This window comes from Gelidibacter salicanalis (assembly GCF_007997285.1).
GTDB lineage: Bacteria > Bacteroidota > Bacteroidia > Flavobacteriales > Flavobacteriaceae > Gelidibacter > Gelidibacter salicanalis.
This window is the reverse complement of sequence record NZ_VORX01000007.1, coordinates 1-57671: the sequence shown is the minus strand read 5'-3', so window position 1 is coordinate 57671 and position 57671 is coordinate 1. Positions and strand designations below refer to the sequence as shown.

General features: G+C 37.6%; 51 protein-coding genes, 1 other RNA gene and 1 pseudogene (1 of these 53 running past the window's edge). 26 read left to right on the top strand and 27 right to left on the bottom strand.

Features of this window, described 5'->3' with window-relative positions; all coding sequences use genetic code 11:
* The 3 genes from ES711_RS13495 to ES711_RS13485 all read left to right on the top strand — a co-directional run.
* Positions 1-522 carry the end of a glycoside hydrolase family 31 protein gene (locus ES711_RS13495; RefSeq protein WP_146893830.1) on the top strand. 1884 nt of this gene lie to the left of the window's left edge, so the window shows 522 of its 2406 coding nt (coding positions 1885-2406); its start codon lies off the left edge, out of view; it ends in the stop codon at positions 520-522.
* Positions 523-622: 100 nt separating this feature from the next.
* Entirely contained in the window at positions 623-1441 is an 819-nt protein-coding gene (locus ES711_RS13490) for a M48 family metallopeptidase (RefSeq protein ID WP_146893927.1), read from the top strand.
* A 153-nt stretch (positions 1442-1594) separates the two neighbouring features.
* The gene (locus tag ES711_RS13485) at positions 1595-2977 is read left to right on the top strand and encodes an MFS transporter (protein WP_146893829.1); all 1383 of its coding nucleotides are present in this window, start codon (positions 1595-1597) and stop codon (positions 2975-2977) included.
* A gap of 36 nt (positions 2978-3013) precedes the next feature.
* Here ES711_RS13485 and ES711_RS13480 read toward each other — a convergent pair whose 3' ends face one another.
* From ES711_RS13480 to ES711_RS13465, 4 genes are read right to left on the bottom strand one after another with little or no spacing between them, the layout of a single operon-like run.
* Entirely contained in the window at positions 3014-3730 is a 717-nt protein-coding gene (locus ES711_RS13480; RefSeq protein ID WP_246139197.1) for a head GIN domain-containing protein, read from the bottom strand.
* 13 nt (positions 3731-3743) lie between these two features.
* Complete coding sequence (locus ES711_RS13475) at positions 3744-4826, bottom strand: hypothetical protein (RefSeq protein WP_146893828.1); 1083 nt, start codon at positions 4824-4826, stop codon at positions 3744-3746.
* 10 nt (positions 4827-4836) lie between these two features.
* The gene (locus ES711_RS13470) at positions 4837-5385 is read right to left on the bottom strand and encodes a hypothetical protein (RefSeq protein WP_146893827.1); all 549 of its coding nucleotides are present in this window, start codon (positions 5383-5385) and stop codon (positions 4837-4839) included.
* A gap of 7 nt (positions 5386-5392) precedes the next feature.
* The gene (locus tag ES711_RS13465; RefSeq protein WP_246139196.1) at positions 5393-5953 is read right to left on the bottom strand and encodes an RNA polymerase sigma factor; all 561 of its coding nucleotides are present in this window, start codon (positions 5951-5953) and stop codon (positions 5393-5395) included.
* A 283-nt stretch (positions 5954-6236) separates the two neighbouring features.
* Between ES711_RS13465 and lon the strand changes: the two genes are divergently transcribed.
* The 3 genes from lon (at position 6237) to cmk (ending at position 10528) form a co-directional block, all read left to right on the top strand.
* Positions 6237-8687, top strand: a complete 2451-nt coding sequence (lon, locus tag ES711_RS13460) for an endopeptidase La (protein WP_146893826.1) — start codon at positions 6237-6239, stop codon at positions 8685-8687.
* Positions 8688-8780: 93 nt separating this feature from the next.
* Positions 8781-9800, top strand: a complete 1020-nt coding sequence (gene porQ / locus ES711_RS13455) for a type IX secretion system protein PorQ (protein WP_146893825.1) — start codon at positions 8781-8783, stop codon at positions 9798-9800.
* Positions 9801-9835: 35 nt separating this feature from the next.
* Positions 9836-10528, top strand: a complete 693-nt coding sequence (gene cmk, locus ES711_RS13450) for a (d)CMP kinase (protein ID WP_146893824.1) — start codon at positions 9836-9838, stop codon at positions 10526-10528.
* A 291-nt stretch (positions 10529-10819) separates the two neighbouring features.
* Here the strand turns inward: cmk and ES711_RS13445 are convergent, their stop codons facing one another.
* The gene (locus ES711_RS13445; RefSeq protein WP_211363077.1) at positions 10820-11197 is read right to left on the bottom strand and encodes a LysM peptidoglycan-binding domain-containing protein; all 378 of its coding nucleotides are present in this window, start codon (positions 11195-11197) and stop codon (positions 10820-10822) included.
* A 289-nt stretch (positions 11198-11486) separates the two neighbouring features.
* On the opposite strand from ES711_RS13445, the gene rpsA reads away from it, so the two are divergent.
* The 7 genes from rpsA (at position 11487) to ES711_RS13410 (ending at position 18097) form a co-directional block, all read left to right on the top strand.
* Positions 11487-13349 carry a 30S ribosomal protein S1 gene (gene rpsA / locus ES711_RS13440; RefSeq protein ID WP_146893822.1) on the top strand — a complete coding sequence of 621 codons (1863 nt, stop codon included), beginning with the start codon at positions 11487-11489 and terminating at the stop codon, positions 13347-13349.
* A 151-nt stretch (positions 13350-13500) separates the two neighbouring features.
* The gene (pyrR, locus tag ES711_RS13435) at positions 13501-14040 is read left to right on the top strand and encodes a bifunctional pyr operon transcriptional regulator/uracil phosphoribosyltransferase PyrR (protein WP_146893821.1); all 540 of its coding nucleotides are present in this window, start codon (positions 13501-13503) and stop codon (positions 14038-14040) included.
* Between the two features lie 41 nt (positions 14041-14081).
* On the top strand, positions 14082-15011 hold the full coding sequence (locus ES711_RS13430) for an aspartate carbamoyltransferase catalytic subunit (protein ID WP_146893820.1): 930 nt from the start codon (positions 14082-14084) through the stop codon (positions 15009-15011).
* Between the two features lie 11 nt (positions 15012-15022).
* Complete coding sequence (locus ES711_RS13425) at positions 15023-15355, top strand: ribonuclease Z (RefSeq protein WP_146893819.1); 333 nt, start codon at positions 15023-15025, stop codon at positions 15353-15355.
* Between the two features lie 150 nt (positions 15356-15505).
* Positions 15506-16414, top strand: coding sequence for a ribonuclease Z (locus ES711_RS13420; protein WP_146893818.1), 909 nt, complete (start codon positions 15506-15508; stop codon positions 16412-16414).
* 147 nt (positions 16415-16561) lie between these two features.
* Positions 16562-17209, top strand: coding sequence for a pyridoxamine 5'-phosphate oxidase (gene pdxH, locus ES711_RS13415; protein ID WP_146893817.1), 648 nt, complete (start codon positions 16562-16564; stop codon positions 17207-17209).
* Between the two features lie 396 nt (positions 17210-17605).
* The gene (locus ES711_RS13410) at positions 17606-18097 is read left to right on the top strand and encodes a CAP domain-containing protein (protein ID WP_146893816.1); all 492 of its coding nucleotides are present in this window, start codon (positions 17606-17608) and stop codon (positions 18095-18097) included.
* A 255-nt stretch (positions 18098-18352) separates the two neighbouring features.
* On the opposite strand, the gene ES711_RS13405 is transcribed toward ES711_RS13410, so the two are convergent.
* From ES711_RS13405 to ES711_RS13385, 5 genes are all read right to left on the bottom strand, one after another.
* The gene (locus tag ES711_RS13405) at positions 18353-18688 is read right to left on the bottom strand and encodes a hypothetical protein (protein WP_146893815.1); all 336 of its coding nucleotides are present in this window, start codon (positions 18686-18688) and stop codon (positions 18353-18355) included.
* A gap of 240 nt (positions 18689-18928) precedes the next feature.
* Complete coding sequence (locus tag ES711_RS13400) at positions 18929-20836, bottom strand: OmpA family protein (RefSeq protein ID WP_146893814.1); 1908 nt, start codon at positions 20834-20836, stop codon at positions 18929-18931.
* A gap of 11 nt (positions 20837-20847) precedes the next feature.
* The gene (locus ES711_RS13395; RefSeq protein ID WP_146893813.1) at positions 20848-21765 is read right to left on the bottom strand and encodes a PorP/SprF family type IX secretion system membrane protein; all 918 of its coding nucleotides are present in this window, start codon (positions 21763-21765) and stop codon (positions 20848-20850) included.
* Between the two features lie 10 nt (positions 21766-21775).
* Positions 21776-28582, bottom strand: a complete 6807-nt coding sequence (locus ES711_RS13390) for an HYR-like domain-containing protein (RefSeq protein ID WP_146893812.1) — start codon at positions 28580-28582, stop codon at positions 21776-21778.
* A gap of 30 nt (positions 28583-28612) precedes the next feature.
* A complete protein-coding gene (locus ES711_RS13385) occupies positions 28613-29140 on the bottom strand; it encodes a hypothetical protein (protein WP_146893811.1) in 528 nt (175 codons plus the stop codon).
* Positions 29141-29198: 58 nt separating this feature from the next.
* Between ES711_RS13385 and ES711_RS16290 the strand changes: the two genes are divergently transcribed.
* The 5 genes from ES711_RS16290 (at position 29199) to ES711_RS13365 (ending at position 33728) form a co-directional block, all read left to right on the top strand.
* Positions 29199-29345: a hypothetical protein gene (locus ES711_RS16290; protein WP_170245273.1), complete on the top strand. Its 147-nt coding sequence runs from the start codon at positions 29199-29201 to the stop codon at positions 29343-29345.
* 148 nt (positions 29346-29493) lie between these two features.
* Positions 29494-29979, top strand: coding sequence for a SixA phosphatase family protein (locus tag ES711_RS13380; RefSeq protein WP_146893810.1), 486 nt, complete (start codon positions 29494-29496; stop codon positions 29977-29979).
* Between the two features lie 155 nt (positions 29980-30134).
* Entirely contained in the window at positions 30135-32195 is a 2061-nt protein-coding gene (gene ppk1 / locus ES711_RS13375) for a polyphosphate kinase 1 (protein ID WP_146893809.1), read from the top strand.
* A 3-nt stretch (positions 32196-32198) separates the two neighbouring features.
* Positions 32199-33107, top strand: coding sequence for a Ppx/GppA phosphatase family protein (locus ES711_RS13370; protein ID WP_146893808.1), 909 nt, complete (start codon positions 32199-32201; stop codon positions 33105-33107).
* 93 nt (positions 33108-33200) lie between these two features.
* The gene (locus tag ES711_RS13365) at positions 33201-33728 is read left to right on the top strand and encodes a porin family protein (protein ID WP_146893807.1); all 528 of its coding nucleotides are present in this window, start codon (positions 33201-33203) and stop codon (positions 33726-33728) included.
* An 81-nt stretch (positions 33729-33809) separates the two neighbouring features.
* Here the strand turns inward: ES711_RS13365 and miaE are convergent, their stop codons facing one another.
* From miaE to dnaX, 3 genes are read right to left on the bottom strand one after another with little or no spacing between them, the layout of a single operon-like run.
* Complete coding sequence (miaE, locus tag ES711_RS13360) at positions 33810-34391, bottom strand: tRNA-(ms[2]io[6]A)-hydroxylase (RefSeq protein ID WP_146893924.1); 582 nt, start codon at positions 34389-34391, stop codon at positions 33810-33812.
* Positions 34392-34450: 59 nt separating this feature from the next.
* On the bottom strand, positions 34451-35002 hold the full coding sequence (locus tag ES711_RS13355) for a hypothetical protein (RefSeq protein ID WP_146893806.1): 552 nt from the start codon (positions 35000-35002) through the stop codon (positions 34451-34453).
* Positions 35003-35052: 50 nt separating this feature from the next.
* Positions 35053-36783 (bottom strand): DNA polymerase III subunit gamma/tau, encoded by a 1731-nt coding sequence (gene dnaX / locus ES711_RS13350; protein WP_146893805.1) that lies wholly within the window; start codon positions 36781-36783, stop codon positions 35053-35055.
* Positions 36784-37022: 239 nt separating this feature from the next.
* Between dnaX and rnpB the strand changes: the two genes are divergently transcribed.
* An RNA gene (gene rnpB / locus ES711_RS13345) (RNase P RNA component class A) lies at positions 37023-37396 on the top strand.
* A gap of 59 nt (positions 37397-37455) precedes the next feature.
* Here the strand turns inward: rnpB and rsmD are convergent.
* Genes rsmD through ES711_RS13330 form a run of 3 tightly spaced genes read right to left on the bottom strand, consistent with a single transcriptional unit; the run spans position 37456 to position 39549 of the window.
* Positions 37456-38010, bottom strand: a complete 555-nt coding sequence (gene rsmD, locus ES711_RS13340; RefSeq protein WP_146893804.1) for a 16S rRNA (guanine(966)-N(2))-methyltransferase RsmD — start codon at positions 38008-38010, stop codon at positions 37456-37458.
* Positions 38001-38819 carry a DUF3822 family protein gene (locus tag ES711_RS13335; RefSeq protein WP_170245272.1) on the bottom strand — a complete coding sequence of 273 codons (819 nt, stop codon included), beginning with the start codon at positions 38817-38819 and terminating at the stop codon, positions 38001-38003. Before ES711_RS13335 ends, rsmD begins: the two co-directional genes overlap by 10 nt.
* 1 nt (position 38820) lies before the next feature.
* Entirely contained in the window at positions 38821-39549 is a 729-nt protein-coding gene (locus ES711_RS13330) for a hypothetical protein (RefSeq protein WP_146893802.1), read from the bottom strand.
* Positions 39550-39754: 205 nt separating this feature from the next.
* On the opposite strand from ES711_RS13330, the gene ES711_RS13325 reads away from it, so the two are divergent.
* From ES711_RS13325 to ES711_RS13300, 6 genes are all read left to right on the top strand, one after another.
* Positions 39755-41179 (top strand): ATP-dependent DNA helicase, encoded by a 1425-nt coding sequence (locus ES711_RS13325; RefSeq protein WP_146893801.1) that lies wholly within the window; start codon positions 39755-39757, stop codon positions 41177-41179.
* A gap of 116 nt (positions 41180-41295) precedes the next feature.
* Entirely contained in the window at positions 41296-41862 is a 567-nt protein-coding gene (locus ES711_RS13320) for a DUF4126 domain-containing protein (RefSeq protein ID WP_146893800.1), read from the top strand.
* Between the two features lie 45 nt (positions 41863-41907).
* Positions 41908-42636, top strand: coding sequence for a 3-deoxy-manno-octulosonate cytidylyltransferase (gene kdsB / locus ES711_RS13315; protein WP_146893799.1), 729 nt, complete (start codon positions 41908-41910; stop codon positions 42634-42636).
* A complete protein-coding gene (locus tag ES711_RS13310; RefSeq protein ID WP_146893798.1) occupies positions 42627-43352 on the top strand; it encodes an HAD family hydrolase in 726 nt (241 codons plus the stop codon). The genes kdsB and ES711_RS13310 overlap by 10 nt, the downstream gene beginning before the upstream one ends.
* 12 nt (positions 43353-43364) lie before the next feature.
* Positions 43365-44447 carry an iron-containing alcohol dehydrogenase family protein gene (locus tag ES711_RS13305; RefSeq protein ID WP_246139195.1) on the top strand — a complete coding sequence of 361 codons (1083 nt, stop codon included), beginning with the start codon at positions 43365-43367 and terminating at the stop codon, positions 44445-44447.
* 1 nt (position 44448) lies between these two features.
* Positions 44449-44997, top strand: coding sequence for a 1-acyl-sn-glycerol-3-phosphate acyltransferase (locus ES711_RS13300; RefSeq protein WP_146893797.1), 549 nt, complete (start codon positions 44449-44451; stop codon positions 44995-44997).
* A 216-nt stretch (positions 44998-45213) separates the two neighbouring features.
* Here the strand turns inward: ES711_RS13300 and ES711_RS13295 are convergent, their stop codons facing one another.
* Positions 45214-45624 (bottom strand): hypothetical protein, encoded by a 411-nt coding sequence (locus ES711_RS13295; RefSeq protein ID WP_146893796.1) that lies wholly within the window; start codon positions 45622-45624, stop codon positions 45214-45216.
* 370 nt (positions 45625-45994) lie between these two features.
* Here ES711_RS13295 and ES711_RS16650 point away from each other — a divergent pair.
* Positions 45995-46066: pseudogene (locus tag ES711_RS16650) on the top strand (transposase); the annotation flags it as partial.
* 836 nt (positions 46067-46902) lie between these two features.
* Here ES711_RS16650 and ES711_RS13290 read toward each other — a convergent pair.
* The 10 genes from ES711_RS13290 to ES711_RS13245 form a co-directional block, all read right to left on the bottom strand.
* The gene (locus ES711_RS13290) at positions 46903-48147 is read right to left on the bottom strand and encodes an MFS transporter (protein ID WP_146893795.1); all 1245 of its coding nucleotides are present in this window, start codon (positions 48145-48147) and stop codon (positions 46903-46905) included.
* Complete coding sequence (locus ES711_RS13285) at positions 48148-51264, bottom strand: efflux RND transporter permease subunit (RefSeq protein WP_146893794.1); 3117 nt, start codon at positions 51262-51264, stop codon at positions 48148-48150.
* A 12-nt stretch (positions 51265-51276) separates the two neighbouring features.
* Positions 51277-52782, bottom strand: a complete 1506-nt coding sequence (locus ES711_RS13280) for an efflux RND transporter periplasmic adaptor subunit (protein WP_146893793.1) — start codon at positions 52780-52782, stop codon at positions 51277-51279.
* Positions 52783-52794: 12 nt separating this feature from the next.
* Positions 52795-53037, bottom strand: coding sequence for a hypothetical protein (locus tag ES711_RS13275; RefSeq protein ID WP_146893792.1), 243 nt, complete (start codon positions 53035-53037; stop codon positions 52795-52797).
* A gap of 19 nt (positions 53038-53056) precedes the next feature.
* Positions 53057-54241, bottom strand: a complete 1185-nt coding sequence (locus ES711_RS13270; RefSeq protein ID WP_146893791.1) for a TolC family protein — start codon at positions 54239-54241, stop codon at positions 53057-53059.
* A 94-nt stretch (positions 54242-54335) separates the two neighbouring features.
* Positions 54336-54773, bottom strand: coding sequence for a hypothetical protein (locus tag ES711_RS13265; RefSeq protein WP_146893790.1), 438 nt, complete (start codon positions 54771-54773; stop codon positions 54336-54338).
* Between the two features lie 342 nt (positions 54774-55115).
* Entirely contained in the window at positions 55116-55451 is a 336-nt protein-coding gene (locus ES711_RS13260) for a helix-turn-helix domain-containing protein (RefSeq protein WP_146893789.1), read from the bottom strand.
* 4 nt (positions 55452-55455) lie between these two features.
* Entirely contained in the window at positions 55456-55794 is a 339-nt protein-coding gene (locus tag ES711_RS13255) for a type II toxin-antitoxin system RelE/ParE family toxin (protein ID WP_146893788.1), read from the bottom strand.
* 293 nt (positions 55795-56087) lie between these two features.
* On the bottom strand, positions 56088-56546 hold the full coding sequence (locus ES711_RS13250) for a VOC family protein (RefSeq protein WP_146893787.1): 459 nt from the start codon (positions 56544-56546) through the stop codon (positions 56088-56090).
* A 228-nt stretch (positions 56547-56774) separates the two neighbouring features.
* Positions 56775-57500: a DUF4184 family protein gene (locus ES711_RS13245; protein ID WP_146893786.1), complete on the bottom strand. Its 726-nt coding sequence runs from the start codon at positions 57498-57500 to the stop codon at positions 56775-56777.
* Between the last annotated feature and the right edge of the window lie 171 nt (positions 57501-57671).

Sequence of the window (57671 nt, the reverse complement as noted above, 5' to 3'; positions counted from 1 at the left end):
GCACGAGGCCGACGCATGTTTATTCCGCGAGGCGAATGGTTTAATATGTGGACTGATCAACAGGTGTCAGGCGGAAAGGAAATGTGGGTAGATGCTGATATTGAAACCATTCCTATCTTTGTTAAAGCCGGAGCGATTATTCCTCTGTATCCTGTACAACAATATGTTGGCGAATTAGAAATTGTAGAAGTTACTCTCGACGTGTATTATAAAAACGGAAAAGAAACTTCAACGTTATTTGACGACGCCCATGATGGATACGATTACACAAAAGGACGTTACAGTTTAAGAACTTTTAAATTAACTGGAAAAACCGACGAATTAATCATTCAACAACATAAAGAAGGTAAATTTGATGCAGGCTACCAAAGGTTTAAAGTAAAGTTCCGTGGACTACCATTTACCGTTAGTAGAATAGAGGTGGACAATGAAGATATCGCTCTGAGTGATGTTAAAATGAATGGAGATAACACAATGATAATCGATAAAAATTTCTCACAAATTCATATTTTCGGACACTAAAAAATACAATTTTAAATTAAGCAAAAACTATTTCTGAATGAGTTCATCACTTAGGGAACGGTTTTTGTATTTTAGACTTCATAACCAAAGACGTAATAAAATGAAATATAAAAATTCAATTATAGCAATAGGTGCATTAGCACTATTCCTATCGTGTTCTACAAATCCTTTTACGGGTCAAAAGACTTTAGCACTTGTTCCAAACTCGCAACTTTTTCCAACGGCATTTGCCCAGTATGATCAGTTCTTGAACGAGAATAAAGTGATCAAAAACACAAAAGATGCCGACATGGTAAGACGTGTGGGCCAAAAGATTGCCGTAGCTGCTGAGCGTTGGTTGGATGCCAACGGATTTCAGGGGTATTTGAAAGATTACAAATGGGAATACAATTTGGTGGACGATAAAACGGTGAACGCGTGGTGTATGCCAGGTGGTAAAATTGTGGTGTATTCTGGCATATTACCAGTAGCCCAAAATGAGGCTGGTTTAGCTGCCATTATGGGGCATGAAGTATCTCACGCCCTTGCTAATCACGGTCAACAACGTATGAGTGCAGGAATGTTGCAACAAGTTGGAGCTTTGGCAGGGAACGTTGTAATTAATGATCCTGAAACATTAAGTTTGTTCAATCAGGCCTATGGGGTTGGTACAAACTTAGGGGTAATGTTACCGTTTAGTAGAAGCCATGAATCTCAAGCCGATGAAATTGGATTATACCTTATGGCTATTGCTGGATATGAGCCTTTAGAAGCAGCGAATCTTTGGAGACGTATGAATGCGCAAAGTGGCGGACAAGCTCCACCGGAGTTTTTAAGCACTCACCCTGCTAATGAAACACGTATTAAGAACATTGAGTCTCTTGTTCCTAAAGCAAAATTGGAGGCCAATAAATTTGGAACCACAACCTTTAAGAATTAAGTCGTCAATTTTTAAATTAAATATCTATTTTTAAAAGCTGTTTGCCCTAAATTTGGCAAGCAGCTTTTTTTTGTACGTGTTGCTATCTAAATTATCTTGACAACCTTAAAGGCATCCTTTAAAACCGTAATTGATCACCCATAATCTACACGAATGACACAACTTCAAAAAGGAAGTAAAAAATTGCTCAATGCTTGGGCCTTTTATGATTGGGCAAATTCTGTCTATACCCTCACCATTGCATCGTCAATTTTCCCTATTTTCTATTCTGCACTATTTATGTCAGAAGTTAAGAAGGTCACAGCATTTGGTTTCGAGTTTAAAAGTACGGCACTGATTACTTTTGTGACGGCGTTTACCTTTTTAGTCGTCGCTCTTACCTCACCAATTTTATCAGGCATCGCGGATTATGTGGGGAACAAGAAGAACTTTATGAAGTTTTTCTGTTATGTAGGCGGAATTGGGTGTATTGGCTTATACTGGTTCAGTTTGGAACACATCCACATCAGTTTGTTGTTTTATTTTATGGGCTTGATAGGGTACTGGGGGAGTTTGGTATTCTATAATTCTTATCTGCCTGACATTGCATTTCCAGAACAGCAGGACAAAGTAAGTGCCAAAGGATTTTCCATGGGATATATAGGGAGTGTCATCTTATTAATTTTTAATTTGGCGATGGTGATGAAACCTGAATTTTTTGGATTTTCAATTGCTGTGTCGTCTGAGATAGTAGCGAATGGAACTGAAAGTGAAATCGCCTTAGCTACAGAAGCCGCCAAAGGTGCCGCCTCAATGAATGCGATGAAAGTTGCTTTTATTACCGTGGGGGTGTGGTGGATATTATTTAGTCAATATACCTTTTATGTGCTACCAAAAGGCGTGTCCTCGGGCAATAAAGTAACCAAATCAGTAGTCTTAAATGGCTTTAAGGAATTACTGTTGGTTTGGAAGGATCTGACCGAAAATTTAAGGTTGAAGCGTTATTTATTGGCGTTTTTTGTATTTAGCATGGCCGTTCAGACTATCATGTTGGTGGCGGTTTATTTTGGAGAAGAGGAAATAGCCTGGGCTGATTCCGATGAGAAAACCATGGGGTTGATTATCAGTATCCTGATTATTCAATTGGTAGCCGTTGTAGGAGCAACTTTAACTTCTAAAGCCTCTTCTAAATTTGGTAACATTCAAACCTTAATCGTCGTGAATGTGATTTGGATGGCATTGTGTTTTTATGCTTACTTCATGATCACACCCAACGATTTTTACTTGGCGGCAGCCTTTGTAGGCTTTGTCATGGGCGGCATTCAGGCCTTGGCGCGTTCCACCTATTCTAAATTCTTACCAGAGACAAAAGACACCACATCTTATTTTAGCTTTTTTGATGTGGCCGAAAAAATCGGTATCGTCATCGGTATGGTCATTTTTGCAACCATTGACCAAGTCACCGGAAGTATGCGAAATGCCATTCTATTTCTTTTTGTATTCTTTTTGATTGGAATTGTCCTACTTTTTAGAGTCCCAAGAAAAAATCAATTATAAAACATTTGTTAAAACTGCACGAAAACTCTTCCGATACTACAATGATTTAATTGTTCCAGACCCGGTCACCTTAGTGTCTTTAGAGAATGGATTGCCTTTATAGGTCACATCTCCTGATCCCGTCACCCGTGCCTTTAACCGTTCATTTGAAACGGCATCCACAGTTCCTGACCCTGTAATGCTAACTTCAGTGTCATCTGAATTCAAATTAAAACCATTAAAGTCTCCTGAACCTGCTAAATTCACTTCCAGATTAGTGGTGTTCCCAATGATGCTAAGGTCACCTGATCCTGCAACTTCCGCTTTTAATGAGGTCATAGCGACATCCAGCTTGACATCCCCTGAGCCCGCTAATGAAACGTTCAGATGTTTTGAACTGATAGTATGTTCTGTCCATAAATCACCAGAGCCGGCCATTGCGACCGCATTTAGTGCTTCAAAAGGAACCGTGACTTTTATAGTCCTATTTTGAGATGGTTGTAAATTGATGCCATCTTCTGTTTTTACCACTAAAGTGCCATTTTTCACTTCTGTAAGAATATAATTTAGGAGATTTTCTTCGCCTGCCACTATAATCTTACCTTCTTTTCCTGCAACCAGCACATAATCGAACGCTCCCGCAAATCTGACGGCGTCATAATCTGTCGTAGTTCTGTTTAATGAGGTCATAACCCCGTTTCCCTTAATTTTCTTCTGCGCTTGAATGCCTTTAACCATGATTAATGCGAGCATACATAAAATTGTTGTTTTCATAATTGTATTTATTTTAATTGCTTTTAAAGGTGACACTACCGTAATCCGTGCTTATTTTTATTCGGTTATTGGTTGTTGCAGATCCTCGGAAACCTTTGTAATACTTATCGTTGGATTCTTCTTTTTTAGAGGTGAATTCAAAATCTTCGGCACCTCTAAGGGAAGCGTATTCTAAATTGATGTCAAACTTAAATTGGTAATTGGCATCGTAACCAATGGTGATGCCGGTGTAGTTAGAATTGATAGAAACATTACCTGCATTAACGGTAATCTTGTCTATTTTGATAGAACCATAATCGGAGGTGAGGTGTATGTTTTTATAAACTTCTCCAAAACGCGCGGTAAGATAGTCGCCATCACCTTTAATAGTGTTGGCTTTTTGGATGGTTATTGAGCCATAATCACAGGAGTAGGTGATATTTTCCGCGATCTCCACTACGGATTTTGTATAATCTGCTTCAATTTCTAAATCTTTAGTTTTGGCAACGGTAAAGCCGCTATAATCGGCACTAATTTTACCACTTTTGATGTACTCAAAAAAGCTGTTATTGGTATAATCAAAGCTTATGGCGTTATTGTCTGCCATGAGTTCTTTAGTGGTAATTTTACCGTAATCACAATTTATTTTGGCATGACCTTCCAATCGGTCTAAGTTTATGCTTCCGTAATCATTACTAAGGTCCACGCTATTGGTGATGGGTAATTTAATAAGGTAATTGATTTCCATATTGACGTTGGAACTTCGGCCCCAATTCCACCAAGTATGCGATCGGTTATTATGAAAGATGGTAGTGGCAGAAACTTTAGTGAATGACGCCTGAAAATCTACCGTAATTTCATCCAGTCTTTCCTCAACTTTTTCTAAACTGTTGCCATTGGTTTTAATTTTGACTTCAATGCTGACGGTGCTTCCGGAATACGTGATGATATTGATATTGCCGTAACTATTGTCAATTTTTAGTAAGGCATCTCTAGAAACAGTGTATTCTTTTTTAATTATTTTTTCTTTAGTGTGTTTTCCGTTCCAATCATTTTCAGCAAAGCTGCTGTTGAACAGGAGGAAAGCGAAGGCAAGGAGTACATGTTTAGTCGTCATAATAATGGTTTTAAAGTGTGAGTTGTGTTTGTTCCGAATGTAGTTTTTTTAACTTTTCGATGGATGCTAAAACGTCTTCTAGCAGGTCAATTCGGTTCTGTAAATTGGAAATCATGGCATACACGACACGTTGGTCATTTCCACTTTCTTGGAGGTCCTTTTTTAGGCGCTTATAATTGGTTTCCAATACATCCATTTGTTTTAAGGCATCGGAAACCATGGCGTCATTTTCTGGAGTCCGGATCGTCTTTATTTTATTAAGTTCAGAATTTATGGTCGTGGTAAAGAAATTTTGAGTTTGGGACATTTGTTCTGAAACACTGGCCAAATCATTGGTTTTTGGTTGTGGTTTGACCACCTTAAATACACCGAATCCGATGACGAGCACAGCAGCGATAGCAGCAATAAATTTATAAACCTTAAAACGTGTCGTTGGGGTCATAGGGTGGTTATGCAACCGTTTTAAAAAGCGCTGTTCATGACCTTCCTTTGGGGATTCAAAGTCAAAGTCGGGATCTAAGTCCTTAAAAAGTTTTTCTATACTATCATTTTGCATCATAAGGTCTTTAACTTTTCAATTCAACATTTAATTTTTGTCTTAAACTTTCTTTAGCTCTAGAGATCATTGTCCGGCAATGGGCATAACTGATGCCCATAATCTCACATATCTCGTCATAATCATAACCTTCAATTAAATTTAAGGTGAGGCATAATCGATAATTAGCTTTCAAGTTCTTCATACACTCCATTATTTGGGCGGATTTAACATTGGTAAATTGGTAATCATCCTCAATATCTTCACAGTCTTCCACTTTATATAACCTATCATCTAAAGGAAGGTTTAATTCTTTTTCCATCATTCGATACACACTAATACTGTTATTTATTATTATCCGTTTCAACCACGGTCCAAACAGCGCCACATCATTTAAAGTGTCCAATTTCGTAAAGGCGGTCAAAAAGGACTCCTGCATAATGTCTTCTGCTTCAAACCTATCTTTTACGATGCGATAACTAGTATTATACATCGCATGAAAGTACCTGCGATAAACTTCCATTTGAGCACGTTCATTGCCGAGTTTGCACTGCTCGAGCAGGTCTTTAATATGTGATAAGGTTAGATTCAAACAACAGTTGCTTTGATATAATGATGAAGTTACTGAAACAATGTTACAGTTTTTTGAATATATTTTCTGAAAATTGATGGTGATGTAAAAATTGGGTTTCAAAATGGATTGCGATAAACAACCCATCTTAAGCTCAAGTATGGCATAACTATTGGAAACATAGGGTGTCTCCGTTAGCAATTCTGTGATCAATCTATTGGTTGTCAGGGGTTAATTGGATGTTAATACTAATTGAAAACAAAATATTATGTCGATTTGATGACATAATGACCTTTAAACATATATGAAAGAATCAAAATTTTTAAGTCTTGACAGTTTGTCATTTCAGGAGTTTGATGAAAACTCTGAGTTAATTCCTTTAATGACACCAGAAGATGAAGAGCAAATAAATAACGAAGAATTACCAGCAACCTTACCGATATTGCCGTTGCGCAATACCGTATTATTTCCTGGCGTGGTGATTCCTATTACTGCAGGGAGAGATAAATCGATCAAACTCATCAATGACTCCAATAAAGGGAGTAAGGTGATTGGTGTGGTTTCCCAAAAAGATGGCAGTATTGAAGATCCTGAAGGTAAGGATGTATATAAAACAGGTACGGTAGCCCGCATTCTCAGGGTGTTAAAGATGCCTGATGGAAATACTACCATTATAATTCAAGGAAAAAAACGTTTTGAAATTGACGAGGTCATTTCAGAAGATCCTTATATTACCGCCACTGTAAAGGACGTTGCGGAAGCCAAACCGGCTGAAGACAACGAAGAGTTTTCAGCAATTATTGAGTCGATCAAAGATTTGGCACTGCAAATTATTAAAGACAGTCCAAATATTCCTACGGAAGCAACTTTTGCCATCAAGAATATTGAGAGCAACTCGTTTTTGGTAAATTTTGTCTCGTCAAATATGAATCTTTCAATTGAAGAAAAGCAAAATTTGCTGGAAATTAACGATTTGAAAGAACGTGCTTTGGCGACGTTAAAATATATGAATGTTGAATTCCAAAAATTGGAACTTAAAAACGACATTCAGTCTAAGGTTCAGAGTGATATGAACCAACAACAGCGCGAATATTTTTTACATCAACAAATGAAGACCATTCAAGAAGAATTGGGTGGGGTTTCTTATGACGAAGAGATTGACGAAATGAAAGTGCGCTCTAAGTCTAAAAAATGGGACGATAAAGTGGATACCCATTTTCAGAAAGAGTTGATGAAACTACAGCGCATGAATCCGCAAGTTGCCGAATATTCCATCCAAAGAAACTATTTGGATCTGTTTTTAGAACTTCCTTGGAATGAATTCAGTAAGGATAAATTTGATTTAAAACGTGCTAAGCGCATATTGGATCGTGACCATTATGGTTTGGATGATGTCAAACGAAGAATTATCGAATATCTAGCGGTTTTAAAACTGCGTAATGATATGAAATCGCCAATTCTTTGCCTTTACGGACCTCCGGGAGTAGGGAAGACCTCATTAGGAAAGTCGGTCGCAGAAGCATTGGGTCGTGAGTATGTTCGGATGTCTTTAGGAGGTTTGCGTGATGAAGCGGAAATCCGCGGTCATAGAAAAACCTATATAGGTGCCATGCCAGGACGGATCCTTCAAAGTTTGAAGAAAGCAGGCACTTCCAATCCTGTTTTTGTATTGGACGAGATTGATAAATTATCCAACAGTAATCAGGGTGATCCATCTTCAGCAATGTTGGAGGTTCTGGACCCTGAGCAAAATGGCGACTTCCACGATAATTTCCTCGAAATGGGCTTCGACCTATCTAAAGTCATGTTTATTGCTACAGCCAATAGCTTGAGTACCATTCAACCTGCGTTGTTGGACCGGATGGAAATTATTGATGTTACAGGCTATACCATAGAAGAAAAAGTAGAAATTGCCAAACGTCATTTATTGCCAAAGCAACTTAAAGAACACGGCTTGACGGATAATGATTTAAAAATAGCAAAACCACAATTAGAGAAAATTGTAGAAGGCTATACACGAGAATCTGGGGTGAGAGGCTTGGAGAAGCAATTGGCAAAAATGGTTCGTTACGCGGCCAAAAATATTGCCATGGAAGAACCGTACAGCAAAAAGATTTCTAATGAAGATGTGATTGAAGTATTGGGATCTCCACGAATGGAGCGTGACAAATACGAAAATAATAACGTCGCAGGTGTGGTTACTGGATTGGCGTGGACTAAAGTTGGAGGCGATATATTATTTATCGAATCCATACTATCTAAAGGTAAGGGAACGCTAACCATTACGGGTAACTTAGGAACGGTGATGAAAGAATCGGCCACCATTGCTATGGAATACATTAAATCTAACGCCGAAGAATTTGGGATAGATCCTGAGGTATTCGGAAAGTATAATGTGCATATTCACGTACCAGAAGGTGCAACGCCTAAGGACGGACCGAGTGCTGGGGTGACGATGTTAACCTCATTGGTATCTTTATTTACCCAACGCAAAGTAAAAAACAGCTTAGCCATGACGGGAGAAATTACCTTGAGAGGAAAAGTGTTGCCGGTTGGAGGTATCAAAGAAAAAATATTGGCTGCTAAGCGTGCGAGAATTAAAGAAATCCTCCTCTGTGAAGATAACAGACGCGATATTGAAGAAATCAAACCTGAATATTTAAAAGGATTGACCTTCCACTATGTCACGGACATGAGCGATGTTTTAAAACAAGCGCTCACTAAGGAGAAAGTCAAGAACTTTAAAACATTATAACCTAAACGGCAACACTAAGTTGCCGTTTATTTTTGGTTTAAAAACCATAAAGATCTCTCGGTGTTGGGGAAGAAATCTTACTTTTGTCCTGCTATGGGTAAGAGGATTGCTGTTTTATACTTTGTGTTATTACACGCCACAGTTTTCGCCCAACTTGGCGGAGAGTCAACCTACCAATTTTTAAATCTAGTGTCTTCGCCGCGACAGGCCGCTTTAGGGGGCAAGAACATCACTAATTTTGATGATGACGTTACGGGAGGTTTGTACAATCCGGCGACTATTAATCCTGAGATGGATAATCAGTTGGCTTTAAATTACTCCAGTTATTTAGGCGGTATCAGTTACGGTACCGGAGCTTATGCCTATACCTGGGACCGACACTTGCAAACTTTTCATGTGGGCATGACTTATATCAATTACGGTACATTTGACGGCTATGATGAAAATGGGGTCTCTACTGGAACCTTTACGGGTAATGAGGCCGCTTTGTCTTTGGGGTATTCCTATAAGATTCCATACTCTGATTTTTATATAGGCGCTAACGCCAAACTGATCACTTCAAAATTAGAACAATACAACTCAATAGGGGGTGCGCTTGATGTCGGGATGATTTATATTAACCAAACGCTTGATTTTCATGCCGCCGTTACGGTTAGAAATCTTGGAACGCAATTTACCACCTATGCAGACCTAAATGAGAATTTACCTCTGGAGGTCAATTTAGGCATGTCTCAAACTTTGCAACATGTGCCTTTACGATGGCATCTAACGTTTGACAATCTGCAACAATGGCCAATAGGTGTATCCAATCCTGCACGGGCCACTACCGATTTAGATGGCAATCAGACCCAAGAAAAAGTTGGATTTATCAATGAAGTCATGCGACATACCATACTAGGAGCTGAGCTGTTTCCAGAAGCCGGCTTCAATTTGAGACTGGGGTATAATTTTAGGCGCGCTGAAGAATTGCGCATTGAAAACCAACGTAACTTTTCAGGTCTTTCCTTTGGGATTGGCGTCAAACTTAATAAATTGCGCTTTAGCTATACACATGCACGCTATACTGCGGCATCGAATTCAAGTTTTTTCGGATTACAGATCGATTTGAGATAAATTAAAAAAGAGTTCCGTTTTAACGGAAAGAAAATATGAAGAAGATTACAATTGCTATTGACGGATTTTCATCTACTGGAAAAAGTACGGTAGCCAAACAATTGGCCAAAGCCTTGGGTTACGTATATGTCGATTCTGGTGCGATGTACCGCGCGGTCACCTTATACGCTATGCAGCATCAGATCATTTCAAAAGATTCTTTTGATGTTGACCGATTGATTTCAGAATTGGACAGTGTTAAAGTCAGCTTTACATGTAATGAACAATTAGGCTTTGCGGAAGTGTATTTAAATGGCACGAACGTTGAAAATGAAATCCGAACTTTAGAAGTATCGCAAAATGTAAGTCAGGTAGCAGAGGTATCTAAGGTAAGACGCATGTTAGTAAATCAACAGCAGCAAATGGGTAAGGAGAAAGGCGTTGTTATGGATGGCCGTGATATAGGCACGGTGGTTTTTCCGGATGCCGAATTAAAGTTTTTTATGACCGCTTCCGCAGAAACCAGAGCTAAACGTCGCTATAAAGAATTGCTTGAGCGCAAAGAGGAGGTCAGTTATGAAGCCGTGTTAATTAATGTAGAATCGCGGGATTTAATTGATTCTACCCGAGAGGATTCGCCGTTGATGAAGGCGGATAATGCTATAGAAATTGACAATTCCAATTTATCTCTAAAAGCCCAATTTGAAACGCTCTATGACATTGCCCAAAAAGTCATCAATCCCTATTAAAAACAAATTATAAAACCATTAGTGTCCGATAAAAATAAATAATAAATTAACAAACTCATTTAAAGCAAGGGACATTAGAAGATTTCCGAAATGAGACCATGCATTTTAGAAACTGTTTCTACCGGGAGGGAATGTGCGATTTTAATTTAAATGATCGTTGTTTGTCAGTTAGTTGCAAACAAGTCTTTATTCTAACAGCGCAGCGGTCTTGATTCTTTATCGGACAACAATGTTATAAAACATAAAAAAAACGATCCATTGGATCGTTTTTGTATAAAAGACATGTTCTATTTATTCGTTAGGAATAATAAGTTCTTGATCAGGATGAATCATATCTGGATTCTTTAAGATGTCGCTATTTGCTGAATAGATCTTTTGGTATTTAGAAGCATCACCATAATATTGTTTTGCAATTTTACCAAGCGTTTCGCCAGATTTAACTGTATGTCTCGCGTACACTGAAGTATCAGCTACTTTAATGTCAGCATTGATGTCTGAAGGGTTTTCGCCGCCAATAGATTTAATTTTATCCCATAATAGGTTTTTCTCATATTGGTTTTTGGCCGTCCCTTTCATTTTTAAGATACCATTTTCTTCTGAAACATCCCCGCCTTGAATGTTTAGCTCTTTACCAAGATCTAAAACACTTTGATACTTAGATTTTACCATAATAATTGATTTTTTTAAGTTAATGTAAACGTAAATTTAAAGAATTTATGCCCAATTTTGTAACCCTTATACGATCATTTGTTCTCCAATCCAATTCCTTTTTATTACAATAGTACATCGCGGTCTCAAATAATTTGTGAATGAGAGAATTATATTGTATTTTTGCACTCCTTTTAGCGGTACCCATTGGAAGATAAAAGGAATGAAAACTAAAAGCAAATAACACTTCTGTGTGTTGATCGCATAAAACTTCCTAGAACACTCAGAATACAAAATTAGTATTCAGCAAATGTCTGAAAAAGAAACAAATCAAGCCGAAGTAGAGACTACTAACGCTACAGAAACAGCAGTAGATACTCAAACTACTGAACAAACGGCTCCTAAAGTATCAGAAGCACAAGCAAATCCTGAGAAATTCTTAGCAGATTTTAACTGGCACAATTACGAAGAAGGAATTGAGCAAGTGGATGACAAGAAATTACAGGAATTTGAAAAATTAGTATCAGAAAATTTCGTAGACACTCTAGACGATGAAGTTGTTGAAGGTGTAGTGATCCATATTTCTGATCGTGACGCTATTATTGATATCAATGCAAAATCTGAAGGTGTAATTTCTCTTAATGAGTTCCGTTACAATCCTAATTTAAAAGTTGGTGACAAAGTAGAAGTTTTAATTGATGTGCGTGAAGATTCTAACGGTCAGTTAGTATTATCTCACCGTAAAGCTAGAGTAATCAAAGCTTGGGATCGTGTAAACAATGCACATGACACTGGCGAAATCGTAAACGGTTTTGTTAAATGTCGTACTAAAGGTGGTATGATCGTTGACGTATTTGGTATTGAAGCATTCTTACCAGGTTCTCAAATTGATGTGAAACCTATTAGAGATTACGATCAGTATGTTAATAAAACAATGGAATTTAAAGTTGTGAAAATCAACCACGAATTTAAAAACATTGTAGTGTCTCATAAAGCGCTTATTGAAGCGGATATTGAAGAACAGAAAAAAGAAATTATTGGTCAATTAGAAAAAGGACAAGTATTAGAAGGTGTTGTTAAAAACATCACATCTTACGGTGTCTTTATTGATCTTGGTGGTGTAGATGGTTTAGTACATATTACTGACCTTTCTTGGTCACGTATCAACCATCCAAACGAGATTGTAGAATTGGATCAAAAACTTAACGTGGTAATCCTTGATTTTGATGAAGATAAATCAAGAATCCAATTAGGTTTAAAACAATTGAGCAAACATCCTTGGGAAGCTTTAGGCGAAAGCGTAAAAGTTGGAGACAAAGTGAAAGGAAAAGTTGTTGTAATTGCTGATTACGGTGCATTCATTGAAGTAGAAGAAGGTGTAGAAGGCTTGGTTCACGTAAGTGAAATGTCGTGGTCAACACATTTACGCTCTGCTCAAGATTTCGTAAAAGTTGGTGATGAAATTGAAGCGGTTATCTTAACTCTTGACAGAGAAGACCGTAAAATGTCATTAGGTATCAAACAATTGACGCCAGACCCATGGACTGATATTACTACGAAATACCCAGTGGGCTCTAAGCACACAGGTATTGTACGTAACTTCACTAACTTTGGTGTGTTTGTAGAATTGGAAGAAGGTATTGACGGGTTGATTTACATCTCTGATCTATCTTGGACTAAGAAAATCAAGCATCCAAGTGAGTTCTGTAACGTAGGTGATAACTTAGATGTTGTAGTATTGGAATTGGATGTTGAAGGACGTAAATTAAGTTTAGGTCACAAACAAACTACCACCAATCCTTGGGATAAATACGAAACTGAATTTGCTTTAGGTACTACGCACAAAGCAGAAATTTCTGAAATGGTTGATAAAGGTGCAACTGTAGAGTTTAACGAAGATATCGTTGCTTTCGTTCCTTCACGTCATTTAGAAATGGAAGATGGTAAGAAATTGAAAAAAGGTGATACTGCTGAATTCAAAATTATTGAGTTCAACAAAGAATTCAAACGTGTTGTCGCTTCTCATACTGCTATCTTTAAACAAGAAGAAATTGCTAACGTAAAAGCGGCTGTTGCTAAAGCAGAAGCTTCTGCAGCAGAGTCAAAACCAACACTTGGTGATGCCAATGATGCTTTACAAGCTCTTAAAGATAAAATGGACGGGAAGAAATAATCTTTCAAAACATTTGTAAATCAAAGCCTTCAACATCTCGTTGAAGGCTTTTTTATTTCTAATACGTGCCGCCTTGGGTCTTTGAAAGAAAAAAGCATTGCATAGAAGAATATTTATCCTAAATTTGTAAACCAAATACGTTTGGAAAACTATGAGCCAAAAAGTTCTACTTAACGCAAAAGAGATCAATATCATTCTCCATAGATTGGCTTGTCAACTGATTGAAAAACACAACGATTTTAGGGATACCGTACTCATTGGCATTCAGCCCAGAGGAAAATTCTTAGCCAACAGACTTGCTCAAATATTAAAGGAAGACTATAAGATTAAGCACATTCAGTTAGGTCATTTAGATATAACTTTTTTTAGAGACGATTTTCGCCGTGGTGAAAAGCCTTTAGAGGCGAATACTACAGAAATCAATTTTATTGTTGAGGACAAGAATATTGTCTTTATTGACGATGTGCTTTATACAGGCAGAAGTATCCGTTCCGCTCTTACTGCTATTCAATCTTTTGGACGTCCTAATGAAATTGAACTCCTCACGCTTATCGATCGACGTTTTAGCCGACACTTGCCCATTCAGCCCAACTATAAAGGGCGACAAGTAGATGCTATTAATAAGGAAAAGGTAAAAGTGAACTGGGTAGAAAATGAAGGTGAAGATGCCGTGTATTTAGTGGAAGCGTAACTATGGACCGTATAATTAATAGAGTATAAATACAGCAAACAATGAGCGAATTAAGTGTCAATCACTTATTGGGAATTAAATATCTGAATTCACAAGATATCCAACTTATTTTTGAAACTGCCGATCATTTTAAGGAAGTCATTAACCGTCCGATCAAAAAAGTACCCTCGCTCCGAGATATTACCATTGCCAATTTATTTTTTGAAAACTCCACCCGTACCAAGCTCTCTTTTGAATTGGCCGAAAAACGACTCTCCGCAGATGTCATTAATTTTTCAGCCTCACAATCATCCGTAAAAAAAGGAGAAACCTTAATTGATACCGTTAACAATATTTTATCCATGAAGGTGGATATGGTGGTCATGAGACATCCAAACCCTGGGGCCAGTGTTTTTCTTTCGCAACATGTCAACGCAAGTATCATTAATGCTGGAGATGGCGCCCACGAACACCCTACACAGGCTTTGCTAGACAGTTATTCCATTAGGGAACGATTGGGTCAGGTGCAAGGAAAAAACGTGGTCATTGTAGGCGATATATTGCACAGCCGTGTGGCCTTGTCCAATATCTTTGCCTTACAGTTGCAAGGCGCCAATGTGATGGTGTGCGGTCCAAAAACGTTACTACCGAAATACATCGATAAATTAGGCGTGAAAGTAGAAACCAACCTAAAAAAAGCGTTGCAGTGGTGTGATGTTGCCAATATGCTTCGTGTGCAAAATGAACGAATGGATATGACCTATTTTCCATCCACCAGAGAATATACACAACAGTATGGGGTAAATAGCGCATTGCTCAATTCCTTAGATAAAGAAATAACCATTATGCACCCGGGACCAATTAACCGTGGGGTGGAAATTACGAGTGACGTTGCCGATTCTAAACAAGCCATTATTTTAGATCAAGTTCAAAATGGTGTGGCCATTAGGATGGCAGTCATTTACTTATTAGCTTCAAAAATTAAACATTAAAACACACAGCTATGCTTTTTGACAAAGACAATAACATCACCCTTATAACGCAAGAAAAAAGTACCATTGTAGAATTGGTAAAAAAACTTCAAGCAACGTATCCAAAATTTAAAAACGATGATGTCATTATAAATTTATCCGTGATTCGCGACGTAAGTTTACAAGATATTATCGAGTTTTTAGAACTGTCCAACATGCACCGTCGCGCCAAACATTCCTTTGTAATTGTGACGAATAAAATCAATATTGAAGAAACACCAGACGAGATTATGGTGGTTCCGACGCTTAAAGAAGCGTATGATCTTATTGAAATGGAAGAGATGGAGCGCGATTTAGGCATCTAAAATTAGGTTATAGGTTGAGGAGTTCAAAGTTTAGATGTACTTAGTGTAAAGGCCTCAAAATTTCTATGGGACCGGTTCCAAATTCATAAACTTAAAATTTTTCATATCAGACATCAGCGTGTCATCAACTCCTACCTCTAAACTTATAACATGAAACTCAACATACTCGGGTGCTTCAGCGCCACTCCAAGAAGGGATACCAATCCTACGGCTCAGGTTTTAGAGATCAATAATCATCTGTTCTTGATTGATTGTGGTGAAGGCACACAGGTAGAGTTACGCCGCAATAAAATTAAGTTTGCCCGTATCAAACATATTTTTATTTCCCATTTGCACGGCGATCATTTTTTTGGACTGGTCGGATTGATTTCTACATTTCGACTGTTAACGCGTGAAACAGAATTACATATCCATTGTCCAAAGGGATTGAAGGAAGTCATTACGTTACAAATGAAATTGGCAGATTCTTGGACCAATTACCCGCTCTATTTTCATGAATTGACTTCTGACACTTCAGAGCTTATCTTTGAAGATGAAAAAGTTGAAGTGTGGACCATTCCTTTAGACCATCGGATCTATACCAACGGATTTTTATTTAAGGAGAAAGAAGGTGATCGCCATTTAAATATGCCTGCAGTCATTGAAGCTAATATTGATATCGCGTACTACAATAAGTTAAAACAAGGTCATGATGTATTAAATAATGACGGCGTACTCATTGATCATAAGAAAGTAACAACAGCGCCAAACCCACCAAAAAGTTACGCATTTTGCAGTGACACGGCATATAAGGAAAGCATTGTACCTATTATAAAAGACGTTGATGTGCTCTATCACGAATCGACTTTTTTAGAAAAACACGGACACTTAGCACCAAAGACTAAGCATTCAACGGCTAAGGAGGCTGCAACAATAGCAAAAATGGCCAATGCAAAAACCCTTATTTTAGGTCATTATTCCACGCGTTACGACGATTTGAATGAATTTAAGCAAGAAGCAGAAACCATCTTTAAACCGGTAAAGCTTGCCAAAGACGGGAAATTTTTCAATTTTGAGTAGTTGCAATTCGCAATGTCTTTCTTAATTTCTGAATGAGTGGGTCATTCTGAAATCTGTACGGATGTGCTAACCATATTTTGCTTAAATTTATAGCCGATTACGCTTCCATAAAATACACACATTTCCTTTAATTTAAAGTTAGCACACATGAATACAGACTTAGGGAATTACCGAAAATCTTACGAGAAACAGGAATTGTTAGAATCTAATATTAGCGACAATCCGTTAGAGGTGTTTCAAAAATGGTTTCACGAGGTGGACACTAATTTTAATGAAGGAGAAACCAACGCCATGACCCTTTCAACATTGGGCTTAGACGGTTTTCCTAAAAGTAGGGTAGTGCTGCTTAAAAAATTTACTTATGAAGGTTTTATCTTTTATACCAATTATGAAAGTGAAAAAGGAAAGGCCATCCTGCACAATCCTAAACTATGTTTATCTTTTTTTTGGCCAAAGGCTGAACGTCAGGTCATCATTAAAGGGATAGCTGAAAAAATTGCTCCAAATATGAGCGATGGGTATTTTGAATCGCGCCCTCGCGGCAGCCAATTAGGGGCATTAGTATCCCATCAAAGTGACGTGGTAGCTAACAGAAAAGTTCTTGAAGATAACCTGCGACAACTTGAAGCAGAATTTGAGTCTAAAGAGATTCCCCGACCAGAGCATTGGGGAGGATTTATAGTTAAGCCAATTTCTATGGAGTTCTGGCAAGGTCGCCCTAATAGGTTGCACGACAGGATACGGTTTACTTTAAATGCCGAATTTGATTGGGTAATGGAGCGTTTGGCACCCTAAGTTAACTATATTTTACAAAGGACTACCTTGCTGAGAGCAAGAAACACCACTTCTTTTTATTTTAGATAATTATCGAAAGTTTTACATCTGACTTTACTTAGGTTTGGAATGATTTCGCTATGATTCCCCTGATCCCAAAATTACGATCGTTTCATAAATTTTAAGAACATATCTTAAGATATCTTAAAATAGTTATCTCAGATGACATTTTTGTTGACGTTTAAGAGCTGATTTCAACGACGAAAAGTCAAATTAACACTCCTTAACGTGTATTTCATCGATGATTGACCTATAAAATCGATTAAGTGTATGTTTTTCACCGATTTTAACATTTATTTAACAGTTGTTCTCATATAGTCGTCTAATTTAGCTCCACCAAACCCAATTAGCTCACCTATGAAACGCAAACTATATCTACCATTCTTGGCCTTATTAGCTGTATTAACATTTTCATGTTCATCAGAGGTTAGTGATGATACAAGTCTTGATCAAACTGTTCTGATTGCTCCAGCTACCAAAATTATCGAGGTAGAAATTTTAGAGCTGATCAATAACCACAGAATTGAATTATCATTAGCACCACTAAAATATTTAAGTGTTATAAAATCTGTAGCATTTACACACACGGACTATATGGTCTCCATCAATCAAGTGAGCCACGATAATTTTTTTGAGCGTAAAGAACGTTTGGTAGAAAATGCAGCGGCGATAAAGGTTTCGGAAAATGTTGCTTACGCGTACAATTCAGCAGAAACTGTGGTTAATGCATGGTTAAATAGCCCTGGGCATAAAGCCATAATAGAAGGCGATTTTACAGATTTTGATATCTCAGCAGAAAAAAATTCTGAAGGTAAATGGTATTTTACCAATATCTTCATTAAACGATAGTAGACAATTGATTTTTAAGTTAGTTATTTTGAAAAGAACCACTCCTCCCTGAGTGGTTTTTTTGTGCTGTAAAGTGACAGATTGGAATGTGATGACAGAGTGTGTAATTCCGACAACTTTTGGACTTCATCCCAATTATTGCGTAATCTTAAAATCCCAAAATTTCTAGATTTGATCCTTTTTTTTGACGAAGGCATCAGATGCCTTCTATCTGTTTTTTAAATAGCTCTTCTGTACAGTTGTTTTTCTAAAGTTCTATTTACAGTCTTTCAAAGTTCCGACTTCCAATAACATCTTGTCCAAAGCAGGCTCATCCAGGAAATAAGAAAAGTGATCTTTTTTTAAGGTTAATGACAACTTAGTCGTGTTAATTAGATCGTATTTCAGAACATGTATTTCCTTTTTTATATCATTTACTAAGGTAGTTTCCAAGCCTCTTAACAATTGAGTTGAAGGTTTTCTTATAAACTGTTTTTCAATTTTAATGTCATGTGCGACACCTTTAGTCGCTAAGTTTTTAATGTCAAAATCGTTTTGGCCTAAGGCTGAAATAGGTAATATGAGCACTATTGAGAAGATGAATAATTTCATTGTTTCTAGAATTTAAAAATTTGGACCACTGACAAAATAGGTGATGATCAGCAGCGGATTACATTTTTATTGAAGCTAACAAATTTCTACCATCTTTCCTATTAATTTTTCCTGTTCGATTAAGGAAAAGTTCTAATACTGCTTTAATACATAATTGTTAAATACACTTAAACCTGACAATGCAAAACAAAAAAAGCAGACTCCTCAGTCTGCTTTTTTCTCTAAAATTTAAATTTTTGGTTATCTTTTTAAGATGTAGAAGTATGAACGCCTGTTCAATTGATGTTCTTCTGAGCTACATTTAACGCCGTTAGAACATTTGTTCAACAATTGAGATTCTCCGTATCCGATAGCACTTTCAATACGTTCAGCCGTAATGCCACGAGATAGAATATAATCTCTGGTCGATTTTGCTCTGCGGTCAGATAATTTCATATTGTAGCTATCACTTCCTCTACTGTCCGTATGGGATTCAATTTTAATCACCATTTCAGGATGTTCTCTCATCACATCAACGATATGCTCTAATTCATACTCAGCATCTGTTCTGATGTTCCATTTATCGAAATCAAAGAAGATAGGATTGATGACAATTTGGTTGTTATCAATTAACGGGATTAAGTAAAGATCTGCTTTGTTAACCTTTCCATCTTCAAAAGAGGTAACCACTTTCTTAAGGTCGTCCTTATAATCTTTTTTACTACCTAACACTGTATAGCTTTTATCACAATCAGCATCAAATTCATATGCCCCTGTAACAGTCGTAATAACGGTCGAGATAATTTTCCCTGAGCTGTTAATCAATTTTACTTCAACGCCAGCAAGAACCTCATTTGTTTTTGCATCTCTGGCGATGCCTTCAATTTTTTGCTGACATGGTTCAGCGTTAAAACCATAAATGTCATCGCTACCTTTTCCGCCTGGTCTGTTAGAAGAAAAGTATCCTGTATCGTTACTATCGTTTTTAAAGAAGGCGAAATCATCGTATCCACTATTATAAGGCGCTCCTAAATTTTCTGGTTCGGCATTGTCATCTTTTAGGATGTTCGACTTATAGATGTCTAAAAGGCCTAAATTTAAATACCCATCAGACGAAAAATAGAAGGTACTGTCTTTAGCTATAAAAGGAAACATTTCACGGCCTTCAGTATTTACTTTAGGGCCTAGATTTTTAGGTTGGCCGTATTTCCCATCTTCTAAAATATCCACCACATAAATATCGGTTTGACCCAATCCGCCCTCGCGATCAGATACAAAATAGAGTTTTGTGTTATCTGGACTTAAAGTAGGGTGGCCATTAGAAAAATAATCATCATTAAAAGGAAGTTCTACAATAGCTTCCCATTGATCTTCCTGTAAGCTAGCCTTATAAAGTTTTAAATGTGATGTGCCTTTACGGTCATAATCCAATTTATTTCTTTTGTCAACATTATCTCTCGTAAAGTAGATGGTTTGGCCATCATTTGTAATCGCCACTGAAGCTTCATGGTAAGCAGTGTTGATTTTCGATGATTTTATAAAATCAGGTTCGCCATATTCCTTTTTACCTTCATTATCGGTTACCGAAACAACAAAAAGATCTAAGAAAGGTTCGTCATTCCATCCGTAATTTTTTTTCAAGTCGGCATGCCTGGAGGAGGCGAAGTACATGTTCCCATTGGCGGTATAGCCACCAAAATCAGAGAAGGGCGTATTGAAAGCCAAATTTTCAATTTCAACCACTACGTCCTCGGTGGAGGCTAACTCTTCATAGATGTCTAAATTATTGGCGTCAAAGTTTTTCACACGACTGTCTCCGGATTGGATTTCTTTAAACTTCACCAACCATTTGTCCGCCTCAACATAATTTCCAATACTTCTTAAACTCTGAATGTATTTGAAAATGTATTCTGGATTAATTGAGTTGTACTTGTTTAGAGCTTTACCATACCACAAAGCAGCTTCTTGAGACTTTGAGTTGTTGTAATAACAATCTCCCAATCTGGTTAAAACATGGGCACTACTGTCGCCTTTTTTGACGGCTTCTTCGTAGAGTTCAGTTGCTTTAACATAGGCGAAATTCTCGAAGAATTTATCGGCCAATTTTTTTTGAGCAACCATGAACGTGCTACTAAGCGCAAAAAGAAATATAAATAATTTTGTTTTCATAGTTATAAGTTTTAGAAGTATCGAGGCGATTTAATACGTTTACTTTTAAAGATTTCGAACATTAGCAGGATTTCATGTGTTCCACTAGTATAAGGTCTTAAATCCGAGAACGGATATTCATAAGCATAACCTATACGCAATTGTTTAGATACCTGAAAATCTGCAATTCCACTTAATGCGGATGTGTTTTCATCAATTCGATATCCTCCACCAATCCAAAATACTTCATTGAAAAGAAAGTTGGCAGTTAAATCTAAAGATAATGGAGCGCCATTGGTAGCTTTCAACATAAATGCTGGTTTAAATTTGGTTATTGCACCAAGATCGAATACATACCCTCCAGTAAAATAGTAGCTCAATCGTTCTAAAGCTTCAAACTCCTGCTCACCATTATAATCCGTGTTTAATAATCGAGGCGCTGAAAGACCGAGGTACCATTTATCAGTATGCCAATAGGCACCAGCACCTACATTTGGTTTCCATCTGTTTTCGTAACCATAAATGACAGGATCATCAAACTCAGCTTCCCTGAAATCAGGGTCAAGGCTAAATCCGGTAAACCCAGCTTTCAGACCAAAAGCCAATTTGGTATTCTGACCTGTTTGTATGGTGTATGAAAAGTCAGCATAAACGTATTGGAAATTTTGGTATCCGAGTTCGTCATTAACAAATGACATTCCTAAACCAATCTTCTCATTACGCAATGGCGCATGTACAGAGAGTGTTTGGGTAGTAGGCGCTCCTTCGAGGCCTACCCATTGACTTCTGTGCAAGCCTACCATACTTAAGGTCTCACGACTTCCCGCATAGGCCGGGTTTATTGAAATGGTATTATACATATACTGTGTAAACTGTGGTAGTTGTTGGGCAACTCCCACCCAGCTGGTGAACAGTATGAAAACGATGATGTTAAACTTTAAAAATTTCATAGGTTAAAATTTATTTGGTTGCAACGTAGATTGGACCTGCAAAAGGCTCTAATCCACTATTTTTTAGGTTAACGACGTAATAGTATGTTCCGGTTGGTACAAAATTTGAATTACCAACTGAAGCTTTAGAAGAGGTTCCATTCCAATCATTCTGGTAGTTTTTAGATTCGTAAATCATAGCACCCCAACGGTTGAATATTTGTAACTCTACCGTAAATCCACAAGATTCGACACCAGTGATTGTGAAGAAATCATTCTTACCATCCAAATAAGTAGTCACTGCCCTCGAAATAATTACATCCTCTGCACCACATGGTAACACCACACAGTCATCATGTAAGGTAATGTTCACAAAAGTTTCAGATGTACAATAGTCATCAGCCAAGGTGTATTTAAAGGTGTAAGTTCCCAATTCTAAATTGTAAGGATTGAAGATGCTACCATCAATGGTTGCATTACCAGTTTCAACTGACCAAGTTCCATTGGCATCGTAAGTTCCACTGAACAAATCGAAGAGATTGAAACTGATGTCATCTCCATTACACAATTCAGTATCCATTGCAGATATGACAATAGTAGGGCTTACATTAATTACTTGCGTAAATTCCGCATCATTACCACAAGTATCAGATACCGTCCAAGTTCTAGTAATTACATAAGTCTCCACACCTTCAGTAGCCGTTGAAGATTCATCAAATACGACAGTAATGTTATTAGAGCAAGCATCTTCAAACACTAAATCTGGGACGCTTGGAATATTATCACAAGCAATAGAAATTTCTGTATCATACGCATTAACTAAACTAGGCGCCGTTGTATCCATGACATTGATGGTTTGTGATGCTGTTGAAGCATTGCCACAAGCATCTGTCGCTGTCCATGTTCTGGTGATTAAATAATCACCTGCGCACGCACCATTTGATGTAACATCAACAAAAGTTAAGGTCACTTCAGACCCACAAGCATCTGTAGCAATTGCTTGCGCAAAGTTTGGTGTTACTGCACAGTCCACAGTAGTCTCAGCTGGTAAGGCAGCAAAAACAGGGGCGGTGTTATCTTGTACGTTAATCGTTTGAGATGCTGTAGCAATATTATTATTAGCATCCATAGCTGTCCAAGTTCTTGTGATAGAATACGTTCCTACACAATCGCCATTAGTCGTAACGTCTGTAAACGTTAAAGTAACTTCAGATCCACAAGATCCAGTAGCTGTTGCTTGCGTAAAGTTAGGTTCAGCACCACATTCTATTGTGGATTCAGCAGGTAATGCTGCGATAGTGATCTCAGAATTAGTTTTAACATTGATGGTTTGTGATGCTGTTGAAGCATTGCCACAAGCGTCAGTTGCTGTCCAAGTTCTAGTAATGGCATAAGCACCTGTACTGTCACTTTCAGTTTTAACATCTGCAAAAGTCAGCGTCACCTCAGACCCACAAGCATCCATAGCGGTAGCTTGTGCAAAGTTAGGTTCTACACCACATTCTACTGTAGATTCCCCAGGTAACGCAGCGATAACAGGAGCAGTCGTGTCTACAACATTAATCGTTTGAGAGGCAGTAGCTGTTTTACCATTAGCGCCCTTAGCTGTCCAAGTTCTAGTAATTGTATAAGTACCTGTACAGTCGCCTTCAGTGGTAACGTCTTCAAAAGTTAGGGTCACCTCAGCGCCACATGCACCTGCAGCTACTGCTTGCGCAAAGCTAGGTTCTACACCACAGTCAACTGTCGATTCAGCAGGTAAGGGAGCGATAACCAACTCAGTATTATTTTTAACAGTAATGGTTTGTGATGCTGTAGAAGCATTGCCACAAGCATCAGTTGCTGTCCAAGTTCTAGTAATGGCATAAGCACCTGTACTGTCACTTTCAGTTTTAACATCTGCAAAAGTCAGCGTCACCTCAGACCCACATGCATCCGTAGCGGTAGCTTGTGCAAAGTTAGATTCTACACCACATTCTACTGTAGACTCCCCAGGTAACGCAGCGATAACAGGAGCAGTGATGTCTTGAATATTGATGGTTTGTGATGCTGTAGAAGCATTGCCACAAGCGTCAGTCGCTGTCCAAGTTCTTGTGATGGTATAAGCACCTTCACATTCGCCGGCAGTTTTAATATCTTCAAAGGTTAAGCCTACTTCAGATCCACAAGCATCCGTGGCAACAGCTTGTGCGAATTCTGGTGTCACTGCACAATCTATGGTAGTTTCACCAGGTAAGGCTGCAAATACTGGTGCAGTCGTATCTGAAATTGTGTAAGTAGCAGTTGTGCTGCTAGTGTTTCCACATCCATCTGTAGCTGTAAAAGTAATAGTACCTGAAGTATTACAAGCTTCAGAAAGACTTGTAAACGTATTAGTCCATATTACTGCAGAACAGGTATCCGTAGCTGTAGCACCACCATTGGTATCTAACCAATTTTGGAAGTCCTTCATCGTATCATCATTGCCACATTCAGCGGTAAAATTAGCTGCTGGTGTTACTACTGGTGCCGTCGTATCAATAATGGTGTAAGTTGCACTAGTAGTGCTCGCATTACCACAGGCATCAGCTACTGTAAAGATTACAGTTATTGGTTCATTACAATCTGAAACAGAACCATCATAGTTGTTAGTCCAAGTTAAGTCAGTTGCACAAGCATCAGAAGCAGAAGCCCCCCCGTTGTTTGCCAACCAAACGTCCAAAGCGCCATCAGTGCCATTAACACTACACTCTACAACCAGATTACTGGCAGCAGTATCGATAATTGGTGCGATAGTATCCAATATTGTTATAAACTGAGTTGCTGTAGTAGTCAAACCACAAGAATCTGTTGCAGTCCAAGTTCTTTCGATAATTTTTGTGTTTCCACAAGTATCTAAGGCATCAGCATCTACATATGTCACAGAAACAGCGCCGCAAGCGTCAAATGCGTCGGGAACTCCAGTAGCAGACGGATCAGTAGATTCCGAACATTCTACCACAGCATCTTCTGGCGCGGTGATTGTTGGAGGTGTTGTATCCACAATAGTAATGGTTTGGGCTGTGGTAGAAGTATTTCCACATTCATCAATAGCAGTCCATGTTCTGGTGATGCTTTGTGTGTTACCACAACCTGCAATCGCACTGTCCTCAAAAGTGATTACTACGTTACCACAACCATCGGTTGCGGTAGCTTCTCCAAATCCGCCATCGCTCATACGCGATAAGCCTGAACATTCTAATGTCACATCAGCAGGAGCCGTAATGACTGGTGCAGTGGTATCAACTACATTTATGGTTTGCGCCGCAGATACTGTATTTCCACAAACATCTGTTGCCGTCCAAGTTCTTGTAATCGTCTGGGTTGCGCCACAAGCGTCTACAGCTGCATCTAGGTAGGTAAGGGTAACGTCACCACAGGCATCAGTTGCTGTTGCCAAACCGGTAGCGTCAGGATCAGTGGATTCTGAACATTCTACAGTGGCATCCGCTGGTATCGTTAAGGTAGGTGCAGTAGTATCTGAAACTGTAATAGTTTGCGTACCAGTGCTTGTATTTCCACAAGCGTCTGTAGCTGTCCAAGTTCTTGTAATTACTTGAGTTGCTCCACAATTTTCTACACTTGCATCTACATAGCTTATGTCTACTGTGCCACAAGGCTCATTTACTGTTGCAATTCCTGTAGCAGATGGCTCTAATGAAGTGCCACATTCTACCTTTACAGCAGTAGGTAAGACAAGTTTTGGTGGTGTGGTGTTTTCAATGGTGAAAGTTTGTGTACCAGATGCTGTTTGATTACAAGCATCAGTAACCGTAAAAGTTCTGGTTACAATGAGTGGGCAAGTGCCTGACGTCGTGTCGCTATAGCTTACAGTATTAATTCCATCTCCAGTTATGCTTCCACCTTCCGTGATAAATTGAGAAGTACTGATGGTTACTGCAGTTTCACTGTAAGTTAATGCAGATGTGATATCAGTCTCCGCACATCCAACCACGTCTACAGCTGCAGGAGCAGTGATAGCGATAGGGCTGGATGTTTCAGCAGTGATATTGAAAGTCGCTGTAGTCGTACAGTTTGAATTGGCATCTGAAACGGTTAGCACATATGTGCCTGCAGCAGCATTTCTCAAATCTTGCGTTGTAGCAACTTGCGTGCCGTTCATTTCCCAAACATAGGTGTAGTCACCTGATCCGCCAGCAACTGAAATGTCTAAACTTCCACTGTTGGAGTCGAAACAAGACGCATTAATTTGATCTTGTAAAGTAATGGTCAATCCATCGTTGACGGTTACCGTAAGTGGTGTTCTGTTAGGATTAACACAGTTTTCAGCTGGACCTTCAGAAACATAATACGTAAATGTACCGGTAACGCTAGTATCTGGTGTTAATGAAGTTTGAGCTACGGTATTAGGATTGTTATCTGCATAATAGAATACAGTATAATTAGGATTGCTAGCTTGTGCAGATAATGGATTGGCTGTCTCACCTACGCAATACGTTACATTTGTTATTGAAGGTGAAGAAGTAACTTTAGTGACTTCAATAGTCAAAGTATACGTACAGTTGGTCACTCCTGGAGGCACGGCATAATAAGTAGTCACACCAATAGTCGCAGGAAAAGGGTTGGATGCGTTGTACTGAATAGAGGCATCAGTGACAGGAACAGTATCATAAAATAAGGATCCTGGAGGGAACTGTGCTGCTATTTCAGAAACAGGAATGCTGTTAGATTCTAAATTGCAGAATAAAAAGTCTCTAGATACTGAAATGTCGCTACAATTATCAAGAATGAATTGTTGAGCATCAATATTGATGACAATTGGGTCCGTATTAGGGATGCCTTCGCAAACGCCATTGTCGTCATAACCTTGAATTAATGGTAGGGTAAAGTTGATTCCTGAAGTGGCACCGGTTCCTGAAATTGTACCGCCTAAAATGATCACTTTAGGACCACAATCTGAATTTACTAAAATAGAACAATCTTCTGTTGTTTTTAATTTGAAACGTAGGCTTGCCAATAATTTGTTGATGTCAGCATCTAAAGGAAGATAAGCAATATCCCACACAATAGATCCGGTTGCTCCCAAATTAGGATCAAAGTAAGGTGCTGTAGCCTCAAACAGGCTGTCGTATTCATTAAATGTAATACTACCTGGCACAAATTGAGACGTAAATGGAATCGGAATAACCACTTTGGCGTTTTTAATAGGTTCTGTACCTTTATTTCTAATGTCTAAATTGTATAATAACTCATCTCCAGGTAACGCTACATAAGGTGCTGTAGCTGGTGATCCTTGAATCTCAACTACAGATAATAGACCTTCTGCTTCCGGAACGTAAGAATCTACGGCAAAGGTGATGTTGAAAATGGCATAGGTATCTTGCGTAGATCCATATTGAAATTGAGCAGAAGTTTGATTGTTGTTGATAATTGCTTTATCCGCATTATCTAAATCGAACATGCTAATGTCAATTCCAGTATTATTGAGGAGGTAAGGAATTCTATTTCCCGGCGTTTGGATGGACGAATTGAAAAAGTTGCTAGCACTGTTTAAACCATGCTCTAAAGCGGTATAAATATTATCGCTATTTCTTCTAATTTTAAAATAATCTCCGGCAATAATTCTATCACCTTCACCTGCCATAATACCAAGTTTTACTTTAACTGGGCCTTGTTGTGTGGTGTTGAAACCAGAAACATCCAATAAATAACTTTGAGTAATACTACTGTCTACAAAAGCATGACCATCAAATACAGTAATATCTTTCCAACTCATTTCTGAATTTTCGTAGACTACAACCATACCCCAGCCACCGTAATAACCAATGCCGTCACCATCTCCTTCAACAAGTGCCATATCAGCAATGTGGTACAAGCCATTTTTACCATTAGTTTTTACGTAGTCCGTAATGTCTACATACGCTGAAAATATGTCGTTATCAAAACCTGATGGATAGTAAATATCTGTTGGTTTAGCCATTAGCTGAGTATAACCAGAGGCATTTGGGCCTTTAATAGAGACCTTTCTTTTGTTGAAAGTTTTGGTACGCTCAACAGTTTCGTTATAAGTATCCGTAAAGGTTACGGTAAGGTGTGCCCTGTTTTCTGGAAACACTTCTAATCGACTGACTTTAAGTACAAAGTCTGAACCTGTGTAGATAGTATAAGGCGATTTTAAAATGGCAGAGGCATTACTTAAACTTGTTAAAGCAATTTCTGTTTGAGGCCCATTATTGACAGAAACCTTTAAAGTTGTTTTATTGTCATTTTCACCCTTATTAAAATAGAACTTAACCGTATTGCCGCCACCGTTAGAAGTGAAGGTATAGGTGGTCAGACTACTTGTATTTGTAATAGCTAAAGTATAGTTTGTATTGGGGATCGCTTCACCATTAAAAATTTGTTCTGTATTGGTCACTTTCTCAGAGATCGTGTTACCGGTTTCAAAATCTTTAGTAATCGTAAAGTCAGTGCTACCGCTAGATCTCCCAGTCCAATATAAACCTGCATACACAATGTTGGTGCATTCTGGACTAATCTGATCAGACAAATTTAACGAGGCAGCTGACGAGTTCCAAGTGCTTGGGTCATTGTCTACGTCAACATATTCCATGTCTTCACTGTTACTGGAATTGTCGCTGTAATTAACTAAAGTTAAGTTGGTATTGCCCAACATGGTAAAATCGCCCTTTACATTGTAAATGGTTTTATCCGGTGTAAATGCTGAGGCTCGGGGTTTAAAGTCAACCTTAACCTGTGCATTCGCAAAAAATGTAGGTGCTAGTGCAAAAACAGTCACCAATACTAGCTGCAGTATTGGTTTAATGTTATAAATTTTTTCAGAGTATAGTTTTTTCATAGTGATAACTTTTAAATAAGTCAGTAGGTATTATGAACGTTGGTAAGTGTTGTAATAAATAATAAGTTTAGGGTCGGCATTTTGAATAAAAGTTCTAATTTGAGCTTCCGTAGCAGGAAATTCACATTTAAGGTAGACATACTTTAAATTATTAAATCCTCTGAGAGCAGCCATATTAAATGGTGTTCTCAAATCGTTCTCTGAAGCCAGATCAATTTTAATCATTTCTACTGTATTGAAAAGCGCGCTGCGTTTAGAAACCACATTAAAGGATTGGGCATCCTTAAATTTCAATACCAGAGGATGTGCTTTACCTTTAACTTTTGATAGGGTATTATTTTTAACATATACCGTCGCATTGAGCTCATACAATAAATCTGACGGAAGATCCGCAGTCGCTTGAGAACTTCTGTTTCCAACAACAACATCACTCGATATAAACCTATCTGAGTTGCCAGTTAAATTATGGATGACGTTATCTTGGGAAAAACAGGTTCCTGAGAAAAGTCCGATAAGCATAAGGCTACTTAATAACTTTGTTTTAAATTTGGTATTCATAGTCCTAGATATTTAATAAACTGATTATTTTAACACTCTATTAATTTGTAAACTTTATATGCAAATTCCTATAATGGCGGATGGCCAATACGATTTTAGTTTAGCGTTGACGGAAATGCCTGAAACTAATAATAGAATTTGTAAATATTTTGAGGGAAGAGGTTGCGGAGGGCAACACGTGGTTGGATTGATTAACATGTTTTAGATTTGGGATCATAACATTGATTATTTTTGACAAAGCAACAGATAACTAATAGGTAAAACAAAAATAAATGTTAAAGGGCTTGAAATAATCGTTAAAACGGACATGCTCAGCACATTAACGTTAATAACAGCACTTAATCGAACTTATTATGAAGAGTATCGTATTTATCAGGCATGCAAAGTCCTCTTGGGAGCAGGATCTCACTGACTTGAAGCGTCCTTTAAGTTCTAGGGGCATCAGTGATTCCAACCTTGTTTCAAACGCTTTTGGGGATTTTGATTTTTATCCTGATATTATTTTTTCAAGCCCAGCAAACAGAGCTTTAAGTACTTGCAAAATTTTCATGGAGAATTTACATTATCCGGACAGCTTGCTGCGTATTGAAGAGCAAATTTATGATTTCGGAGGTAACCGTGTGTTGCGCTTCATTAAAAGCCTCGACACTACCCAAAATAAGGTAATGATTTTTGGCCACAACCATGCCTTTACGGAATTGACTAACAGTCTGGGAAACCAGGCTCTGGATAATTTGCCAACCTCCGGAGTTGTGAAAATTAATTTTGACATTTCATCTTGGCAAGACATTCAAAAAGGTAAAACAGAGCTGATTTTGAAACCTAAGGATCTTCGTTGATATGATACTTAAATTTCTCCTTTAAAGCTCCTTTAAAGCTCCTTTAGAGGGACCTAAATGCCTAATATTATCAAATAATTAATCCTGATCATCTCTCTTTATTTTGAGTTAGAAATAGAATATATTTGTCAGAGATTAAATACAGTTCGCACTTCATGGTTACAGATATAAATTCCAATACATACATCAATAGAGAGTTGAGCTGGCTACAGTTTAACGAACGTGTTTTACAAGAAGCGGAAGACGAGAATGTTCCATTAATTGAACGGCTTCGGTTTTTGGGTATCTTCTCCAATAATTTAGACGAGTTTTTTAAAGTGCGGTACGCTACCGTTAAACGTATTGATGAGGCTGGAAAAACCGGTAAAAGTGAGTTGGGCGGCATTTCAGCCAGTGAATTATTAGAAATCATCACGCAAATTGTTATCAAACAGCAGAGTGATAGTTTGCATATTTTGGCTACCATCCACAAGCGTCTTGAAGATGAACAGATTCATATGGTCAATGAAACGCAAATTGATGAAGCCCATCACAAGTTTATTAAAAATTATTTTATTCAATATGTGAGTCCAGCATTGGTGACCATCATCTTAAGCGATTTGGTGAAACTTCCTACCTTAAAAGACAGTGCCGCTTATTTGGCGGTAAAGATGGTTTTAGCCAACCAACAAAAGCAATATGCACTTATAGAAATTCCAAAATCCATGGACCGGTTTGTGGTGCTTCCTAAAAAAGGTCAGGATAATTATATTATTCTATTAGATGATTTGCTGCGTTATTGCATGGATGATATATTTAATATTTTTGAATATGAATCCGTTTCTGCACACATGATCAAAATTACTCGGGATGGCGAACTGGATTTTGAGAGTGATTTAAGCAAGAGTTTTATTGAGAAAATATCTGACAGCGTCAAACACCGACAAACTGGAGAGCCGGTGCGTTTTGTGTATGATAAAACTATTGATGAACAAACCCTGTTGTTCCTGATGAATATGATGGGAATAGATTCTAAGGACAGTGTCATTCCTGGGGGGCGTTATCACAACAGACGTGACTATATGGATTTTCCAAGTTTGGGAAGGACTGATCTGTTATACGATAAGATCAAGCCATTACCCGTAAGAGGCTTGAGTTTGGAACGCAGCATCTTTAAAAATATCGCTAAAAAAGATTATTTATTACATACGCCGTATCACACGTTTTCCTACATTGTTAAGTTTTTAAGGGAAGCCGCCTTAGACCCTAAGGTGAAAAACATAAAAATTACCATCTACCGTTTGGCGCAAATTTCGCACGTGGCGAGCTCATTGATTAACGCCGCTAAAAATGGTAAAAAAGTGACCGTGGCTATAGAGTTGCAGGCTCGTTTTGATGAGCAGGCCAATATTGATTATGCTGAACAAATGGAAACGGACGGTGTCAATCTCTTATTTGGGGTTAAAGGCCTTAAAGTGCACAGCAAAATGTGTGTGATAGAACGTGAGGAAAATAATAAGATTAAGCGATATGGCTTTTTAAGTACGGGGAATTTTAACGAATCGACCGCTAAATTGTATACTGACTTTACCTTGTTTACTTCAGATCAAAAAATTTTAAAAGATGTGGTTAAGGTCTTTGATTTTTTTGAAACCAATTATAAAATTTTTAGTTATAAGCACATCATTGTTTCGCCCCATTATACAAAAACTAAGTTGTTTAAACTGATCGATACGGAAATTGAGAACGTCAAAAATAAAAAACCTGCTTTTATTAAATTGAAGTTGAACAGCATTTCAAGTTATATGATGGTGGATAAACTTTATGAAGCCAGTAGGGCGGGCGTTAAGATTCAGATGATTGTAAGGGGAATTTGTTGCTTAGTTCCGGGAATTAAAGGGATGAGTGAAAATATTGAGGTGGTGAGTATCATTGATAAGTTTTTGGAACATACCAGATTATTGATATTTTGCAATAATAATGACCCCAAAGTCTTTATTTCATCCGCGGATTGGATGTCGCGAAATATTGAAAACCGAGTGGAGGTCACCTGTCCTATTTATGATAAAGATATTAAACAGGAATTACTGGATGTTTTTGACATCTCTTGGAGTGACAATGTTAAGGCACGACTGCTTTGCGGGTCGCACGAAAACAAATACAAACGTAATGATTTGCCAAAGGTTAGGGCGCAATTTGCCATTTATAATTATTACGTCGATAAATTAGAAAACTAGACTATGCTGACCATAAAAAAATATGCTGCCATTGACATTGGATCAAATGCGGTGCGGTTGCTTATTTCAAACATCATTGAACAAAAAGGGAAACCGACCCTCTTTAAAAAGAGCGCTCTAGTTAGGGTGCCCATCCGGTTGGGAGCAGACGTCTTTTTAAATCAAAAAATTTCTAAAGAAAATGAATTGCGTTTAATTGATACTATGAACGCCTTCAAATTGCTGATGAAATCCCATAAGGTGCTGGCTTATAAAGCCTGTGCTACCTCGGCCATGCGCGAAGCTGAAAATGGCAGTGAGGTTGTTAAACTGATTAAAAAACACGCCAAGATTAAGATTGATGTTATTGATGGCGAAGAGGAAGCCGCCATTATTGCTGCAACTGATTTGAACAGTTTTATCGATAAGAGTAAAACCTATTTATATGTTGACGTAGGTGGGGGGAGTTCAGAGTTTTCTGTTATTCATCAAGGTCATACCACAGCCTCTAAATCCTTTAAAATCGGAACTGTTCGATTGTTGAATGATATTGTACAAAAAGACGCCTGGATAGAGTTGGAATCTTGGATTAAACAAAACACTAAAGATTTCGAAAAAATCGATCTTCTGGGTTCTGGAGGCAACATTAATAAAATCTTTAAAATTTCAGGAAAAGCTTTAGGTAAACCGTTGACCTATTTTTACTTGACTTCCTATTATAATATGTTGCAAACCTATAGTTATGAAGAGCGCATTACAGAATTAGATTTGAATCAGGATAGGGCAGATGTGATAATTCCGGCAACCCGAATTTATTTATCCGCCATGAAATGGAGTGACGCAAAATACATTTATGTACCTAAAATTGGACTTTCAGATGGGATCATAAAAAGTGTTTATTTTGGATCAGTTTCAAGTGTCAACCTTGTCTAGTTTAGCAGTTTGTCTTCTTTTTAAGGTGACATATCTAATATTTGATTAAAATAATTATTTTCAAATTATATTCACGGTCTCAAATCACTTATTATGAAAAAAATATTTACGCTATTACTTGTCGTAGGCCTGTCGACTTATTCGTTTTCTCAAGACCTTAAATACGGTGTCCATTTTGCTACCAACATCTCTAATATGGACTATGAAGAGGACGGGATTCAATCTAACCCGCATAGAAATGGTTTTGTATTTGGCGCTTTTGCCGATTTCGGATTGACTGAACGTTTGGCCGTTATGACGGAGTTGCAATATTCTCCAGAAGGGGCTAATCTGCAATATTTTAAAACCGACTATATTAATCTGCCGATCATTCTTAATTACGCTATTGTTGGAGGATTAAAGCTAGGTGTGGGGCCTCAATTAGGAGTAAAAGTGCACAAGCATGACGACGGATTCAAAAATTTCGCGTTCTCCGGCGTTGGTTTTGCTGAGTATATGATTACTGACGAAATTGGTGTGGATTTCCGTTATCTATACGGAATTTCCAATGTATTTGATGACGCATCTCCATTAGAAGCGAGACAAGGTGTGATGCAGTTTGGATTTACATACAGACTCTAATTGCTTTACTCAACTACTAAAAAAAGCTCCAAATTTTGGAGCTTTTTTTATGACCATACGTGAGCAAATTTTAAAAATTTATTAGCCGTGAATGGTTTCGCTTTTACTCAAATTTTTCATTATTTCTGCTTCATAGTCTAAGAGATCATTCCACTTTTGATCAACCTCCTTACGATCGCCGTACTGTCTGGCAAATCCTAAAAACATGGTATAGTGATTGGCTTCACTCACCATTAATTTCCGATAGAATTCTGCCAGTTCTTTATCTTCTAATTCTTCAGAAAGCAAACGGAAACGTTCGCAACTGCGCGCTTCAATTAAAGCCGCGTATAGCAAGCGGTGCACGAGTTGGGTGGTTCTGCTGCCACCTTTCGGAAAGAACGTTATCAATTGAAGTACATAATCATCTTTTCGGTCTCTGCCCAAAATCCAGCCGTTTTCTAATATCTTGTCGTGCACCATTTTAAAATGACTAATTTCTTCCTTTACTAAAGCTACCATTTCTTGCACTAAATCTGTATATTCCGGAAAACTAACGATTAATGAGATTGCTGTACTAGTAGCTTTTTGTTCACAATAAGCGTGGTCCGTTAAGATGTCTTCTATGTTTTTTTCTACAATATTGACCCAACGTGGATCTGTTGGTAATTTAAGTCCGAGCATATTCTTATTTGGTATTATTTTGACCATCTATAAAAATGGTCTTTTATTTCGTCTTTTTTTTAACTGCGTTCCTCTATTCTAGTCAAGGTTTGTTGACCCTGGGCATTAATAGACATCCGGTACAACTTAAATGCTGATGTCAGCGGGTTCATAAAGGAGATGTCCAAAGTTATATCTTCTAGGGAAGATAATTCCTGATTTACCCACGTATGTTGTAAGGTAGCATGGTCCCAGAAGGGGTCACTATCTATCGCTCTAAAGTGCTGCGCCGAAATATGGGTATGTAGTATATTTTTAGTAGCTGTCGTAATTAAGATTTCTGATTCAAAGACCCGTTGGTAGTGCTGTCGTCCCGGCACGCTTGTCGGAACCAAAATTTGAGCATCCTTCAAGGTGTAATTTTTAATATGCACCTTTACGATATTGGCAATTAATGTATCCGTAACAATTTCCGTATAGGCTTCGGGACTGTGGGTTATAGTAGGAATGGGTACAGCTTTTAAATTAAATTCGGAAACCGCTTTTTGCAAGGATTCTTTTTTAGTTTGCCGGCCATCACAGCTAAAACATACAACAGCTATTACAAAAAGTACTCCTAAAAAGTTTTTCATGGTAGAGGTGATTTATCAATGGCGATTTTTGAAAAATAGGAAACTAAAGTTTATAAATCCAATCCAAAGGTGGATCTTAATAGCTCTATATTTGGATTTTTCTCTTTAAGTTTTTCATATTTTTCGATTGGCGAAAACGCATATTTTTTAGATATTTCCTCGTTGACTTCAATTTCTAAAGATAAATTAAAATTCCGAAGTGATTTTCTAAGATGTTCCATCAACGGAAACTGTGCCCGCTCCAATTCGATTTTCAGGGATTCAATGGGAAATTCAACGTAAATGGCTGTTCCTTTTAAAACAGGTTTACTCATTTCTAACATTGACACCATGATCTTTTCGCCTTTAGCGTTTAAGGTTGAAATGTAAGAAGCCCATGCCGCGTTAAAAGCTTCTTGGGTAAATTCCTCAGCAGGCAAATCATTAGGATCAATGACCACCTCCATTTGCTTAATCAAGTGCTCTTTTTTAGCCTTGATACTTTTTAAAGATAACCCAGAGGTACGCTTATTATCTAGCTTGAGATCAATTTTAGGAATGGTTGTCTGGGCATACGGATTCTGTGTCGCGTTTGGTTTAGCTTCTGGAGCAGGCTGAACGGGTTCTGCCACTACATTGGACGCTTCAACTTCTTTTTTAGGAAGGGTGACGGGAACAGGTGTAATGCCTTTGGCTTTAAAATAAGAAGCAGGAATTATGTAATGTTTGCTATTTTTTTTTTCTCCATCAAAAGTGATAGAGGCAAGCTGCATTAAGGTCAGTTCAACGAGTAAGCGTTGATTCTTACTGTTTTTAAATTTGAGATCGCAGTCGTTAGCTAACTCAATGCCCTTCATCAGGAACTCATAGCTGGCTTTTCTGGACTGTTCCATATATTTAAGTTTGGTGTCCTCTCCAACCTCGAGAAGTTCAATAGTATGCTCATTTTTACAAACCATTAGATCTCTAAAATGAGATGCCAAGCCCGCAATATAATGATGCCCATCAAAACCTTTTGATAAGGTCTCATTAAACTGGATGAGCAATTCTGGAATTTTATTTTCTAAGATGAAGTCGGTGCTTGTAAAATAGGTTTCGTAATCTAAAACATTTAAGTTTTCAGTTACTGCCTGTCGGGTTAAATTTTTACCAGAAAAACTGACCACCCTGTCAAATATCGATAGGGCATCTCGCATGGCGCCATCGGCCTTTTGGGCAATGATGTGCAGCGCGTCATCTTCCGCATCAATTCCTTGTTCGTCGGCAATGTACTTTAAATAGTTTTTAGCATCTTTAACGGTGATGCGTTTAAAGTCGAAAATCTGACACCGGGATAAAATCGTTGGAATGATTTTATGTTTTTCCGTAGTGGCCAAGATAAAAATACAATGCTTTGGTGGCTCCTCGAGCGTTTTCAAAAACGCATTAAAGGCGGCCTGAGAAAGCATATGCACCTCATCAATAATATAGACCTTGTACTTACCAACTTGTGGCGGAATCCGAACCTGATCCGTTAAATTTCTGATATCATCAACCGAGTTGTTCGACGCGGCATCCAATTCAAAAATATTAAAAGCGAAATCTTCGTCTTCCTGCTCGGTGCCATCACTATTGATCATTTTTGCCAAGATACGGGCGCAGGTTGTTTTACCAACACCACGTGGCCCAGTAAAGAGTAGGGCTTGGGCTAAATGATTGTGTTCAATGGCATTTAATAACGTATTGGTAATAGCCTGCTGCCCCACAACATCCTTAAATGTCTGGGGTCTATACTTGCGTGCCGATACGATGAAATGTTCCATTGATTATACTCTAGTGATGCCGACATTTTGAGATGTCAAACTAGAAGTCACAAAGTTATAAAATCAGTTTTAAATATGCAGCTACAATGGCCGATTTTAGTATTAGTTATCAACAAAAAATGTTAGGAGTTTCGGCTGTTGAAATTCTGTCAAACGTTGCCAAAACTTAAGTTGATATAAGTGGTAATTTAAGGCTCTTAAAACGTTAAGCAGATCAAACTTTACATTAACTTTGTCCCCAAGTAAATCGCCTTATCGCTGAATGTTCAATTTAATTGGACAATTGGAGGAAAGTCCGAACACCGTAGTGCAACATAATGGTTAATGGCCATCGGTCGTGAGATCAGGAAAAGTGCAACAGAAAGTATGTACAGGTCATGCTGTAGTGAAACCAGGTAAACTCTATGTGGTGCAATGTCATGTAAACCAACGCTGCTTGCTCGCTGTTTGTTTTTAACAGATAGTGGCAGGCGAGAGGGCGGCACGCTCGATTGTTGGAGGGTAGACAGCTAAAGTGTGCTGGCAACAGTACACTCAGATAAATGATAAGGGTCGCGGCTCGATAATTATCGGGAACGTGATACAGAATTCGGCTTATAGATTTACTTAAACAAACAAGCCCTTTGGAAATTTCCAAAGGGCTTTGTTTTTATCTAAAGGATATGAATGAGATTAACCAATGGTCAAGGCCGGTCTTTCAAAATAACTAAATAAGCTACTGCCATAATTTTTCGAATAACTAAAATAGGGAAGAGTTGAAAGATCCATTTGCTTAGCGCTTTCTACAATTAGAACCCCGTCATCCTCCAAAAGGTTATTTTGAAACACCAATTCCGGAATTTTCGTGAATTGTTCTAAACTGAACGCGTAAGGTGGATCAGCAAAAATGACATTCACCTGTAATTTGGTAGTTTCCAAAAATTTAAAAACATCACTCTTTACCGTTTTTATGTCCATTTCAAATTCTTCAGCAGTTTTATTGATGAACTTGACACACCCAAAATCTTCATCTACAGAAGTGATGTGGGCCGTCCCTCTCGATGCAAATTCGAAACTGATGCTTCCTGTTCCGGCGAAAAGATCTAAAACAGAAATTTCGTCAAAGTAAAAATTATTGTTTAGGATATTAAAGAGTGCCTCTTTGGCCATATCCGTGGTGGGACGCACCGGCAAGTTTTTAGGCGGTGTAATACGTCTTCCTTTAAATTGACCTGAGATTATTCGCATGGATTGAAACTGTTTAAAATAAGGGTGTGTTGGTGCTTTGACACTTGGAGATCTAACTGATCAAACGTAAATTTTTCTGATGGGTGTTCAAAAGCTACAAATCTGATATAGGTATATAATAGTTTATAGAGTGGATCATCCTTCTCAATCGTACCAGATAGTTTAACCTTTAAGTTTTCTGGGTTCAACTTAAGTTGCTCAACGGCAAAAAGAATATAATAAATAAAATCTTCTGAGGTAGTATATTCAAAAGAATTATAGAGCTGGAGTTGTCCTTGTTTAAGCACAACCATTTCGTAATGAAAGGGTGCAATATTTAGATACATATGGTCCTCTTCTACATCGACCTCGTTTTTTAAGGCATGTTCTATCAAGATTGTTGCTGCATGTTTGTACTCAAATGCTCCGTAAATTTCAAATATATAATTATTGATATTCACATAAGGTACAAAAACATTCACACTTTTATTGGCGGCAATAGTATCGTGAGAAATAAAATCAGTTTTAATGATTTTAGAACTGAACTTTAAATAATCGGCAGAATGCGCTTCATTAAAAAACTTTTCAGGCACCAGGTTAGAAAGCTCATTTTGAAACAGTACTAAAACGCTGTCAAAAGTTTCGTTAAGGGAAGACTCTTCTGCGATGGCGTTTTTAAGATGCTCTAAAACGGCTTCCGGAGTAAGTTTTGTTTTAAAATCGAAGCGTTTTAAATACACAACTTTGCGGTCAGCACCATTTAGGATACAAAAAGAAAGTCCACTCAAACTAATTTGAATGGACAGTTTTTTTAAGAGAATTGATTCCAATTTAATCTTTCGTTGAATAATTTTTTGGCCAGTTTCCGTTAGTCTTAACTTCATCCATAGAACCTACCATAAGTTTCGGTCCGTTTACACCATCAACAGAAATCACTTGCTTTTCTTTAGCGACTAAGTTAGTGTCTTCACCATCAAGAATAAGTGATTTATCTACACTAGCTTCAAATACCGGAATATTATCTAACATACCCGCTTTTAATGTAAACTTAGTACCTGGTTTACCTACTGGCACATTCATCATGGTTTTATAACGTGTATCTGCACCAAATAAAGAGTCTTTTACAGAAACAGTACCTAGAGTATCAATAATAATAATCTCTTTAGTCATGGTAACCCCACCGAATTTTTTTGTTGCTTCTGCATCAAATACGGTAGAATCTTTACGTTGTGTAATAGTATAATGTGCGGTATCAATAAATTTTACTAAGGCGTCAAAGCTATCCGTAAATTTTCCGTTAACTTGCTTATAAGCCATTTCTGAATCTCTAATGTCAATTAGTTTTTCAATAACTGCCGCATAGCTTTTATCTTTACGTTTATTAAATTCAATTTCGCCGTACACTGACATGAAAGTTGAATAGCCTAAAAAAGCAATAGCTGCCCAGAGTACAATATGTAAAATTGGCTTAATTTTTTTAGGAACAAATTTGTCAATCAACCAAACGATTCCAATCGTAAGAAGGATAACAATTACAATAGCAATAATTACTGTTAGCATAGTTTGTGAGTTTATTTTTATAAATGGTCTAACGCAAATCTACAATTTTTTTTTATTCACGAAAACCAAACCCTATAAAAATGATTAAATTAAAAAAAGCATGGTACTTTATATTGTTCAAGGCTTTCAAAAATTGATCTTTAAAGTTACGACAATTCTTTATAAACCTTATCTTTCCGCCTCAAGATTAATGAACGATTGAATTATGAACGCCTCCGATTTTTATAAACATTTAAAACAGAAATTTCCTTTTGAACCTACTTTAAAGCAGAATATTGTCCTAGATCAGCTTACAAATTTTGTATTTGACACCAATAATAACCAAATTTATCTGCTAAAAGGATTTGCAGGTACCGGAAAAACCAGCATTATTGGTACTCTAGTCTCCAATTTATGGCATATTAAAAAAAGTGCGGTGTTGATGGCACCAACAGGGAGGGCCGCCAAGGTGATTTCTAATTATTCAGGTAAGGAGGCGTTTACCATTCATAAAAAGATTTATTTCCCTAAAAAAGATCAGGGTGGCGGGGTTAAATTTGTAATGCAGCCCAACAAACATCGCGATACTATATTTATTGTTGATGAAGCATCCATGATTCCGGATACACCCTCAGATTCTAAATTGTTAGAAAATGGATCTTTATTGGATGATTTGATGCAATACGTGTATTCCGGACACAATTGTAAATTGTTGCTTATTGGTGATAAAGCGCAATTGCCACCGGTAAAATCGGATCTGAGTCCAGCATTGGACCAAGTGCAATTGAATCTCAACTACAATAAAAGTGTCGTGAGCATGGAGTTGGACGAGGTGATGAGACAAGGTCAGGATTCCGGTATCTTAATGAACGCTACCAACTTGCGTGATGTATTGGAAGGCGAGTTTTATGAATCGTTCAAATTTGATCTGAATGGGTATTCTGATATCGTCAGACTAATAGATGGTTACGAAATTATGGATGCCATAAATGACGGCTATTCTGACCAAGGCAAAGAGGAGACGGCCATCATTGTAAGAAGTAATAAACGTGCCAATTTGTACAACAAGCAAATTAGAGAGCGGATCTTAAATAATGAAAATGAGCTTACTGTAGGCGATTTTTTAATGGTGGTAAAGAATAATTATTTCTGGGTAAAACCGACTTCTGAAGCTGGTTTTATTGCCAATGGGGACATTATTCAGGTCTTGGAAATATTTAGTATTCAGGATTTATATGGCTTTAGATTTGCTGAAGTAAAGGTGCAAATGGTCGATTATCCTAAAATGTCGCCCTTTGAAACCGTTTTACTATTAGACACCATAGAAGCTGAAGCACCGTCATTGCCTTATGAAGAATCTAACCGATTATATCAGGAAGTGCAAAAGGACTATGAAGATGTAACTTCCAACTATAAGAAATTTCTAAAAATTAAGAATAATAAGCATTTTAATGCGTTGCAGGTTAAATTCTCATATGCCATTACCTGTCACAAATCGCAGGGTGGCCAATGGCATACAGTTTTTGTGGAGCAACCTTATTTACCAAATGGTATCGATAAGGATTATTTAAGATGGCTTTACACTGCGATGACAAGGGCAAAAGAGAAATTATACTTGATCGGGTTTCCCGATGAGTTTTTTACGGCGTAACTAAAAGTGGAATGCTCTATAAGGCATAAAATATTTTATCGGAGATGTATAGGAATTTTATAACTTTAAGCATTATTCAACAAACTTAAAAAGTCCTTTCCTAGGATTTCCACTCGATTATGACTGAAACAATAATTAGCATATTTTTGGGTGTCGGACTGGCAGCATCTGTAGGTTTTAGAGTGTTCTTGCCCTTATTCGCGCTCAGTTTAGCATCATACTTTAATATTTGGGAACTGAATTCCTCTTGGGTTTGGATAGGCAGTCTCACTGCCGTGATTACGTTAGGTGTCGCCACTTTAATTGAAATTTTAGGATACTACATTCCTTTTGTGGATAATATTTTGGATACGATAGCAATCCCGTTAGCCGCCGTTGCCGGAACTGCGGTGATGGTCTCTACGGTGGCCGATTTAAGTCCGATCATCACTTGGGCACTTGCCATTATTGCCGGAGGCGGCACCGCGGCAACAATCAAAAGTGCAGCCGGAGCATCTCGTCTTACCTCTAGTACAACTACAGCAGGTTTAGGGAATCCGTTGGTATCTACTGTAGAAACGGGAACGTCTATTGTTATGTCTATTTTTTCCATATTTCTTCCAATCCTAGCCTTTGTATTAGTGATTTTTGTCCTATTTGTTATTTTTAAACTTTATAAAAAGATTAAACCTTCCAAACCCTGAAATAGCTTAAAAAGTTTTACTTTTGATTAGAATTAACGGTCAACTATGAAGATAATTTCAATGATTCCGGCGCGTTACAGCGCATCCCGATTTCCAGCAAAGCTGATGCAAGATTTAGCGGGTAAAACCGTCATTCTCAGAACTTATGAAGCCACTGTGGCCACAAAACTTTTTGACGAGGTTTATGTGGTGACAGATAGTACCATTATTTATGACGAAATTGTTACAAATGGAGGTAAGGCCATTATGAGTAAAAAAGAGCATGAATCGGGCAGCGATCGGATTGCTGAAGCTGTTGAAAATTTAGATGTCGATATTGTGGTCAATGTACAAGGTGATGAACCATTTACGGAACGCGAAAGTTTAGAGAAAGTGCTCAATGCTTTTAAAGACGACCACAATAAACAGATCGATTTGGCATCGCTGATGGTAGAAATCCACGATTGGGAGGATATCAGTAACCCTAACACGGTAAAGGTGATTGTGGATCAGAATAATTTTGCCCTATATTTTTCTAGAAGTCCAATTCCATATCCAAGAGATAAGGCAGCGGGAGCGCGTTATTTTAAACACAAAGGTATTTATGCCTTTAGGAAACAAGCCCTTTTGGATTTTTACAACTTACCAATGCAATTTATTGAAGCGACCGAAAAGATTGAATGTATTAGGTATTTGGAATATGGCAAACGCATTAAAATGGTAGAAACGCATGTTGAAGGTGTAGAAATTGATACACCTGAAGATTTGGAACGCGCAAAACGTTTATGGAAATAGAGTATTCCAACATAAAAGTAATTGGTTTTGATGCTGATGACACCTTGTGGGTTAATGAGACCTATTTTAGGGATGCTGAACTCGAGTTTGCAAAACTTTTGGCACCTTATGAAACCGCCAATACAATTGACCAAGAACTGTTTAAACGGCAAATCGAAAACTTGCCATTATACGGCTATGGCATAAAAGGGTTCATCCTTTCTATGGTGGAGATTGCTTTAGAATTGTCTAATAACACACTTAGCAACACCACGGTTGAAGCTATTTTAAATGTCGGCAAAGACATGCTTAATAAGCCCGTTGAACTTTTAGAAGGCGTTAAAGATGTCTTAAGTGAACTGTCTAAAGGTTATAAGTTGATTGTAGTCACTAAAGGTGATTTGCTCGATCAGGAACGGAAATTGGAGAAATCAGGTTTGATGGATTATTTCCATCATATTGAAGTGGTAAGCGACAAAAAAGAGGCCAATTACTCTAAATTATTAAACCATTTGGAGGTAAAACCCTCCGAATTTTTAATGATTGGCAATTCCTTAAAATCGGATATTTTACCTCTCGTCAATATTAAAGCCCAGGCCATCCATGTGCCTTTTCATACCACATGGATCCATGAACAGGTAGCCACCAACGCACAGGACCACAAGAAATATAGAACCCTATCAAATTTATTGGAAGTGCTTCCACTGTTGAAGACACCCCTAAAATCTAAAGTTTAAGACGATAAAATAATGATTTATAAAAATTATCCAATGGTGTCCAGAGTAGTTTTTGGGCGTGGCAGTTTTAATCAATTGGGCGATATCATAGAACCCAAACGATTGAATGTTAAAGCACCATTTATATATTTGGTAGATGATGTATTTAAAGGTAATGCCGAGTTAACATCTCGAATTTCTTTGGCTTATGAAGATCATATACTTTTTATTTCTGCTGATACAGAACCTACGACCTCGCAGGTGGATGACTTGGTAGAACAGATTATCTTAAATTATAAAGATCGACCTTCCGGAATTATTGGTATTGGCGGTGGCACTCTTTTAGATTTAGCCAAAGCCGTAGCCATTATGCTCACTAATGAAGGCGTATCAAAAGATTATCAAGGTTGGGATTTGGTCAAATCGCCCGCCATTTATCACGTGGGGGTACCTACTATTTCTGGCACTGGAGCGGAAGTTTCACGCACCACAGTCCTAACGGGTCCTGAGCGAAAATTGGGGATCAATTCTGATTACACCCCTTTTGATCAAGTTATTTTAGATCCTGAATTAACCAAAGATGTGCCTAAAGATCAGTGGTTTTACACCGGTATGGATTGTTTTATTCATTGTGTGGAATCTTTAAAAGGCACCTATTTAAATGCTTTTAGCCAAAGTTATGGGGAAAAGGCCTTCGACCTATGTAAGGAAATTTTTATTGAAGACAAGGGTACTAAAGAAGAATTGCAGGATAAATTGATGATGGCGTCATGGCACGGGGGGATGAGCATTGCCTACTCACAAGTAGGGGTTGCCCATGCGTTAAGCTACGGATTGGGATATCTCTTAGGAACAAAACACGGCATTGGCAATTGCATTGTGTTTGATCAATTGGAAGAATTTTATCCAGAAGGCGTAGCACTTTTTAAGGAAATGAAAAAAATTCACAACATTACCTTGCCAAAAGGAATCTGTGCCCATCTTGCCGATGATGAATTTAATACAATGATTGATGTCGCATTAGGATTGGAACCACTTTGGGAAAATGCTGTGGGTAAAAATTGGAGACAAACCATCACCCGTGAAAAATTGAGAACCTTATACGAGAAAATGTAATATGAGATGGTTGTCTAAATTTATCTATAAAAAAATTTTAGGATGGAACGTAGTGGGAAATGTCACAATGTCCAAGGACACGATTAAAAAAGCTGTCATTATCGGTGCGCCGCATACCAGTTGGGAAGATTTTTATATTGCGTTATTAATGCGTCAGGTTATTGGGGTAAAGTCTAACTTTGTGGCCAAAAAGGAACTTTTTAAATGGCCGTTCAGCTATTACTTCAGAGCTATTGGCGGGGCTCCATTAGACAGGCGGCCGGGTCAAAATAAAGTGGAAGCCATTTCAAAATTGTTTAAAAACAGAGATGAATTTAGATTGGCATTATCGCCAGAAGGCACCCGAAAGCGGGTAGAGGAGTGGAAAACAGGATTTTATTATATCGCAAAAAAAGCCAACGTACCTATTATTATGTTCACCTTTGATTTTGAACATAAACAAAATAAAATCTCTGAACCATTTTATCCAACAGATGATATGGAAGCAGATTTTAAATTCATGCAAGATTTCTATAAGGGTGTAAAAGGCAAAATCTACGAGTATTCTTAACTGAAATTTTCATACCCTATCAGCGATGTGGCATATAATTTGAAAGGGAACTACTAGAATTGATTGGTGAAACAAATACCAGCGCAACCTTCTAGTATCCTTCACTCAACTTAACGTTTTACCCTTAAGACGGCAAATCAACCGGATTTGTCAACACAAGATTCAGCTCTGGCCTATCGGCGAGCCGAATCCTTAGTTATTGGCAAATCGTATTTTTTATTTCAGATTATAATTTTTCAGTTCATTTTTTAATTCCACAAGTGAATTCGGTTCAATAATTTGAGTGTCAATTGTAAATTCAGTTTTTTGTGTAATTAGTTTTAGGTCTCCAGCAAATTCTCTTATAGACTTTATTTCGGCTAATTTTATTTTTTTTGGAAATAGAGTATTTTTTATCAATTCTCCGTTTTTCAGAGTCAGATATTGTTTTCTGTTTTCAAAGTAATAAATTATAAATATAAAAATTCCAGTTCCTATTTGTCCAATTCCGATAGACGAGAGTGAGATTTCTTTCCATTCTGAAGTAATAAAAGATAGCAAAACGAGAATAATTCCGATAGCTACAAAGAATATTCCCATTCTTGAATTACTTCTTAATCTCTCTTTTGTATATCTGATTTTCGTCATTTCTTATATGTTTGCCTACGTTCAGTATAACCGCAGTTACGGGTAAATATGCGGTAATTTTCGGTTTAGCACTGACTTTAGCAATTACGCGTGAATTCGGACGCAGTCGAATCCGCCGTAATTGCGGTTATGCATTGTGTGTGCCTAGTATGGGCATCTTTACCCTACTGCAAAGTAAGTTATTAATTTAGAGGGTGCAAGTCCCTTATGCGCTGGAGTAACGTCTGGAAGCATTAGTAAGTCGCAAGGGTGGTAACCGCGAGGTTGCATCTGAAGAAAGCGAAACTACAAAACTCGGTACTGACCCTTCGACAAGCTCAGGATAAACCAAGCAGGAACCGTATATAGAGGCATATTTACTCGAGTAAGCAAGCACTTTGCCCTGCATATCCTGCCCAAGGGATTTACTAGGATACGGCATTATAGTATTTTGAGCAGTAGTTCCACTTGCTCATTTTATTATCGTTGGAAAATATGCAACTGCTTTGGTCAGAATCGCAAAATCCCAGCCTTAATTTCAAAAACATACAACTGCCAAAAAATTTTCATCCAGCTGATCATCCAACTATCCTTGGTAAATAAGCAACTGCCTTTGTGGGGATTTTGGGATTCCTTAGCCCAAAAACCGTATTTTCATTTTGTAGATAAGCCTAAACTTTTTTCACGGTTCTTTCAGGTGTCGATTTCCATAATATTTTGCTTCTTTCGACTTGTCCACAACGTTTGGTGTAAGAATAGTTGCGTGGGTTAAGCACCTAAAATAATAAAAATAAACCGAGCCTGTGGAAATTCCGCAGGATTTTCCAAATAGGCACAGAACAAGCCATAGCTTATAGATATGGTGTTACCCACTGGCTTTATCTACGGTTTGTTTTTCAGATTATCTATTTTCAAGTTTGTTCGGATTTGTGTGGTGGCGAGACATACTCTTTTGCAATTTTTGGCTTTAGCGTTGGCTGGTGCGAATTGCAAATGTGTATGGCTTTGAGCGTTGGCGTTGTGCAGACGAATTATTCTGCAGTAGTATTATTTATTCTTGCAGTAGCTCTAATTCTAATTGAAGTTGCTATAATCTAAAATGAAGTTGATAGCAGTAAGGATATTCTATTCGGAAGTTTAAATATTCCTAAATTATGTTATAATATTCTATTTTGAAGTTTTAATAATTCCGATTGCAGTTAGTGTATTTCTATTTGCAATCGGAATATTCTTAAATGGGGTAGTGGGTATTCTTTTCGGTGTTTGTTTAACTCTTTATATTCTTAAAAGCTATCCATTTTACTTGTTCAAATTCTGGACTTGCTGTGTTTTTTTAGGTCTTAAAAAAACAACCACCACAACCAGTACTATAATTGTAATAATACCTCCATACAAAAAACTTTGGTTTGGAAATGTTGTTCCCAAAAACCCTGCAAGTGGATATGCAAATGCCCACCAAAGATGCGAGAACGCAAAATGTGAACCATATACTTTTCCTTGTTCTTCAATTGGAACTGTTTCGCCTATCAAGGTTTCAGAAGGTATTTCAGCAAGGCTTTGTCCAAGTCCTGCAACTATCCATACCAAAAACAGCATTGAAAAATTAAGATAATTAGCAGCACTGATGGCGATTCCTAAAATTAACGCTCCCAGAATAAGCGATATACGCCTTGATTTGGATTTATCGACTGCTCCTGAAACGAATGCAGCAATGGTTGCGCCAATTGCAAAAGCTGCCATAATAATTCCATAATCTCTATCGGTAAGTTGAAGACCACCTTTAACGAGAACTATGGTATTTACCAAAATCATTGCACCTGCAACCGCAGACACCAATTCTATAAGCAATGCAAAACGGACATATTGATTTGAAAATAACAAGCGTATGCCTTTTAAAACATCTTGCCAAGTGGAATGTGGAACGGTATCGTCTTCTTGCTTTTGTGTTACATCCAATGCACTTTTGGGAAGGCTCACTAATAAAATTCCTGCGATGACGAAGGTTGCGGCATCAACAAAAAATATCTCCCTTGCACCCAACCAAATTGCCATTATACCTGCGAATCCTGGACCCAAAACTCCCAATAGTTGATAGGTAGCTGCGGATAAACCTATGGCTTGTCGGTACAATGATTTCTCAACAATTTGTGGAATTATAGAACGATACGTAGGACTGAAAAATGCATTGAAAACATTCATCAGAAATACAAGCACATAAATTTGCCATTCTTCGGTAACGAAAGGCAGACATCCCACGATACCCATTCTGATAAAATGTGTGATGTACAGTATTTTCTTTCGGGACATTCTATCTGCCAATACACCCGCAAAAGGCGAAAAGATAATAAATGCTGTAACCCTTAAAGTAAGAGCTGTCGCCAATATGACGGCAGCTTTTTCTTCTCCAAATTGATATGCCAAAAGTGCCAAACCTACCCACGTAAAAGCATCGCCCAATAAACTTATAGTCTGTGCCAAATAGAGCTTTGCAAATAATTTATTCCGAAGTGGTTGGAACGGTTCTAATAATTTTGTCAGTTTCATCTACTTTTTAGGAATAAGGATTTCTTCATTTGAATAGCGTTTATTGCGAACCACCAATTGGTACACGCAAGGAATAACTACCAAATTCAGAATCGTAGCAGAAAGCAAACCTCCTAAAATAACTACAGCCATAGGACTTTGTATTTCACTTCCTGGTTCTTCGCCTTTTAAGGCTAATGGAATTAAAGCTAATCCTGTTGTGAAGGCTGTCATTAGGATTGGATTCAATCTGTCTAATGCTCCTGTTTTGATTAATTGAAATCCGTTCATTCCTTCTTTTCTTAAATCTTCGTAACGTGATACTAATAAGATTCCGTTGCGCGTTGCAATTCCGAATAGACTAATAAATCCTATTGTTGCTGCAATACTGATAATGCCTGATGTAAAGTATACAATTAAGATTCCGCCTATTAAAGCTAATGGTAAATTAATCAATACTACAAAAGCCAATTTTACATCTTTAAATTCGTAATAAAGAAGTAGAAAAATGATTGCTATGGCTATGATTGCGGTTGCTAAAAGTAATTGTGATGCCTTGGATTCGCTTTCAAATTGTCCGCCATATTGCACGCGATAGCCTTCTGGCATATTTACGTTGTTTGCAACAACTTCTTTTATTTCTTCAACTGCACCTCGTAAATCTCTACCTTGAACATTAGCAGCTACAACAATTTTACGTTGCACATCTTCGCGATTAATTGTGTTTGGACTACTTACCGAAGCTACCGTTGCCAATTCGCCCAAAGTGGTTTGTCCACCATTTGGTAAACTGATTAAGGTATTTCCAATATTTTCAATATTATCTCGAAATGGTTTTTCATAGCGAACCACCAAATCGAAATACTGCTGTCCTTCATATACCTCGCCTGCTTCTTCGCCTGCAAAGGCAATATCTACTTGCTCCATAAAATTGCCGACTGTCATTCCATAAGCCGATAGAATTTGACGTTTGGGTTGGATGCGAATTTGTGGTACTTCAATTTGCTGGTCAACCGCAACATCTGCCAATCCATCAATATCTTTAATGTTTTGCTCTACGCTTTTTCCAACTTCAAATAAACTTTGTAAATCTGAACCGAATATTTTAATTGCAATATTTGCTCGTGTACCCGAAAGCATATGGTCAATTCGGTGTGCAATGGGCTGACCCAAAGTAATATTAACGCCTGGTGCAATACTCAATTTGTTTCTCACTTCCTCGAAAAATTCTTCTTTGGTTTTGTCTTTTAGAACAAAAGGTACATCAATTTCCGAAGCGTTTACGCCTTGTGCGTGTTCATCTAATTCGGCACGACCTTGTCTTCTTGTTACAACTTCTACTTCGGGTAAATCCAACAATATAGTTTCTATTAATTGTCCTGTTTTGTTGCTTTCTTCCAAAGACATTGACGGTGGGCCAACAACGCTAATTACCAAAGAGCCTTCATTAAATTCTGGCAGAAAACTTCTTCCTAATTGTGTCAAAACCAAAAGACTTATAATAAAGGCTATTACCGTTACGCCGATAATGGTTTTCGGAATATTAGTGGCGCTTTCCAATATATTGCCGTAGTGTTTTTGTAACCAACGTTCTACTTTTGTGCCATCTGCCTGTTTGTTCAGCAGTTTTTCGTTATCCAATAAATAAGAACACAAAATTGGTGTTACCGTTACCGCAACAATCAATGATGTTAAAACAGACGTTACAAAAGCTATTCCCAGCGGTTGCAATAAACGTCCTTCCATTCCGCTTAAAAAGAATAGCGGAATAAATGAGACTATAATTATGAGCGTTGCAATAATGATTGAACTTCGTATTTCTACCGAAGCATCACGAACAACTGTAATGGTTGATTGTCGTTCTGCTATTGGTTTTCTTATGTTTTCGCGCAAGCGTTTATAGACGTTTTCCACATCGATTATCGCATCATCCACCAAGGCACCAATCGCAATTGCCATACCGCCTAAACTCATTGTATTAATCGTATAGCCCAACCATTTTAAAATGATGATGGATACCAATAATGAAATTGGAATTGCTAGTAAGGATATTAAAGTAGTACGCCAATTCATCAAAAAGATAAAAAGTATTATCATTACAAAAAATGCACCTTCTAATAAAGTTTGATTTAAGTTACTGATGGACGCATCAATAAAATCGGATTGTCTAAAAATGTGATTTTTGATGTTGACACCTTTTGGCAGGGTTTTTTCCAAATCGGCAATAGCCTCATCCAAGCTTTCGGTCAATTCCAAGGTATTGACATCGGGCTGTTTCGCAATAGTTAGAATAACCGCTGGTTTTGCATTTAAAGAGCCATCGCCAATTTTATCGGCAGCACCTATCTGAACTGTTGCGACATCCTTAATTTTGATGGTTTGACCATTGACTTGTTTTAAAACCGCTTCCTGCAAATCTTCGATGGCATACGCTCTACCGCTACCTTTAATGATATATTGATTACCATATTGATTGATGATGCCACCTGGCGCATTTGCGTTTGCTTCCTTAACCTGTGCTACCAATTCGGTAAGACTCACATCGTAATGCTTCATCTTTTCAGGATTCGCAAATACTTGGTATTGCTTATAATCGCCACCAATTACCACAACATTCGCAATGCCGCCAATTGCTTTTATACGTGGTCTGATGGTCCAATCTGACAAGGTTCTCAATTCCATTGGCGATAAACTATCGGAAGTTACTCCCAAGAGCATAATTTCGCCCATAATGGATGAAATAGGTGCCATTGTTGGTGCTCCAATTCCTTCGGGTAAGTTTTCACGAACCATCGGAATGCGTTCACTTACAATTTGGCGTGCCCGATAAATATCGGTTCCCCATTCAAATTCTACCCAAACAATGGAAACTCCTGCTGCCGATGACGAACGGATTCGTCTCACATTGGGCGAACCGTTTAAGGCTGTTTCCAGTTGATAGGTTACTAATTTTTCTACTTCTTCAGATTCCATTCCGTGCGCTTCGGTAAGAATAGTTACCGTTGGTGCCGTAAGATCTGGGAACACATCGACGTTCATTGTTCGGGCATAATAAATACCCAACACGCTCAACGCAACCGCTCCCAAAAGAATGAGTAATCTATTTTGAAGTGAAATTGATAATATTTTGTTTAACATTTCTCTTCGTTTTTAATGTTCGTGACCGTGAGCAGGTGTAGAGCCTGACATTGAAGCCATTTTAACTTGATACGCACCTTTTGTGACAACCACTTCGCCTACTTCCAAACCTTGTAGAATTTCTACATTTTCGCCATTGCGTTTTCCAATTTTCACAGGTCGTCTTTCAAAACCCTCACCCGAAAGTTGTACGATAACGGAATAACTTCCGTAGTCTTCCAATAGGGCATTAACAGGAATCATTGTGTTTTGGGTGGCATTTCCCATCGCTATTTGAACTGGAGTTAAGCTTCCTTCTGGCATATCGACGTCATCATTGACTTCTGCAAATACTGAAATAAGCGGTCTGTTATTGTCAACATCTTTAGCAATAGAAAGGATTGAACCTCCCGATGTGGCCACATTACGCCATTGACCATCGCTGGTTTGATACCAAATACTTTGTGCGTTTTCCATAGTAAGTCCGTAAGAAGGTGCAATTTGCGTTTTTAATACTCTGGATTGATGTGTTCCTACAGTTATCATTGCCATTCCTTGGTCTACATAATCGCCATTGGCAACGTTAATGGCTGTGATGTATCCATTAAAAGGTGAGCGAATTTGTTTGCTTCCGCCTGAAACGCCTGATGCAAGACTTTTGTAATTAGATTTTGCAATGTTGTAATTGCTTTCTACTTTCTCAAACTCTGCTTTGGGAACAATTTTAGATTCGTATAATTGTTTTTTACGTTCGTATTCAGCTTTGGATTGGTCAAAATTAGCACGTGCGTTGGCAATTTCCGTACTTAAATTATTAGAAGCTAAACCTTGACTGCTCACATTGATTAATAACTGTCCTTGTTTTACCTCCGTTCCTTCAGTAAGATTACTGACTGCAAAATCTACAATACCGTTAGATTTAGCCACCAATGTTTTTACCGAACCTGATGCAGGCGTCCAAACGCCTGATGTATTTATGACATCGTAAATTTTTCCATTTACAACAGGTGCAGTTTGAAAATCGATTTTCCACGCCTGTTCTTTCAAAAATGAAATGCTTCCATCTTCTTCGGCTATACCTAATGCTTTGATGGCATCATCGGTATTGGCATAAACGGTTACGTTATCAATTGTGATTTTATCTGAATATTCAGGTGTTTTTAATTCAAAAACAAGTTGGTAGGTTCCCGCTTCTTTAGGTTGAATGGTTGGTGAAAATATCCCTGGTGATGACGGTGTATCGGCTGTATTGCGCAAACCTTTATCGCCTTTTATCAGACTCACAGTAACCGAACCTTCTCGAACAGGTTGATGCTTGTCCAGCACCGTAAAGTGGGCTGCGAATCTGCTTGAATTACCTACTATTAATGCAGGGAACTCTACAAATAATTCAGTTTTATCTGTCCAAAGGGTATGTGATAAACGTGGCATTTCTTCTCCAGCGTGAGTTCCATCTTCATTGTGAGCGTGTGCATCTTCTGCCTTGTTATTGCAGGACATCGCCAAAAAGGCGAGCACAATTAATATATACTTTTTCATATTTAAAAAATTTTAGTGATCGTGATGCGCTTCTCCGTTATCGTGAGTATGGGTTTCTTCTTTAATTTCCATAGAATCTTTTTCTACTTGAAATTCTTCTTGCTCCACTTTTTCTTCGTTCATATGAGTGCCGTCCTCATTATGCTCGTGTCCGTGGTCGTCTTTAGTTTCTTCTTTTTTAGTTTCTCGACATCCTGTAAAACTTATTGCTGTTATTACCATTAATGCCATTAGATATTTTGTTACTGTTTTCATCGTTTTAGATTTTAAATTGTTAAAGTTGATATATTAATAATTGTGCTTGTAATAGCTGTATTTGTTTTTCCATTTGTATCATTTCATTGGTTGCATTTCTGTAGAATTGGACTTCCATATAATAATCCAAAAACGAAAACTCGCCCAATGAATACGCTTTGAACAATAGGTCTTCGCTGTTTAGGTTTGCTACCGTTTCTTGGTACTGGTTGTATTTTTTGTACAACAATTGATACTGATTATAGTCCTGTTGAAATTGGGAATACAATAATTCACTTGCTACCTGTGTGCTGGATTGCTGATATTCGTAATTGGCTTGTGCAGATTTTACCTTGTTTTTGCTGTTCCATAATGGAATGGATAATCCGCCATAAACACCTGAATAGTTATTGCCATTTACGCCTTGATAGTTATAACCTAAAGCTAGATTTGGCAATATCTTGTTTTTTTCCAAAGTTATTTTTTGACGTGCTGTGGCTTCGTTGGCTTTCAGTTCCAATAATTTTGGGTCTTTTGCTAATTTCTCATTCCAAATGGTTTCAAGATTCTGCAGTTGCAATGGTAATTCTAATTGCAGGTTTGCCAACTCAAGCGGTTGACCACCGTTTAAGGTTTGCAAAATCGTGTTTTGATTTTGAATTTCAGCTTGTAATTTTTCCACGACAAACTGTTCTTGCAACCAAGCTATCTTTGCTTTATTCAAGTCTAAAATACCGACTTGCTCTTTTTTGAAAAGTTCTTGGATTTGTTCATAAACCTTTTGGCTTTGCAGCTTTCTTTCTTCTTCAATACTTTTTTGTTTTTGAAGAAAGTAAAGGTTTAGAACACCATCTTTAGCTTTGAGCAATATTTCCTGTCTTTTTTTTGTATAAACTGCTTTTAGTTGTTCTGCTTTGAGGTTGTTCCATTTACTGCGTGCCGAATATACCGTTGGAAACTCAAAAAATTGTGAGATTTCAAATTCGGTATAATCGTCTGATTGGTGTGTGCCAAATGGTAAATAATAACCCGAAACTTGTGGGTCGGGAAGATTATTTGCACTTTTATTTTCGAGTTGTTGGCTTTCCGTAAATGATTGGTAGCTCTTTAACTCTGTGTTATTCTGTTCTATTTCGGTTAATAGTTCCGCAATTGTTTTCGATTGCGAAAAGCCATTAACAAAGAACAGGCATCCGCAAATTGCGGATACGATGTGTTTATTCATTGTTTGAAATTTTAGGTTTAATCATGCCTGTCAGCCGACAGGTCTGAATTTGAAAAATGGAATATTTACGAAGTCGTAAAGAATTCCAAAACGATTAACCTAACGATGGTGGACCTCGGGAAGCGAGGTTAAAGAGATAAGGATTAAAATAGTTATTGGGTGGTTGATAGTCTAATTCCTTTTCAGGTTCGTCATCATAGTTTATTGTATTAAAATAATGATGAACATAAATAGGCGTTTTTACATCTTTTCTTACATTCAGTTTTTTGACACTACTTTCGTGAGTTGCTAAACTTTCATTAGAAACTACTGAATGGATATGTATTTCCAAAAATAAATCTAAAAGTCCTTTTTTAGAACTTTCTTTTTCAGGAACATCGTGATGATGATTATGATTTTCACTATCTGAAACCGCTTTGTGCGTGTGCTCAATTTCGTGCTGATGATGTAAATGAGGTACAACTTGATGCAAAAGCAGAAGGCTGAATATGCCTAAAAAGAAAAGTGCTTTTATGTGGTTGTGTTTTTGCATCGGTTGCAAATGTAATAATTTATAATTTGGTTTTCGTTTTCGTTTTTTCGATGTTAGTTATTTCGGTGAGCGTTGGCAAGAAACAGCTCTTTTATTTTTTAGAGCGTTGGCTTTTTTGAGCGTTGGGAAAAAATGAATGTGCTGTTTGAGCGTTGGCGTTTTTAGTTCAAATGTTTAATTTTAGCGTGATTTCCGCATTATGCACAACGGTTTTGTGTATGGACCGTTGCGTGTGAAAGCACGCAACCATTAAAGGTACAAAACTACGCTGGAAAATTCCCAAGAATTTTCCAGATGAGCACAGACCCAGCAATGGTTTATACACGGTGTTGCCAGTAGTGTTTATTGCGCAACTTTAAATTCAGATTCGTTGATTTCCACGCTGAATTTCACGTTTGCTTTTAATGCTCGGAACACTTTTAAAATAGTTTCAATTGTTACATTTTTGGTGTTTCGTTCCAATTTTGAAATTTGAGATTTCTGTACGCCAATCAGTTCGCCGAGTTGTTCCTGTGTCAGTTTGCGTTCTTTTCGGACGGATTTTATCATATCGCCCAAAACTTCCATTCGCAAGTCAAATTCGTATATGTCACGTTCTGCCGTTCCGATTTTTCCAATGTCCTTGTCCTTCATTTGGTCAAGTGTCATCATTTTCATTTTTTTCTTTTTTGTTTCCATAACTTTAGTCTTTTTGGTCAAAATATTCGGCTCTGATTTTTGTCGCTTTCTCGATGTCGGCTTTAGGGATTTTGTCCGTTTTCTTTACAATTCCGTGAGTCGATAGTACGAGCGTTTCGGATTTGTCTGTTTTGTCCCAAAAGGCGAGAAGTCTGTATTGAAGTCCGTTGTATTTTGTTCTAAATTCCCAAATTTCGCCGCTCAATTTTTTGAACAGTTTTGGGTCGTTTTCCAACTTCGCTTTGTCTATATTGTAATAGACTTTCTTTTTGGTTTTCGAGTCCAAACTTGCCATAAAATCTATTGCTTGTTTGAGGAAAACAACTTCAAATTTTGGTTTCATTCAGTTTATTTGTCCGTTTTAATAGACAAATATAAATGAAAAAGTTGAATTATATGGAAACTTACGAATTTTTGTTACATTACTGGCAACGTGTTTGTATATGGTTTGTTGCGTGGTTAAGCAGCTAATTAAGTAAACAAATACGGACTCGAGAATATTCCGAAGTAATTTTACAGATAAGCACTGTCCAAAGCAATTAATTATACACCGTGTTGTACAACGTTATTTATTTTGAAGAATAAATATCTATTTTGTTTATTAAGAGTATTATTAAAAATCCTTTTCCAAATAGGTTAATGTTTTGCATCAGTAACTTCAATCCAATATCCGTCAGGATCTTGAAAATATATTTGTCTTACTCCATCTGGTCTAGTTTGGATTTTATTACTTTCTTCACTAAAATTTGAGTAATTCACTCCTTTTTCCTTTAAATATCTCAAAAATGAATCAAAGTCGTTAACTGCAAAAGCAAGATGAAGAACCTTATTTACTTTTACCTCACCAAAAATATCAACCGATGCCTGTGCAACATGAAGTTGTTGGTTTTTTCCAGTTTTAAAGAATCGTATCATCTTGTTTTCAGGCCAAGGTGTTTCCGTCTCCTCGAGTTTTAATATATTTTTATAAAATTCAACACTTTTATCAATATTTTCAACTTGGATTGTAGAATGGTCATGTTCTAAACTAAAAGATTGAGCATTAGAATAATAAGAACTAAAAACTAAAGTGAGAATTAATATCAAATTTTTCATGTTTATTGATTTTTGGTAAGTGCATGTAAGGTACAAATAACTTCCTAACTCCTTTTTTTATCATTATACTTGCTTGATTCTGTTAATGTTGTACAACGTTTCGCGGCTTGCAGAAGTGGCGAACTTCGTAACCGTAATCTTTCGGCTAAGATAAAATTCCTTGCGAAGGACAAACGTGATTTTACCACATATCTCGCCATTTTTGCAAACCGCTGTTACCACCAGTTATTATTCTTTCGTCCTTGTCAGCCACGGTGTTATTGTTAATGAAATTAGTCCTGCGGAAATAGCTGTCACAATTACGTTTCCGTATTGTTTGAAGTCAAGTCCGCTTAAAAGTCTTACCGAAATAATTGTCAAAGTTAGTCCTACTAAAATTGCCCAATATTTTAAATTTATATTTTCGTTTTCTGTTTTGTAGGTCGGCAGTTTATAAATAGCAAAAGCAATTACAAGTCCACCGAGTAAAGTTGAAGAATGTTGTAATATTTTTAAGATTGGAATTTGTCTGCCTAAAAAGTAAACTGAGTTTTGTAAAGCCGGAATTGTCTGAACGAAATAGCCGTGGTCGTGACTAAAACTGTCCCAAAAAATGTGTGAAGCGGCTCCAATCAAAATAGATATTGTCACTATAAGCGAGTTTCTTTTGAAATGTCTGTTCCAATCAAACTGCTTAAAAGTCAAAAATCGTGATTTTAAAAATGTCGGCAAGTTGTCGAACAGTCTGTCACGAACATTGTTGTGAAATAAAAAAGCAAGTAACATCCCAAGTGGCAAGTCGAACCAAAAAAGTCCGTCAATTGTATGGCTGTAATTGCTTTTAATTCTCATTCTCAAAAAATATTCAAAGTCTGGAGTCAAACTGCCGATTACAAGTCCAGTCAACGAAAACCATTGTCGAGGCAAAAATGTCAACGGTAAAACTATTGCTGGATGTGAAAATGTAAATGGCATTTCTATTTTGTCTGTTCGTTTATTTGTTGAGGTGTCGTCCTTTATAATTCTGAGTAACGTTTTGATTTTACCTTGTAATTACTGGCTTTCAAGCAGGTTGTATTTTACTCATTCTGGCATCTAAATTAGCGATTTGTTTTTGAAGTTCGAGGACCTTTCTCTTTCTTTTCT

Bases quoted from the DNA above. Each gene is read 5' to 3' on its own strand.
- ES711_RS13255 (WP_146893788.1), bottom strand. From the start codon at position 55,794: ATGAAACCAAAATTTGAAGTTGTTTTCCTCAAACAAGCAATAGATTTT.
- ES711_RS13485 (WP_146893829.1), top strand. From the start codon at position 1,595: ATGACACAACTTCAAAAAGGAAGTAAAAAATTGCTCAATGCTTGGGCC.
- ES711_RS16290 (WP_170245273.1), top strand. From the start codon at position 29,199: ATGCAAATTCCTATAATGGCGGATGGCCAATACGATTTTAGTTTAGCG.
- ES711_RS13380 (WP_146893810.1), top strand. From the start codon at position 29,494: ATGAAGAGTATCGTATTTATCAGGCATGCAAAGTCCTCTTGGGAGCAG.
- ES711_RS13290 (WP_146893795.1), bottom strand. From the start codon at position 48,147: ATGAAACTGACAAAATTATTAGAACCGTTCCAACCACTTCGGAATAAA.
- ES711_RS13490 (WP_146893927.1), top strand. From the start codon at position 623: ATGAAATATAAAAATTCAATTATAGCAATAGGTGCATTAGCACTATTC.
- ES711_RS13355 (WP_146893806.1), bottom strand. From the start codon at position 35,002: ATGAAAAACTTTTTAGGAGTACTTTTTGTAATAGCTGTTGTATGTTTT.
- ES711_RS13280 (WP_146893793.1), bottom strand. From the start codon at position 52,782: ATGAAAAAGTATATATTAATTGTGCTCGCCTTTTTGGCGATGTCCTGC.
- pdxH (WP_146893817.1), top strand. From the start codon at position 16,562: ATGAATACAGACTTAGGGAATTACCGAAAATCTTACGAGAAACAGGAA.
- ES711_RS13260 (WP_146893789.1), bottom strand. From the start codon at position 55,451: ATGGAAACAAAAAAGAAAAAAATGAAAATGATGACACTTGACCAAATG.
- ES711_RS13365 (WP_146893807.1), top strand. From the start codon at position 33,201: ATGAAAAAAATATTTACGCTATTACTTGTCGTAGGCCTGTCGACTTAT.
- ES711_RS13390 (WP_146893812.1), bottom strand. From the start codon at position 28,582: ATGAAAAAACTATACTCTGAAAAAATTTATAACATTAAACCAATACTG.
- ES711_RS13330 (WP_146893802.1), bottom strand. From the start codon at position 39,549: ATGCTAACAGTAATTATTGCTATTGTAATTGTTATCCTTCTTACGATT.
- ES711_RS13405 (WP_146893815.1), bottom strand. From the start codon at position 18,688: ATGAAATTATTCATCTTCTCAATAGTGCTCATATTACCTATTTCAGCC.
- ES711_RS13395 (WP_146893813.1), bottom strand. From the start codon at position 21,765: ATGAAATTTTTAAAGTTTAACATCATCGTTTTCATACTGTTCACCAGC.
- ES711_RS13370 (WP_146893808.1), top strand. From the start codon at position 32,199: ATGCTGACCATAAAAAAATATGCTGCCATTGACATTGGATCAAATGCG.
- lon (WP_146893826.1), top strand. From the start codon at position 6,237: ATGAAAGAATCAAAATTTTTAAGTCTTGACAGTTTGTCATTTCAGGAG.
- ES711_RS13410 (WP_146893816.1), top strand. From the start codon at position 17,606: ATGAAACGCAAACTATATCTACCATTCTTGGCCTTATTAGCTGTATTA.
- ES711_RS13295 (WP_146893796.1), bottom strand. From the start codon at position 45,624: ATGACGAAAATCAGATATACAAAAGAGAGATTAAGAAGTAATTCAAGA.
- ES711_RS13270 (WP_146893791.1), bottom strand. From the start codon at position 54,241: ATGAATAAACACATCGTATCCGCAATTTGCGGATGCCTGTTCTTTGTT.
- kdsB (WP_146893799.1), top strand. From the start codon at position 41,908: ATGAAGATAATTTCAATGATTCCGGCGCGTTACAGCGCATCCCGATTT.
- pyrR (WP_146893821.1), top strand. From the start codon at position 13,501: ATGAGCCAAAAAGTTCTACTTAACGCAAAAGAGATCAATATCATTCTC.
- miaE (WP_146893924.1), bottom strand. From the start codon at position 34,391: ATGCTCGGACTTAAATTACCAACAGATCCACGTTGGGTCAATATTGTA.
- rpsA (WP_146893822.1), top strand. From the start codon at position 11,487: ATGTCTGAAAAAGAAACAAATCAAGCCGAAGTAGAGACTACTAACGCT.
- ES711_RS13475 (WP_146893828.1), bottom strand. From the start codon at position 4,826: ATGACGACTAAACATGTACTCCTTGCCTTCGCTTTCCTCCTGTTCAAC.
- ES711_RS13445 (WP_211363077.1), bottom strand. From the start codon at position 11,197: ATGGTAAAATCTAAGTATCAAAGTGTTTTAGATCTTGGTAAAGAGCTA.
- ES711_RS13285 (WP_146893794.1), bottom strand. From the start codon at position 51,264: ATGTTAAACAAAATATTATCAATTTCACTTCAAAATAGATTACTCATT.
- ES711_RS13265 (WP_146893790.1), bottom strand. From the start codon at position 54,773: ATGCAAAAACACAACCACATAAAAGCACTTTTCTTTTTAGGCATATTC.
- ES711_RS13305 (WP_246139195.1), top strand. From the start codon at position 43,365: ATGATTTATAAAAATTATCCAATGGTGTCCAGAGTAGTTTTTGGGCGT.
- ES711_RS13385 (WP_146893811.1), bottom strand. From the start codon at position 29,140: ATGAATACCAAATTTAAAACAAAGTTATTAAGTAGCCTTATGCTTATC.
- ES711_RS13310 (WP_146893798.1), top strand. From the start codon at position 42,627: ATGGAAATAGAGTATTCCAACATAAAAGTAATTGGTTTTGATGCTGAT.
- ES711_RS13250 (WP_146893787.1), bottom strand. From the start codon at position 56,546: ATGAAAAATTTGATATTAATTCTCACTTTAGTTTTTAGTTCTTATTAT.
- rsmD (WP_146893804.1), bottom strand. From the start codon at position 38,010: ATGCGAATAATCTCAGGTCAATTTAAAGGAAGACGTATTACACCGCCT.
- dnaX (WP_146893805.1), bottom strand. From the start codon at position 36,783: ATGGAACATTTCATCGTATCGGCACGCAAGTATAGACCCCAGACATTT.
- ES711_RS13425 (WP_146893819.1), top strand. From the start codon at position 15,023: ATGCTTTTTGACAAAGACAATAACATCACCCTTATAACGCAAGAAAAA.
- ES711_RS13325 (WP_146893801.1), top strand. From the start codon at position 39,755: ATGAACGCCTCCGATTTTTATAAACATTTAAAACAGAAATTTCCTTTT.
- cmk (WP_146893824.1), top strand. From the start codon at position 9,836: ATGAAGAAGATTACAATTGCTATTGACGGATTTTCATCTACTGGAAAA.
- ES711_RS13430 (WP_146893820.1), top strand. From the start codon at position 14,082: ATGAGCGAATTAAGTGTCAATCACTTATTGGGAATTAAATATCTGAAT.
- ES711_RS13275 (WP_146893792.1), bottom strand. From the start codon at position 53,037: ATGAAAACAGTAACAAAATATCTAATGGCATTAATGGTAATAACAGCA.
- porQ (WP_146893825.1), top strand. From the start codon at position 8,781: ATGGGTAAGAGGATTGCTGTTTTATACTTTGTGTTATTACACGCCACA.
- ES711_RS13300 (WP_146893797.1), top strand. From the start codon at position 44,449: ATGAGATGGTTGTCTAAATTTATCTATAAAAAAATTTTAGGATGGAAC.
- ES711_RS13470 (WP_146893827.1), bottom strand. From the start codon at position 5,385: ATGATGCAAAATGATAGTATAGAAAAACTTTTTAAGGACTTAGATCCC.
- ES711_RS13400 (WP_146893814.1), bottom strand. From the start codon at position 20,836: ATGAAAACAAAATTATTTATATTTCTTTTTGCGCTTAGTAGCACGTTC.
- ES711_RS13480 (WP_246139197.1), bottom strand. From the start codon at position 3,730: ATGAAAACAACAATTTTATGTATGCTCGCATTAATCATGGTTAAAGGC.
- ppk1 (WP_146893809.1), top strand. From the start codon at position 30,135: ATGGTTACAGATATAAATTCCAATACATACATCAATAGAGAGTTGAGC.
- ES711_RS13420 (WP_146893818.1), top strand. From the start codon at position 15,506: ATGAAACTCAACATACTCGGGTGCTTCAGCGCCACTCCAAGAAGGGAT.
- ES711_RS13245 (WP_146893786.1), bottom strand. From the start codon at position 57,500: ATGCCATTTACATTTTCACATCCAGCAATAGTTTTACCGTTGACATTT.